Here is a 57,671-nt window from a genome sequence, read left to right on the forward strand (position 1 = left end):
CCGACGTCTACGGCGGCTGGAAGGCCGAAACCGTCGCGAAGAACCTGCGCCCGCACGGCATCGCCGTCCTCGACGTATGGGGCACCACCGATGCCGGCAAGGGCACCACCCGCCGCGGTATCGCCCGCACCGACATCCTCAAGGCAATCACCCAGCGTGACGGGAAGCGATCCGAGAACTGACGCGCACCGCTGCTAGACCTAGCACCCACCGGTGCTAGGTCTAGCACCACCGCTAGCACCCCATCCACTGTCTGATCAGTGATCTCGCACCTAGCACCCCACCTGCGGAAACCCCCGGAAACCCGCCTGGAAGGCACCCCATGGCCCTGTTCCTCGTTGCTAGCGCCTGCCTGACCATCGTCACCCTGTGTTACGCGGCTCTGTGTGCGACCTCCCCCTTCGGGGACTGCCGCCGCTGCCGCGGCATGGGCCACGCCATCAAGACCGACCGCCGCGGCAAGGCCAAGCGCGGCAAGGACTGCCGCCACTGCCAGGCCACCGGCAAGCGCATACGCGCTGGCCGCCACCTGCTCAACCTCTGGATGGCCACCTACCGCGACGGCACCAACTGACCCAGCACCAGCCACCGCACCACGACATCGGAAGGGAGACCACCGCCGTGGTCATCTCCGTCTCGCTCGTCTTCCTGTTCGGCCTGGTCCTGTTCTTCCTCCTGCGCTCCAACCACAACTACGGCACCGCGTTCGCCGCGGTCATGTTCGGGTTCTTCCTCGCCTCCACCGGCGCGGCCGGCCCCATCAACCAACTCGCCACGGCCGTCGTCCAGGCCGTCCACAGCATGTGAGGACCCCATGAACCCCAACCCCCACCCCATGACCGAGCAGGAAGCCGAACAGGAAGCACGGCGGCTCCTCGCCGACGCCTACCGGCCCGCCCCCGCGACGCCGACCGCCTACCGCGACGACACCCCCGTGCCCACCCACGGCGAAGCGACCCCCGTCGCCCAGCCCGGACGCCCGCCAATGACGCAGGGAGCGACCGACGCGAGCGTGCTCATGCTCACCGGCGGCGCCGCCACGTCAATGGTCGGCGGCACGGCGGCCGTGGTCATGTATGTGTCCCAGTTCGCCAATCCCGTGGTCTGCGCGGTCGTCTTCGGCGCCCCGGCCGCGCTCGTGCTCGCCCTCGGGCGGCTCGCCAAGCGCGCGCGGCCCGCGCCGGACGTCCACCACCACTACGACGGGCCCGTCTACCAGGACCAGCGCAACGTGCACAGCACCACCCGGGGCGTGTGGGCCAAGACCACCAACCGCCCGTAGACCCGCCCGGACCGGCCGCCCGATCTCGCCAAAGACACGCGGCCGGTCCGGCACCCAGCACTCACGAGAGAACTGGAGACACCAGCATGACCCAACCTGTCCTGTTCCAGCGAGCCCGCCCCTTGCGGGTCCTGGACGCGTTCTCCTGCATCGGCGGCGCCGCCCGCGGCTACCAGTACGCCGGCTGCCATGTCACCGGTGTCGACCTGCGTCCCATGCCGGACTACGCCGGGGACGACTTCCACCAGGGCGACGCCATCGCCTACATCCACGACCATGGCCACGAATTCGACTTCATCCACGCCTCACCCCCGTGCCAGGGCGAGGGCAGTCCGGCGAAGGGCACGAACGCCCGCCGTGGCAACCCCCACCCCCGCCTCATCGAACCGACCCGCACCGCGTTGGAGGCGACCGGGCGGCCGTGGGTGATGGAGAACGTGCCGGGTAGCAGCGTTCGCAAGGACATCCGCCTGTGTGGGGAGTCCTTCGGCCTCGCGGTCCTCATGCACCGCTACTTCGAACTCGGCAGGTGGACCACCCGGCAGCCCGCGCACCCCAAGCACCGTGGGTACGTTCGCGGGTGGCGTCACGGCGAGTACCGCGAGGGCCCGTACGTCGCCGCCTACGGCGCCGGCGGCGGGAAGGCCACCGTGGAGGAGATCCGGGCCGCGAAGGGCATCGGCTGGTCCACCGATCACTTCAACCTGCGCGAGGCCCTGCCGCCCGCCTACACGGAGTGGATCGCCCACGCGTACCTCGCACAGTCGAGCGCAGGGAGGGCCGCCGCATGAACGCTCTCCAGACCACCGCGCTCGATCTGGCCGCGCGCGGCATGCCCGTGCTGCCGCTGCGGGCCGGGAAGGTCCCCTTCGGCAACTGCGACACCTGCCGCGACAACGCGTGCGGCGGCCGGCCGAACATGAAGACCGCCGGGCCCTGCCGCTGCCCCCGCCCGTGCCACGGATGGGCCGCCGCGACGACCGACCCGAGCACCCTCGCCGGGCAGCCGTGGTCGGCCGTGTGGGCGAGGGCGCACGCGATCGCTTACCACCCCGGCGGGGCGGGGGTGACCGTGGTGGACCTCGACAACGCCGACGCGATCACGTGGGCCATGGCGTCCCTGCCTGCCACGCGGCGGGTGGCGACGACGCGGGGCGAGCACTGGATCTACCGGGGCACGATGCAGTCCGCGAACGCCGTACGGCCGGGCGTCGACATCAAGTCGACCATGTCCTACGCCCGGTGGCTCGGACCCGGCACGGGCACCGTGACGGCTCTCCCGGACGTCGTCCGCGCGCTGGCCGTCAAGGCGCCCCCCGTCGCCCGCCCGGCCGCCCTCGCCGTGTCCGCGCCCTTCGGGAACGGGGCGTGCCCGCACCGCACACCCGTCTACCTCGAACGCGGCGTGGCCATGGCGGAGCAGCGCATCCGCGAGGCCCGTAGCGCCATCCACGCGACCGTGTACCGGGCCTTCCTCGCCGTGCTGGCCACGCACGGCCGGTGCGGGTGCCTGACCGACTCGCACATCGAGCGGCTGTTCACCGCCGCGCAGGGCAAGGGCGAATCGCCCCGGCACTGCACCGACGCGTGGGCCAACGCCCGCACCGCACTGGGGGTGTGACCGTGCCGGACGAGGAGAAGAACCCGGCGCGCGAGGTCATCACCGACTACGCGCAAGCGCACTTCCGCTACTTCCGCACCGCCGACGGCACCGTCTACGCGCAGAAGAACGGCCACCCCGTCGCCCGCCCCATCCGCTCACAGGGCACCACGGGCAGCCACCGGCAGGAACTCATGGTCGGCCTGTACCGGGACGGCCGCGGCGTCTTCAACGGCACCGCCCTCAAGGAGGCACTGGACTTGATCGAAGCACTCGCCCTGACCGAGGACGTACAGCCCGTCCACATCCGCGTGGCCCCCGGCTTCGACGGGGCCACCTGGTTGGACCTCGGGCGCGCGGACGGACGCTCCGTGCGCATCCACCCCACCGGCTGGGACATCGCCATCCCCGACCCGCGAGAGGTCTGCTGGCGCCGCACCCAGCTCACCGGGGAACTCCCGATGCCGGCTAAGGACACGGACGGCAAGGGAATCGACGCCCTGTTGCGCCTGTGCAACTTCGCCAACGCCGAAACCGAGTGCCTAGCCATCGCGTGGTTGATCGGGTGTCTCGGGCCGTCCGTGCCCGTCCCGGCGCCGTTCCTGACCGGACCGCAGGGTGCGGGCAAGTCGACCGGCGGGCGGATGCTCGTACGGATCATCGAGGGCATGACCGGCGACCTGCGCCGTGCCCCAAAGGATGAGGAGAACCTGATCGCGGCCGTGGCCGCGGGATGGGTGACAGCGCTCGACAACCTCTCCCACATGACCCCGGACCTCTCCGACGCCATGTGCTGCATCGTCACCGGAGCGGAGAACGTCAAGCGGGCCCTGTTCACCGATGGGGACGTCTTCCGCGCCCGCTACCAGCGCCCCATGCTCCTCACCGGGATCGATGTGGGGGTCATCCGGCCGGACCTTGCGGAACGGCTGCTGCCGCTGCGGTTGGAGCGGCCCCGCGTCCGCCGCACCGAGGCGGAACTCTGGTCCGAGTATGCGGAGGTGCTGCCGGTCGTACTCGGGTCCCTGCTCGACCTCACGGTCAAGGTCCGCGCCGCCGAAGCCGAGACGCCGACCGATCTGCGCATGGCGGACTTCGCGCACCTGTGCGCGCAGCTCGACAAGGCGACCGGCTTCGGCGCTCTCGCGGCCTACCGGGCGAGCCTCGATGACCTCAACGACGATGTGATCGAGGGTGACTTGCTCGCGCAGACGGTTCTTCGGCATGCGGAGACGATCGAGCCGGGCACGGCGCAGCAGATGACGTCCACGGAGTGGCTGAACTGCCTCAGCCGCCTCTACAGCGGCGACGAGCTACGCGCCCTGCCTAAAGGGTGGCCGACGACCGGCAAAGTCCTCTCAGACCGCCTCAAGCGCCTCCAACCCACCCTCGCCGCCCGTGGCGTGCTCATCGACTCCGGCCGCACCAAAGAGGGCCGCTACCTCGAAATGACCCGACCAGCCCCCACGCCCCCAAGCGAGCAAGAGCGGGCGTTCTGACCGCTGAACCACTCGCGCGTGTGGACAAGCAAGAGGAGCACCCGGCCCCCGCGAGGCGTGCTCCTCTTGCTGTTCGGCGGAACGCCGCCCCAAAGTCGCGCCGCTCAGCGGCCCCTTCTTCACGCTGTGAGGCGCTCCGCCAGTACTAGAGGCTCCCCCTTTTTTTCCTAAGTGGGGAACGCTGCGTCACCTGCGTCACCAACCTCCGAAAAAGGGTCCTTGAGCTGCGCATACAGGGGTGACGCAGAACGTCGATGTCTGCGTCACCCCGCGTCACCTGCGTCACCGATGACGGAGAGCCTGCGTCACCGATGACGCACCATCGATCCGCTGCGTCACCCAAAACCCGCAGGTCAGAAGCCTGAATGACGCAGGTGACGCAGGTGACGCAGAAATCTGCACCTCGGACAGACACGCCCCCGGAAAGTGTCACTCTCCCCCAAGCCCGAAGCCTCGAAGGAGTCGCACCGTGGCACGCCCCCAGATGCTCAAACTCCCCGAAGTCCTCACCGAGATCGGCATGAGCCGCGCCGCCTTCTACCGCATGCGCGCCCGCGGCAAGGCACCGCGCATCATCAAGCTCCCCAACGGCCAGCTCCGCGTTCGCCGGAGCGACCTTGACACGTGGCTGACCGGCTGCGAAGAACTCGCCGCCTGACCTGACCATCCGCACAACCGAGGGGCCCGCCGCAACGGCGGGCCCCTCGCCCATGGAGAGACATGCTCACCTACGACGTTGACATCTGGTCCATCCGCAATCGCAAGGGTCGGCCAAAGCCGTTCGAGCTGCGATGGCGCGTCGGTTCCCGCGCTCATTCCCGGAGCTTCAAACTCAAGACCCAAGCGGAGGGGCGAAGTTCGCAACTCATGGGGGCGCTGCGGGCCCGGGAACAGTTCGATGAGGCCACCGGCCTGCCCGCGGCTGAACTCGCCGCGCTGAATTCTCCGACCTGGTTCGAGCACGCCAAGGCGTACGCCCTGATGAAGTGGCCCAAGGCTGCGGCCAAGCACAGAGCGAGCATCGCTGAAGCCCTGGCCACCATCACGCCCGCACTCGTCACCAGCTTTCGCGGTGCACCGGAACCCAAGGTGCAGCGTGAAGCGTTGTACGCGTGGGCATTCCGTGCGATCCGGCGCGAGGACGGAACGATGGTCTGTCGAGCGGACGACCAGGAACCCCCGGCCGAAGTGGCGGCGGCGCTGGAATGGCTCGCGCAGAACTCCATGAAAGTGACCGAGGCGGCCCGCCCGGAGAACCTCCGGACCGCACTCAACGCGCTCTCCCTAAAGTTGAACGGCGCCCCGGCCGCGGACAACACCGTCCACCGCAAGCGCATGGTGCTGAGCAATGCCCTTCGCTATGCCGTAGAGCGCGACATCGTCCAGGTCAACCCGTTGGCCCGCGTCGATTGGTCAGCCCCGGACAAGGATGACGAGATTGACTTCCGCTACGTCCCGGGTCCGAAGCAGACGGCATCCCTCATCGCCGCAGTTCGCGAGCAGGGGACGCGCGGCGAGCATCTGGCCCCGTTCTTCGGGTGCCTGTACTACGCGGCCATGCGCCCCTCGGAAATCGCGGATCTGCGCGAGGGGGATTGCCACCTGCCGGCCACCGGGTGGGGCGAACTCACCCTCGGTGGCAGCCGCCCCGAAGTCGGCGCCGGATGGACGGACGATGGCTCCTCGTACGAGCAGCGCGGACTCAAGCGCAGGGCTCGGAAAGCGACTCGCCCCGTGCCGATTCCCCCCGTACTTGTCGGTACGCTGCGGGACCACATCGCTCGATACGGAACTGCGGCTGACGGACGCATCTTCAGCGCCGTACGAGGCGGTCGCGTCTCATCCACCGAGTACTCCGGAGTCTGGGACGCGGCGCGCGAGGCGGCCCTGTCCCCAGCTGAAGCGGCGTCCCCGCTCGCGGACGTCCCCTACTCGCTGCGCCACGCAGGCGTGTCCCTGTGGATCAACGCGGGTGTCGACCCGGTCGAGGTCGCGCGTCGCGCCGGCCACAGCATCGCCGTGCTGTTCCGCTTCTACGCCAAGATCCTGCGTGGGCAGCAGGCCCGAGCCAATCAGCTCATCGACCAGCGGCTGAGCAGCGAAGACGAGGGGTGATCCTGGCCCACACATGGCCCACACGCACTGATCAAACCCGGGATTGACGCGGCCCGGGTGAGACAGAGTGAGCACGAAGGGCACGGCACCCATCGGGTGCCGTGCCCTGTGACCTGCACGTTCTCTGACCTGGCGGTGGGTGTGGGATTTGAACCCACGGTGACATTGCTGCCACGACGGTTTTCAAGAGGATCCAGCGGAACACCTCTCCGATGCTCTGAGCAGGCCGAACGAGCTGTCACCGGCTTTGTCCCCCGTAGCCGGGGGACACCTGGGGGAAGCGGCGGCGATGACGTGCACGGTGGTCGCTGGGCCCACGGCATTGATCAGGTGCGACTGACAGTGACTTCCGATCGATGCCCGGGAACCTCACTGTCGGACGTCAGCTGAGGCCCTACGGATTACCCCAGTCCACGACGCGTAGCCCGGCGCGTCTCAACTGTTCTTCTGTGATTTCGAGTCGTTGGACAGGGGTCTTGTCGTGGCGTGCGAGCCAGCGTGTTCGCCGGGCCCGTTCCCTAGGGCCTAGTGAGTTCCAGTCGTCGTAGTAGAGGCCTGCTCGGGCGGTGGATCCGGCCTCGTGGGTAGCCTGCTGCACGAAAGGGAATTCGTGGGGGCTGCACTGCAGCGTGATCAGGGCCCATGCTGTCGTGTAGTCGAGGGATGGGCCGTGCCGACGCACGAGGCAATGGGCGCGCCACTGACGTAACGGCGCGAGAAGCCAGCGCCTGGTGGACAGGTTCACGGGGTGGCGCCTCCGGTATCGGGCGAGACGGTGGACAGCCATTGGGTGGCTGTGCGCTGCAACTCGGTGCTGCCGAGGGCGCGCAGAGTCTGGGTGAGGGCGCGAAGGAACACCTCGCGCTGTTGCGGTGTACGAATGTCGGTGAGCAACTGATCGATGAATCGGGCCACTTCATCCCGGACTCCGTCGTGGGTGAAGTCGCGCGGCGGGTTGAGGTTCTTGATGGCCTTGGGTATCTCGTCTAGGTCTCCGAGCCGGTCCGGGTATTGGTCGACCCACCAGACAGTCCGTTGGTCGGCGTCGGAGAGGATTGCCTGGAGGAAGGCGATACGTCGGGCTGTGTCCTCCCGCTCAAGGTCGCCTCGTTGCTCGTGACGGAGGTGCTCGTCGGCGAGTGCCTGGTCGGTGTCTGCGACCGTCAGGTGGGCGGTACCGTGCACGACGAGCCAGGGCTCAGGGGAGAGCGGGCGCGCGATGACCGCGTTGACGGCGTCCTGCGCAGCTGCCCTCTCAAGGACGGTTCGGCGCCTAAGGGTTCGAGCGGCTTGTTCGCGCAGATGGTGGCGGGCGAGTGCGGCTGGGGCGTGATGCTGCGGGGACGGGCCATCACTAGTTGGCTTCCAGATGCCCTGGATGGAGATAGTGAAATGGACGCTGGGAACGCGACTGGGCAGGCGCTCGCCTTCGATGCGGAGCTCCCCCTCCATCATTGATTCCGTCGGGTCCGCCGCCGCGTCAAGCGGGGGCGGAGGCGGACCCTGGTCCCTATGGCGCCGGACGAAACGGCTCATGCCGCAGGGTTGTCCAGCCCCAGGTCACTCACAGTGGCTTCTTCATGATCGTCCGGTGGTCCGGCTCCGGGGACAGGTGGCAGAAGCCGGGCGAACACCTTCAATCGCCGATCGCGTCCCTCTTGCGTCGTGGCGCTCTGGCCCACCAGAAGGGCTGCCGTACGGGCATCACCGAGGTTGCCGGTCAGCACGGCAACGGCGATGTCAACGCCGTGGGCTTCGGGAACCGTGGGAGCGTCCAGCCACGCGGCTAGGGATGTTCCGGCCTGGTCAGCAGTGGGCTCATGGCGCCAAGCCGCACGCCATCCCCGGATGAAGAGCTGGTCCTCAAGACCGGACTCGCCCTCAGCCGTCAGCTCGCCCGCCAGCTCTACGGCAAGCGGAGCGTCGCTCGTCAGCTCGATCAGCGCCAGAAAGGCACGGGTACCTGCCTGCCTGATCACTGGATCCGGGGCCTCGGCCCAGTCGATGATCTCGCCCAGTACAAGGGGACGGAGGCCCGGTTCTCCAGCCAAGGTGCGCACGGCCTGGGCGACGGCCTGGGAACCCCGCTGATCGGCGCGGCCAGCAAGGAGACGCAGACGAGTCAGAGCCACGCGCGGGTAGGCGTGTCCGAGCTGGCCGGCGCAGACCTCGGCGACCGTTTGGGCGAGGGCTTCACTGAGGTTCTTCTGATTCGCCGCGTCGTAGAGATACTTGCGCACAGCCACGCCGACACCCGGATGCGTCGCGGTGCTCTCTAGCACCCCCGCAGCGAGGCGGCGATGCGAGTCGCTGTCCGAGGCGATCCACTGGGTGACAATCCGAAGGACTGCCTGGCCCCCCGGGCCCGTGGCCAAGTGGGTGAGCGCGGTCGCGACCCGCGCTCGGTACTTGACTGCGATGCCTTTGGGCGCGGTGATCTGTGAGGCCCAGCGCAAGAGTTCGTCCCGCAGATGCGGACGTTGGACCCAGACGTGAGAGAGCACCGCATTGTCCAGGCCGTGACGTGCGTTGAGTGACAGGCCGTCGTTCTCGGTCCGTGCAGCTTCGATGATGTCGAGACGCGTCTCCAGATCCGGGCCAGCCAGTGCACCACCAGCCGGCAGCTCTCCCTTTACTCGTATAAAGAGCTGGTCGGCGGCAGCCATGACGATATCGGCAGGGACTCCGTCGAGCAGGGCGGTCGCGATGAGCAGTGCGCGATCACGCAGGTGCTGGACTTCGTCGTGGTCCCTGAACCACTCCAGGAGGTGATCACGCCATCCTTCGAACTCCTCCTTTACCTCGCTCCCACCGTCATCGTCCGCGTCGGTGATGATCTCGGCGAGCCAGACTGCGTCGTCAGGTGACGCGTTGGGGCTCAGTAGCTCCGCCAGATCGGTGCCCTCGTTTAGCCAGTTGAGCCGCTCGGAGTTGAGTTCCTTCAGGTGGGAGCGAGCCACATCCAGGGCTTGAGGGGCCAAGTACTCGATCCGCGGGATGGAGACACGTGTCCCGGGACGCCATGTGGCAGGGGTAGCCAGGATCACGAGGTAGGCCTCGGCAGCGAGTGCTTCCTTCTGGTACCCGCTCAGGCCCTGGTAGAAGTCCTCGGGCAAGCTACTGTAACTGGACAAATCGAGCAAGAAGCCGTGCTGGGGCGTAGCTGGGAGTTGCTCCGTACGAGGGCGATCCCAGTCCAGGACGAGGCTGTGGATGTTCTGTGGGTCCACACCGACGTCTCGCAGCACGCGCAGGGCCGTGGTCCGGCGCCCTGTGTCGGGAGGGCCGGTAATCACGATGACGGCGTGCTGGCCGATCGGCCGCTTCAGCAGTCGGGCCGCCCGCTCGACCTGCCGTTCGCCGGTGACAACTCTCGCCTCCGCGTGGACGTAGGCATGCTCTAGCAGGCGAGCCTCGTCCTCGCCGATGCTGACAGACCCGAGGTACTCCCAGCCGCGCACATAGTTGTGGTGGTGCTCCTCGTAATCCCCAGCCACCTGGTTGACCACAGCGTTATCGGAGGCCTCGGCCTCCTGTCGGACCCGTTCCTCAGCGTTCTCGGCCGGGGCGCTCATGACCGATCCCGCTTGACGATAGTCTGGTCACGGCCGACCTGAATGATCCGGGACTTGCCCTTGGCCTCGGCCCGCTGATGAACCACCAACACCTGGTGTTCGATCTGCGAGTGCTCGGCACGCCACTGCCGCACGAACTCCAGCAGCTCGCGCCCTGCATCGGAATCCTCGTCCACCATGTCCTGGAACCGCACTGCCCAGGCGGTCGACAAATCCCTTGCTCGCCCCACGGCCTGGTCGTCGTCCGGTGCAGCCATGAGGGCCGCGCGGTCCCGCTCAAGCCTGGCGAGTTGCCGGCTCTCCGCTTCCTCGCCTCTGCGCTCGAACCAGTGGGCTAGCCAGTCTCTGAAGCCTCGCCATCCATCCCCAGCCATAGCCACGACTAGCGCCGATGCGGCAGCTGACCCTGCTGTTGCTAGTTCCCCGGATACGTCCAAGATCGACCTCTTCTCTGCGTCTTTGCGGTGACGAGACCCATCCGTTCCCCGTGCTTCAGCAGGCTCACGAGTACGGAGCGAAACATGGCGTGTTCATACCGTTACGAGACCTGAAAGCGCTCGCTTCGGCAGATCCGACACAAGATCGTGAAGAGGACACGGCAAGCACGAAGTCCCGTTCTGGCCAGCAGGGAAGCAGGGTCCCTGAGGAACTCCACAGCGGGTTAAAGGACTGATCTGGGAGGTGGCCAAAGACTTGGACGCAGGCGGACGGGAGGGAGCGAACGGCACCGACGAGACTGTGGAGGCCACAGGGTCGTCGTAACCCTCGCGAACGAGGGAGCTCTCCGACGTATGGCTCGGTGAGAGCGATGGTGGAGGATCCGAGATCCGAACTCGTGAGGGTTGCCCCCAACACGCTTTTCAACTCTGCATGGGCCTGTTCATCAGGGTTCGCGGCAGTGCGCGCAGCTCCCCCGTCAAGGTGCCCCTTGCTGAACGGCCGCGAACGGGGACGGACGAGACTGCCGTTGAGACTGTGAGCTCTCGCATGGAGCTGATCCGTAGCACCACAGAGATCAGTCATCGAAGGTCATAGAGGCTTCGCAGGGTGGCGCGACGACCGATGTCGGACGCGGACGGTTCCGGGGATTGCTCCGTAACTCGTTGCTGCACAGCAACATCTCCGCTGGAGGTGAGGGCGTGGAGCGCGAACAACTGGAGCGGCTGCTGTGGTGGCGACGATGCATCGTCGGCTGCCCTGTCTGCCCTCCGAGCCGACGCCTCCCGCTCACACGGCGAGCCACCTCATGAAGGGATGCGATCCGAGGCGTCAATGGCCTTCGGCCATGCCTCTTACGCCAAGTAGGACCGCCCATATCCATCGGCCCGAGCGATCAACGGTATATCCGATCCCACGCCTCATCCAGCACCCACAACGACTCGTCACAAGATCGATTATCAAACACCGGCTATAAAAGGGCACTCGAATTACCGGCCCTCTGCACAGGTTTCAGCCCAGCGTAGGGGACGGGAAACCCCAGTCCATTGCGATGACCGTTAGGGCTTCAATGACGGCAGGACGCCAAGTTCCGTTATCGATCAGCCCTTCGTCCAGAACCTCTGCAGCCCCGAACATCGGTCGACTACCATCCCCTCGATTGCCGAGTACGGAGACGTCGATCAATGTGTCTATTTCCTTGGGCTGCTCCTCGTACCGATCAGTTGACAGATGGATCTCAACATTCGGAGGCGCCATCGAAGTGGGCCCGACAACTGCGTCGAACGCCTCAGGCAGTAGAACATCAGCCACAGTGCGCACCAGGTTCATGAGCGCTGATTGTAGTCTCCCCCAGGGGAGCAAGAAGCCTCTCAAAAAGAGCACTTGGTCAACGAAAACTTCGAGGGAGTCAGCCTCAGTGATGGTCACAACTGCACGACCGAACGCGAAGCTGTGTAGGCCTGCCGCGTTGACTCGGACTTCCACCTCCCGACTGGAGGCTCGGTGGATCATCCACGGTTCCCTCACTGTGTGACCGATGCCCATCAGGTCCCTGGTTGTGTGGTCCACACCATTTCGTTGCAAAGCGTAGACCAATTCATCCGGCATGCCTGTAGGCAAACGATGTCGGCGTCGCCCCGGAGGGAGGGGAACGCTGGTGATTACTCGGAGCTGCAAATCGGGGCATTCAAGTTCAGAGCCCGGGGGAACAGCGGGTCTGTAAGATCCGGGTGAGCGGGTGGCCTGCCTACGCATGAGCCCCCGGCTCTGGTCGATGTTGGCTTGCGCCAGCAGGGCAGCCATCATCTGACGGTTCGCTTTCACGTTGCGGCCGTCGAGACGCACCCAGATACTTCCGTCCGTCACGAGCGGGGCCGGCACCAGGTCTCGATCGATACGGACGATAAGCACCATCTTCTCGCCGTCGCGCAGCGGAACTTCGATCACCTCCGGCGTCCACGGCGGGTCATAGCCAGTAGCCATCTGGTTGACGAGCTTCTCCTTCTCCTTCCGGCTGACGCCGACGACGCTCGTTGGGACGCCACGGGTCCCTGAGTCTTCAGCTACCCCGATGAGGACGATGCCGCCGTAGGTGTTGGCCAGCGCTGCGACAGCGTCGACGGGTTTCTCCCCGCCGCGCTTGTACTCGATTGTCAGGTTCTCAGGGATGCCCAGCGCGACGAAGTCCTCGACCATATCTAGGGTGACGCTGCTGCTGGGAGTCGTTAGCAATGGGTGTGCGTGCACGGTGACAGCCTTCACCGTCATCGGGCCCACCGCCAGCAAGTTCGGATCATCACACTTGCGATGCGGACCGCGTCCATCACCGTTTGGAACATGGTGGAGTCGATGACGTTGCCCGGCATGAGGACCAGGGCAAGCAGCAGATCGCGGCCGTCGACGGCCAGGTGGACCTTGGTCGTCAGCAGGGCCCCCTTCGCAACCGCCACAGCACCCCGTTGACCACCTACCGCCGCAGCGGTTCGGCGACCCCTCATTGCGATGTAGCAGCCCACTCAGGAGCCGAAGGTTCCGCAGCCGTGCAAGCCTCGGCAATAGTTTGGCCGTGGAGTTGAGACACGGCCCTGGTCGCTGGCGGTCATTCGTTGCCTGCTTCGGCGTCTCGCCGGGCTGCTGGCAGCAACAGGTCCCGTTCCGGGTGCTGTTCGCCCGTCACGCGTCCCTGCACCCCTAGGTCCTCGCGAGCATTCTCGTGGAAGGCGTTGATGGCGCGGAAGGCGAGCCGGTTGTGCTCTCTCCACTCCTCCAAGGTCCCGGCCACCTTGCCGTTGGCCTGCCAGTCGACGGCTCGCACCGCGGCGTGCAGGTCGTGCGCGGCCTCGATGACGTCGTCACCACCCAGCAGCATGATCTGCTCGAAGGACCGGCCCTGGTACCGCTCGGCCTCTGCCAGGTCGGCGACCATCTCGGCCTCGGGGATGTCGCTGCGCCGCAGGCCCTCACGGTGCTCGTAGAGCCGCACGGCCAGGAAGATGCCCGTACGCACCCGGTCGACGTACTGCGAGTAGGCGTCGAGCTTCCGGTCGTCCCAACGGGTCAGCAGCTCGTACTTGACCTTGCTGCGCTCCGTCAGGTGGTTGGTCAGGTGCGTGGTGAGCGCGCCGAGCAGTACGGCCGCCACCGTCACGATCTGCTCGCCAGTTCCCAACCCATCCCCCAGAGACGCGAGTCATCTACATCTCTAGAGGATTTTAGGAGTGCAACGCGTCGGCGTGTACCAGGCATTGGGGTATTCGTCAGCTGCGGCCGCAGTTCCGGCTGAGCCGGCGTTCGTGGGAGTCGCGAGAGGTCGGCTCTCAGTCTTCCTTCGGCTGAGCGACCACGAAGACGCCCATCCCGATGACCGTCTCGACCAGGCCCTCGTCCTTCAGCACCTGGACGGCCTTGCGGAGGGTGTCCCGCGCGACGCCGTAGTCCTGTTCCAGCTCGACCAGCGAGGGAATCCGTCGACCGACCGGGATCGAGCCGTCGGAGATGCGGCGCCGAAGGATGTCGGCAATCTGCCGATATGGCGGAGTCGGCCCCTCGCGATCGATCGTCATGACCCGAAGCTAGGCAGGGCTATACGGCTTGCCATAGCTAGCCACATGGGTAGTAGGGGGTAGTACAGTCTATACGGGTGAATGAAGCACCCCCGCGGCCGATAAGCCGGCCCGGGGGTATGGACGACGCTTTGAAGGAGCGACGACATGCCCGACTCTATCGAGGACGTGCCGCCTCGGGGTGGTCCCCCAGTTGCTGCGTTCTCCGACGACCGAAGAGACCGCGTTCACGAGCCGTCCGGAGCCATGGGGGACAGCCACGGTGAACCGCTGAGTACGGCTGCTCCTGTCGGCAATGCCTCCGCGCGGTCACCACGACGCGCCGGCAGGGGAGGTGCCCTCTGATGACCGCCCGCGCCCGTTGGTCAATGAGCCGCACGGAGCCGACGAGGTACCGCTCGCTCGCCTGTCGTATCGGGACGCACGCCGATTGCCGGGAGGCCCAGCCGGCCCGGCCGCCCGTTGGCTTGCGGATCACCTACGAGGCGTGCGTCTGCCCGTGTCACAGCCAGCGAAGTGAGACCCACGAAGGGGCGACGCATGGCTAACCGCTATCAGTCGATCGCTGACGACCTCCGTCGCCTCATCGAAACCGGCAAGTGGTTGCCGGGTCACCGGCTCCCCTCGGAACTCGACCTCGCCACTCGCTACAGCGTCAGCACGCCAACCCTGCGCAACGCCCTCGAAGTCCTCCAGGTCGAGGGCTTGGTGGAGAAACGCCATGGCAGCGGCAACTTCGTCCGTCAGCCTCAGGACCGGGTCAGGTACGCGATCGGTGAATGCGGTGTCGAGCGACAGGCATCGAGCGGGGAGGGCACCGAGGTCAGTTCCGAGCGTTCCGTAGTGGCGGCCGACAGTCGGACGGCATCGGTTCTGGAAGTGCCCACCGGGAGTGCGCTGACCGAGTACGTGTTCACCAGTCGTCGCCTCGGATCGCTGCGAAGCTTGGCTCGCGTCTACGTGCCGCATTCCGTAGCGGTACTCGGAGAAGCCGGCGCTTCCGGCTCCCCCTGGGGCGGCGCCGTTCGGGACATGCTGGCCGCGGCCGGCGTCCAGGTGATGGCGACGGTCGAAAGGGTGGTTTCCCGTTTCGCGACATCGAACGAGGCGCAGCTACTGCACATCGCGACCCGCACACCGGTCCTCGCGGTAGAGCGTCTGTCGACGGATGCCAACGGGCAAGTCGTGGAACTGGCGTTGCTCGTTCTCCCGGGCGACCGCGCCGAGGTCCTTCTCACTACACGCTGCGCCCATGAGGGAGAGGTGGCCGCCAGGTGATCGGCGACAACGGAGACGTCCTCTCGTCTGCACCGCGGCCAGTCACCGCGCTGCGTCTCCTCCCGTGGACCTCTCCCGACGGCAAGCCCTGCTATCTCAGCACCGATGAGGGAGGAAGCCTGATGTCCCGGCTGGCCGACGGCGCGGAGCAGGATCAGCTCAGCGAAGGATCGGAGGTGCTTGCGGAGGCACTGACGCTCCTTGCCGGCAGTGACCCGGACGTCTTGGGGCTACGCCGCGCTCTGCGACGCACTGCCGAGTCCCTGGGCGATGTGCTGCGGGTGGCGGAGAGCCGGGGAGCTCGACTCCCCGTCCCTGGTGATGGCCCTGGTGATGACGACGGCGAAGGCCCCCGTCTCCCCGCGGAAGCCTTCGGGTGACGGTCCCCGCCGAACCACAGGCGCCGCAGGTGACGTATTGCGGTTGCTGCGCGGGACACCGGGAAATCTGGTGCCCGGACTGCTGCGGGTTCGCGGGCTGCGCCGGCTGTCGCCAGACGTACCGGGTTGCTTGTCCGGTCTGTGCGGGAGGCAGAAAGTCACCGATTCGGTGGTGAAGCATGGAAGAACGGCCGTGGTCCGCTCCTCGTGAGGGGCGGACCACGGCCGTTCCCGTCTCCTCAAGCAAGCGTCTCCGCGTCGATGCGCGAAAAGATCAGGTCGGTCTCCCCGACGACCGGCCCGCGCAACCGAACCGGAGCGATCGGGGCATCGCGGAGCGCTGCGACGTAGCTCTCCGGGGTGTAGCTGTTGGCCATCCGATACGCGTGGTATCCGCGATCGAAGAACGTCTTCAGCAACTCATCTGCTGAGTCGCCGAGTTGAGCGACCCGGTCGGGTGTGACCTCCACCGTGATCTCGCAGTCCGTCCGGAGCCTGTCGAGCATGGGTGCCATGCCGCGCACAACGCTCCCTTCGGCACCTTCCACGTCGATTTTGATGACTCGGGCCTTCTCGATCTCGTCGGCCGCGAGCAGTTCAGGAAGAGGGGCAGCGTCGATGTCGAAGGAGGACTCCGCCGCCCCGTCGTACGGAACGATGCTGTTCGCGCCCATGTTGGCCGAGCTGGCGAGGACGAAGGTCAGCTTCTTGTGCTCGTCCGCGACTGCCCCGTTGATGGTTCGCACATTGGCACGGTGATTGAGCCGCACGTGCTGTGACAGTCGATGGTGGAAGGTGCTGGACGCCTCAATCGCGACCACTCGGCCCGCGTTGCCCACGAGACCTGACGCCAGAACGCTGTAGTACCCGATGTTCGCGCCCACATCGATGAAGGTGTCCCCGGGCGTCAACCGCCCCTGGAGCCAACGCGTCATGTTCGGTTCCCACACCCCGAACAGGTACAGGTACCGCTGGATCAGGTCCTGCGTGTCCACAGCGAACCGTGCCCCGAACCGGGACTGAACGACTCGGCGTCGAGAGTGCTCCTTCAGCCGGCCGTTCAGGTACCGGCTTACACGAGAGGTATCGCCCAGCGTTCCGGGCGCATAGCGGACGTAGCCCCGGCCGAGGCTGAGGAAAGCGTCGCGTGCGTGGGCCGTCACCTGGCCGGCCTCCGCACTCATGAGGCCGGGTACGTCCATCGCAGGTATGACAGCTCGCGGGCCCTGGCCTCGACCACAGCCATTCGGGCGTCGCGTTCGGCCGGATCTGTGTGCGCTGCCTGGCTGGTCGCCTGCCCGGGCCACTTGCGGTACAGCAGACCGACGTCCGCGGTGAACCATCCCGAACTCACCGCGTTCAGTGCGAGCAGCAGCCCTGTGTCCTCCGAGGCGGGAAGCGCCATCCACCCGCCCAGGGCGACCACCAGCTCTCGCCGGGCGAAGAGCGTCGCCGGGTGGACCTGGGCCCGGTAGTTGTTCGCCTGCCAGAACTCCAGGACCTCACCGCGCTCGACCACGCCCGGTTCCGGGTCACCCGGGAAGCCGGCCGTGCTGCCGTCGGGCAGCAGGTCCAGGACCCGGGACGTCGCCCAGCCAACGGCCGGATCGGATTCCAGGACCACCAGGTCCCGTGCCAAGGCGCCCGGCGCGAGCTGGTCGTCGGCGTCCAGGACCTTGATGTACGCGCCGTCCGTGTGCGCGAGTGCCAGGGTCCGAGCAGTACCGGGTCCGCCGGGCCGGCCCTGCTTGAACGTCACGCGCGGGTCGTCCGGGACGTACGCGGCAACCTCGTCCCCCATGCCGTCCTGCTGGATCAGCCAGTGCCATTCCCAGTCGTCGGGCAACTCCTGGTCGCACAGGGACTTGTACGCGTCCGGCAGGAAGTGAGCGGACGGACCGTGGACTGCCGTGATGACGGTGATGCGCATACGCACCGCGCTCACCACCTTTCCAGGGGAGTGGTGAAGTGCATCTCGGTGCGGTCGCCGGGCAGCGTCACGTCGGACAGCTCGACCACGCGGTCCGACGTGTCGTACGAGGTCTTCCGCAGCACGAGGACCGAGGTCCCCGGGGGAAGCTCCAGTTCTTCCGCTTCCTCGGGGGTCGGCGGGCGAGCCGACACCCGCTCGTCGACGCGGCTCACTTCGATACCCACGGTGAAGAGCTGATTCTGCGTGCCTCCGGGCCACGGTTCGTTCGCCGCGTCCAGAAGATCGGGATTGGACTCCACCACGCCCCGGACGAGGTACGAGGTCACGAGGGTGAACGGCGCGCTCTCCGCCGCGTACCTCGTCCTGAAGGTGCGCACCAGCATCGGCGTGCCCTCGGGCACGCCGAACGCCTCGGCGATGTCCACGTCGGCCGTGCCCTCGTCGTACGACGCGTGGAAGACGAGATCGCTGACCTGCAGGCCGGTGTCGTGTTCCGTGGACCCCGTCTTCAGACGCTCGTCCGCGGACTCACGCGCCCGGTCCTTCTCCCACTGGTGACGCTCGTTCGTCCGCAGCACCTTCGTACGTGGGCTGCGGACGAAGTTCCCGCGCCCGTGCTGCTTCTCGATCAAGCCCTCTTCCTGGAGGAGCCGGAGCGCATCACGGATGGTCGGCAGGCTGCGGCGGTGATCCTCGACGAGTTGCGTCTCGGGCGGCAGCTTGTCCCCAGGTTTGAGCTCACCTGCGCGGATGGCTCGGCGGATCTCGTCCGCGATTCGCTCGTACGCCTTGGCCATGGGTGCTCACCGTTCCGTCGATCGTCCGAGCCAGCATACGACTCCTAAAGAGGTCTTGACGAGTGGAGAGACGTGCGCCATAGTTACGTCACTCCTAAAGAGGACTTGAGCACTTGAGGTCCTGAGGAGCAACGCCCGAGGGGTGCCGTGTGTGTGCGGTCAGCTCGGAAGCGTCTGTGCCTTGAGAACTGAACAGCGTGTCTGAACGAGTGCTTTTGATCTCCGGCACTCCCTGACCCCCGACGTCTGCTGTGTAAGGACGGCGCTCGGGACCAGGGAGGCCGGAGGTGATGACCACTCGTCCTCGGACGATCGGTCTTGTCGGAGCGGCCCTTCTCTCCCGAACGGAGACTCGATGCTTCTCGCGATCGGCGATGTGGTGCGCGACGCCAGCGATATGGCGCTGGGCACGGTCCTCGGCGTCGTTCCTGATCCGGACGGCCTCCGGGTCGCCGTCCACATACCGGGCCGTCCCGTGCGGCTCATCGACCCGTACGACGTTCAGCTCGTTGCCCGACGTGCCAGGTCGGCGACTCCGGCGCGCCGCGTCGTGGACCTGGCCGTCGTTCTCGTGGTCGGCCTCGCGGTTTTCGCCGCCGTCTCGTATGCGCAGGCGGCAGGTGCCGGCTGGCTCGTGACGCTGCTCTCCGGCCTCGGCGCCGTCACCGCGGTGACGGTGGTGGCCCGGTGGTGCGTACGGATGTCCGCGCCTCAGCGCTTCCGCGTCTGAAGGACGCGCGTTCCTCAGCCACTCAGATTCTGCAGCCGGCGACGGCGGTCGACGGGTCAAGGACACCTGCCGCCCCGGCTCTCCCATCCCAACCACCAGCGCTCAGGAGAGTTCTTATGCGCATGTACTCGGATGACTTCCGGGAGCTGTTCCTCGGTACCGCTGATGAGTCGGCCGACGACCGTGAGGTCCGGCTCGCGGTGGCCAACGAGGTGTTGGCTGAGCTGCTCGAAGAGGGCCGAGACGACGAGATCTCGTTCCTGAACGCCGTCTACGCGGCCCAGCTCAGTAGCCGTTCCGTTCAGCGGCTGACGCACATCGTGGCGGTGACCGCCGCGTGAGTCTCGGGCACTGGCAAGCTGCGGTGTCACCACTCAGCGTGGGCGAGAGGGCCCTGCTCGGTCTTGTTGTCCCCGCGGGCGTCGCGGTGGGAGGGCTCGGCCTCGTCGCCTCCTTCGACTCCGTGTCCTCCGCCGCAGTGCGGTGGGGATTCACCGACCCGTGGATGCTCCCGGTCGGCATCGACGCTGCGATCCCCGTCTTCACGGCGGCGAGTCTGCTGCTGGTCCGGGTCGGGATGCGGCTCGCTTGGGTCCGGTTCGTGCCGTGGGGACTGACCCTGATCACGTGCTGGCTCAACATCGCGGCGGGTGAGTCGGCCTCGGCGAAAGTCGCCCACGGGTCGATGCCCCTGCTGTGGGTCGGCCTCAGCGAGATCGCCGCTCATGTCTACGCGGTCCGTATCGGCGTCGCGACCGGCGCACGGATGGAACGCATCCGGCGCTCTCGCTGGCTGTTCGCGCCTCTCACCACACTCGCGCTCTGGCGCCGGATGGTGCTCTGGGAGACGACCGACTACCGCGAGGCCCTGGCCCTTGAGAAGCAACGGCTCATGGTGCGGGCGGAACTGCGCGAGAGCTACGGCCGAGCGTGGCGCCGCAAGGCCCCGCACCGCGATCTGGTGCTGCTCCGGCTCGGCGAGCTCGCCCCTGAGGGACACGTGCCGGCCGAAGAGGAAGCCAAAGAGCCCGGTGCACCGGCTGCGGCTGAGGAGCGCGCGCCGCGCGGCTATCGGCCGCGTATGACCTGGGAGGCGGCGCTGCTCAAGGCCCGCCAGGAGACTGCGGAATGGCCCGCTGAGCGCCTGGACGCCGACCCCATCCGCAAGGCGATCGGGTGCAGCCAACAGCGTTCGCGGCAGCTGCGTGACGCCCTCAGGGCCGAGCGCGACCAGCAGCACACTCCCCTCTGATCCTTCGCTCCCCACCGGGGCCCGGCCGCTGCTTTGGCGGGTAGGGCCGGGCCTCGGCACCCCTCCGGTACGACAACCCAGTACGGAAGGAACGGCCAGTGAAGCACGAGGACAACGGCGATCACGAACACGACTTGTTCGCGAGGCTGGAGAAGGAATTCGGCCCTGTCGAAGCAGGGGCGGATCACTCCCGACCGACCGAGTCGGCCGACCCGAACGAGACCATCATGGTCGACCCGGCAGCCGGAAAATCGGGCCCTGATCTGATGGATCGGGTACGCGGAGCGAAGCGTCGGGCGGTCATTCCCGCGTGGGCGACGTCTCGGGGCGAGTTCCTGAAGGCGGGCAAGGGGGTCGCCGCGTACGCCTGGCACGTCGCCGCGTACCACTCGATCCGAGCGCCGTGGTACGCCCTGCGGCTCACGCTCCAGATGCCCCGTGGTGCCTGCCAGTTCACCGGCGGTGCCCTGAGGTGGGCATTGGACGCCGAGGGTGAGCCGTTGCGTCAGTCGGCCGCCACGAACAACGACATCGAGGAGTACCTGAAGCTCTCGCGGCAGCGTGACCGCCGGGTGCGGTGGCGGGCAGTGGTCGCCGTTGGCGCATCGATCGCCGGAACCGGTACGAGCCTCGCCCTGTACGTCCTCGCACCGGATTGGCTGCTCGCACTGTGCGCGGCCGCGTCGACGCTCGCGCTGGGGCGGCTCGGTCAGCCGGCGGACGCTCCGGTCATCCACCGGGCCGTAGAGATCCCGAAGGCCACCAAGCTGACGAGTGACATCGTCCTTCGCGCCCTGGGATCGCTCGGCATCCCCGCCATCAACCAGGCGCAGGCGAAAGGCAATCCGGGCTTCGCCTTCACCGCGCCCATCACGCGGGACGGTCCGGGCTGGATGGCGGAGGGCGACCTGCCGTACGGAGTCACCGTCACGGACGTCATCGACCGGCGCGACCGGCTTGCTTCCGGGGTCCGGCGCCCGCTCGGGTGCGTCTGGCCCGAGGCCGTGCCCACCGAGCACACCGGGCGACTGCGCATGTGGGTCGGTGATCAGGACATGTCGCAGACCCGGCAGGAACCGTGGCCGCTCGCGAAGTCCGGCGGCGCTGACCTCTTCAAACCGGTGCTCTGGGGCACCGACCAGCGCGGCCGGTGGGTCGGCGTCACGCTCATGTTCATCGCGGGCATCATCGGCGCCATCCCGCGCATGGGCAAGACGTTCTTGCTGCGTCTGCTCCTGCTCATCGCGGCCCTGGACGTACGGGCGGAGCTCCACACGTACGACCTGAAGGGCACCGGCGACCTCGACTCGGTCGGCGACCGAGTCGCGTACCGGCACCGGGCCGGCGAGGAGGACCCGGACATCGAGTACGCCATCGCCGATCTTCGCGAACTGCAGGGCGAGTTGCGGCGCCGGGCGAAGGTGATCCGGTCGCTGCCACGGGACATCTGCCCGGAGTCGAAGGTGACCACCGAGCTCGCGTCGAAGCGCTCGCTCGGGCTCCACCCGATCGTGATCGGTGTCGACGAGTGCCAGGTGTGGTTCGAGCACCCGAAGTACGGCGGCGAGTTCAAGGAGATCTGCACGGACCTCGTGAAGCGCGGGCCGGCCACCGGGATCGTGCTACTGCTGGCCACCCAGCGTCCCGACAAGGACAGCATCCCGACATCGATCAGCGCGAACGCCTCAGCCCGCTGGTGCCTCAAGGTCATGGGCCAGGTCGAGAACGACATGGTCCTCGGGACGGGCGCCTACAAACGGGGCGTCCGGGCGAGCATGTTCGCCTGGGGCGACAAGGGCATCTCCTACTTCCTCGGAGAAGGATCGGACGCCCGGATCGTCCGCTCCGCGTTCATCAACGCGGTGGAGGCGGACCGCATCGCCCTCCGCGCACGTGCGCTCCGCGAGCATGCCGGGCTGCTCGCGGGTCACGCGCTCGGCGAGCAGCCGGAGACCACCGCGTCCGTCGGGTACGACCTGCTCGCCGATCTCCGAGCCGCCGTACCGGCCGAGAAACCGAAGCTCTGGAACGAAGCGATCGTGCCGCTGCTCGCCGAACTCCGACCCGAGGTCTACGGCGAGTGGACGCCAGAGCAGCTGACCGCGGCTCTCAAGCCGTACGGCATCCGCACCGTGCAGGTGTGGGGCACCACCGAGGACGGCAAAGGCGCCAACCGGCGCGGCATCCGGCGCTCCGACATCCTCAAGGCTGCTGCGGAACGTAACGGCGGAGCCGACGCGGCATAGCCGAGCACGCGCCGGAACCTAGCGGGAAGGCCCGCTAGGTCTAGCACCCGCGCTAGCAGCCCATACCCCATCTGACCAGGCCACTAGTCCCTAGCGGTCGCCACCTCGCATGCCCTGAATCCGGCCCTGGAAGGGGTTTCGTTGCCTCTCGTGCTCACCGCTGTAGCCGGACTGTTCCTCATCGCGCTCTGCTACGTCGCCCAGTGCTCCACCAGGCCCTACGGCACCTGTCGCAGGTGCCAGGGCTGGGGCTGCAAGATCCGCCAGACCCGCACCGGACGGCTCACTCGCGGCCGTCAGTGCCGACGCTGCTCGGGCTACGGCCGTCGGCTCCGCGTCGGGCGCCGCCTCTACAACTCCTTGTCCCACCTGCAGCACGAAGGCACCCGCTGACCGCTCCCGAAGGAGACCCGTCGTGTTCCTGACTATCTCCGCACTGGCGCTGCTGGGGCTGCTCCTGGCCCTGTTGCTGCGCTTCAAGTCCGTCGGCGCCGGCGCCGCGATCATCGCGGTGCTCTTCGGCTTCTACCTCGCCCGCACCGGGGCCGCCGCTTCGATCGACCAACTGATGTCCGCAGTCGGCAGCGCCGTGCACAGCATCGGCGGCTGACACACCCGAAGGAGTCCCACACATGTGTGAGCCGCAGACCGGCGCACCGCCGCGCATCTCGCTGATGGCATCCGGTGAACTCCGCGACGCCCTCGAAGCCATCGAGGACGGCCGAGGCCCGGCCGCCGTCGCCTCGCTGATGGCCATCGACCCCGAATCGTGGCGGGCGCTCGAACAACGGCTCGTCGCCGTGATCGGCACCGATCTCCGCGAACTCCTGCTGGCCGCAGCCAGCAGAGGAACCGGTGAGCAGCAACTCGCCTGACGCGCCTGGGTTACCTGCGGCCCCACCAATGCCCTGCCTCAGCGCGAGCCACTTCAGCGTCGTACTGGCCGGCGTCGAAGTGGAACTCCGGCGGGGGCGCGGCGGGATGCGCACCTTCCCACGGCACCTCCCAGTCCGACCACTGCACGACCTCCATGAATCGCTGCACGACAACGGACAGGAAACCGCAGCAATCGCCAGTGCACTCCGGTTCGCCCAGCTCCAGGCGGCGCCCCTCGCTGGTCGCCCGCAGGGGGCTGGGCCGGCCGGCAGGCAGTACGTCAGCCGCGAGCGGCCCGCGGCCTCCCTCGTGCACGGCCCCCGCGACCACATCCTCGCCGTTCACCCAGAACCGCACCTGGGCAGCGAACCGTGCGCCCCGCGGCAACAGCGTGATCTCCAAACGATCGAACACCGGACCACCCTACGAGCCGGGCGAACGCGGGCCGGGGCCCGGACAGTCGGCCGAATCGACCACTTCACTTCAGAGGGGACGAGACCAATGCCCACAACCACAGTCGCTTGGTTCGACAGCCTGACGGCAGGAGTGCAGGCGCTCGGCGCCGCCGCCCGCGAATACCGGACCGCCGCGCAGAGCGCCCGCAACGCCGCTTGGCACACGGACCCGGCTCGGTTGCGACCGGTCAGCGGCTCGGCGACCGTGCCCGGCAGCAACCACGCCATCCGACCGCACGACGACGCCCTTTGGCGGCTCACGGAGCTCTACGCCACGCTCCGGAGCAGCGCGGACGAGCTGTACGAGAACGCCGCCCAGGCGTACGCGTACGGTGCGGCCGAAGCGATCCGTGCCGTCCTGGACGGGGACCATCCACCCTTCGTCGAGTTCGGTCGCAGGGACGGGCGGTACGTCCTTCCGAACCACCCGCTCCCCGACCTCGGCGCCGCGCTGGACAGGTGGCCGGGCAGCGCCGATCTCGACGGGTTCCGTCGGCGCGTGGCCGAGCAGCAAGCGGCCCGCAGCACGGAGCGGGAGTACACGTTCTTCGAGGACCTGGCCGACCGCGAGAGCGCCGAGATCGCCGAGGCTCGTCGAGTGGCCGCAGGGCTGGCGGACAGCGCGTACACGTACGGCGAGGCAGCGAAAAGCGCCCTGCACTTCACGCTGCTCGCGGAGCCGCACGTGAACGGCGGCACCCAGCCTCAGTGAATGCACCCGGGGCAGCGGCCGACGGGTCAAGGACGCCCGCAGCCCCGGTCTCTCCCATCCCAACCACGGAATCAGGAGGTGCCCTCAGCATGCACCACACCCGACGTCGTACCCGCGCCCTTGCCGCCCTGGCGACTGAGTGCGGGACCAGCCGCCGGACGAACGGCATCTCGGGCGCCTGCAGCGCCATGGCCTGCTCACGGACGGACGTACGGTGACCAGCGACTTCCCCGAAGACGGCGACCACGCGCCACCGAACGACCCGAGCGCCGAACAGGCAGCGCTCGGCGCCATGCTGCTCTCACGGCCGGCGGTCGCCGAAGTCAGTGCGGCGCTCTCCACCGAGGACTACTACCGCCCCGCGCACGCCACCATCCACGGGGCGATCATCGCGATGCACGCGGCCGGCCTGCCGGTCGACCCGATCACGGTCGCCGCGCGCCTCCGGGCGACCAATGACCTGAGCCGCATCGGCGGCGCGACGTACCTGCACGCGCTTGTACAGGCCACGCCCACCGCGGCGAACGGCACGTACTACGCCGAGATCGTCGCGGACCTGGCCAGGCAGCGCCGCCTCATCGAGACCGGCACCCGTCTCATCGCCCACACCCGCCAGGGCACCTCCCAAGCCGAGCGCATCGCCTCACAGGCCGCTGCCGAGCTCGCGGCGATCAGCACGTCCGACCGCTGGCCGGACCCGATCCCCCTCGGTACCCACGGAGCCCTTCCCCTCTTCCCCGTGGACACCCTGACGCCATGGGTAGCCGAACAGGTCGCCGCTGTCGCCGAGTTCACCCAGACACCACCGGACCTGGCGGCCACCATGGCGCTTGCGGCACTCTCCACGGCAGCCGGCGGAAGGGTGCACGTCGAGATCCGGCCCGGCTGGCGCGAGCAGTCGAACCTCTACCTCGTGTGCGCGATGCCCCCGGCATCACGCAAGTCCGACGTCTTCGCCTTCATGACGGAGCCCGTCTACGACCTCGAACGGGAGCTCCAAGAGGGCTCAAGGGCACAGATCATCGAGGCCGAGACAATCAAGGAGGCGGCTCTCGCCGAGGCCGAAGCCCTGATGGCCAAAGCGCGTAAGCCAGGCGACGGGATCGACCGCACCGTCATCGTCGCCGAGGCATCCGCCGCGCGGCTGCTCGCCGAGGACATCCACGTTCCGCCGAAGCCGCGCCTCACGGTCTCCGGCGACATCACCCCGGAACCCCTCGCCCAGCAGCTCGCCATCCACCGATGCCTTGCCGCGCTCTCTCCTGAGGGCGACCTGTTCGACATCATCGCGGGCCGCTACAGCGCGAAGCCCAACCTCGGCGTCTTCCTCCAGGCCCACAAAGGCGAACGCCTCCAGACCGACCGCATCACCCGTGAACAGCCCAGCGTCGACAAGCCCGCGCTCACCATCGGCGTCACACCCCAGCCGGCCGTGCTCCAAGACCTCGCGAGTACGCCGGGCGCCCGCGACCGCGGCCTGTTGGCCCGCTTCCTCTACGCGCTCCCGGCATCCAACCTCGGCTACCGCAAGACCCGTACGGCGCCCGTGCCCGAAGCTGTGGCCCAGCGCTACCACGGCCGCCTCTCCACTCTCCTGAGCACGCTCTACGCGCTGCCCGAGCCGGTCACCATCCCCCTGACAGCCACAGCGGACCGGGCCGTCGAAGCCCTTCAGGATCAACTCGAAACAGCGCTGCGGCCGGAACAACCGCTCGCCCACCTCCCCGACTGGGCAGGAAAGTTGGTCGGACACACAGCCAGGGTCGCGCTGCTCCTCCACCTCTCCGACCGGATCGCCGGCCCGCGCTGGGGCGAGCCGGTGGAAGAGGACACGATCAATCGGGCCGCAGACATCACGGCGTACTACACCCAACACGCCCTGGCCGTCTTCGACTTGATCGCCAGCGACCCGGCCACGGACGCCGCGCAGACCATCCTCGAATGGCTCGCGCGCCCAAAGACGGACGGCACGTACCGCACGGCCATCAAGCGCCGCGACGCGGTCGCGGCCTCCCGACGCTTCCGCACCGTCGCCCAGCTCGAACCGGCGCTCTCGTTGCTCGAAGCGCACGGCTACCTGCGAGCCGACACCCCAGCACGAACCGGCCGAGCAGGGCAGCCGGCGACCGCCACGTACCGGGTTCACCCCTCGCTGCACTGCGGTGCGGATGCCCGCTGACCGTCAGCGACGTCAGCAGAACTCCCCGAACAGCAAGAACACCGGCGAACGCACTGCCAGCAGATGTCAGCAACGTCAGCACAACCGCGCCGATGCGCTGACGTTGCTGACGCTTGCTGACGATCGTCAGCAAGCCATAACAGCAGGTCAAGCGATTCCGCTGACACTGCTGACGCTTCACAACCGCCCCACAGACGAGAGCAGCCATTGCACCCAAGGGGGACGACCACCGTGCGCCGTGAACCTCACCTCAAGCTCAATGACCTGCTGGCCGAGCTCGACATGTCCCGCGCTGCTTTCTACCGCATGCGCGCTCGGGGACAGGCCCCGAAGTGCATCAAGCTCCCCAACGGACAACTCCGCTTTCGCCGTTCCGACTTCGAGGCCTGGCTCAACGACCACGAGGAGGCATTCACGTGCTGACCTTCGACGTACGCATCTACGCCATCGAGGCACGCCCAGACCGTCGCAAGCCGTACCGCGTGCGGTGGAGCGTGGCCGGCCAGAAGTTCTCCAAGAGCTACGCGCTCAAGCCTCAGGCCGACGGACGCCGCTCAGAGCTGATGGCGGCCCTTCGCCGCGGAGAACAGTTCGACTCGGAGGAAGGGCTTCCCACCTCCGAACTCCGGGAGCTCAATGCGGTCACCTGGTACGAGCACGCACGGCAGTACGCGGCCATGAAGTGGCCACGGGCTGCCGCCAAGCACCGGGCGAGCATTGCCGACGCCCTGGCCACGGTGACGCCCGCTTTCGTTTCAGTGGACGTGCGCGGCTACTCGAAGCCGCGTGTTCTCCGCAGGGCCCTCTACGCCTGGGCCTTCCGCATGGTCCTACGCGAGGACGGCGCCATCGTCTCGCGCCTGGACGCCGAGGAAGCGCCCCCCGAGGTTGCTCACGCGTTGGCCTGGATCGCGAAGCACTCCCTGTCGATCAACGAGGCAGCCAAGCCCGCCCATGTACGCAAGGCCCTCGGCGCCCTCTCGGTCACACTTCACGGAAAGAGCGCCGCCGAGAACACGGCCCGTCGCAAGCGGATGATCCTCAACAACGCTTTCGTGTACGCGATCGAACGCGAGCACCTGGACGCCAACCCGTTGAAGCGCGTGGACTGGCAGGCTCCGGCGACGGACGACGAGGTTGATTTCAGGTACGTGCCCGGTCCCCAGCTCGCAGCGTCGCTGATCGCGGCCGTCCGAGCCCAGGGCGCCCGCGGCGAGCACCTGGAGGCGTTCTTCGGTTGCGTCTACTACGCGGCCATGCGCCCCGGGGAGATCGCCGCGCTCAACGCCTCTGACTGCGTACTCCCGGCGGGAGAGGATTTGTGGGGCGAACTGATCCTGGCCGAGAGCCACCCAGAGGTGGCAGCCGGCTGGACCGACACCGGCACCCCGTACGAAAAGCGCGGCCTCAAGCGCCGAGCCCGCAAGACGACCCGTTCAGTACCCATCCCGCCGCCCCTGGTCGGACTGCTGAAGGAGCACAGGAAGCGCTACGGCGTAGCCACCGACGGCCGTCTTTTCCGCGCGGCGCGCGGTGGCCGCGTCCGCAGCACCGAGTACTGCGAGATCTGGAAGGAGGCTCGCACCAACGCCCTATCAGAAGAGGACGCCCGCACGCCCCTCGCGGCAGTCCCCTACTCCCTCAGGCACGCCGGAATCTCGCTATGGATCAAGGCAGGCGTCGAGCCGCCGGAGGTGGCCCGCCGAGCCGGCCACAGCCTGGCCGTGATGTACCGCGTCTACGCCAAGATCCTCCGAGGTCACCAGTCCCACGCCAACCAGCTGATCTCCGCGGCGCTGTTGGTAAGCGACAGCGATCCGACATAGGAAGTGCTCACCTCGATCTGTTGCAGACGATGTCTGCGGTTCGACGCCAGACCCTGGTCAGGCCACGTTCTCGCGGGAAACCGGTGTGAGAGGGTGCGATCTCTGCCTTGTAAGCCTGGCGCCGGGCGCTGATACGTCCTCGCCGGTCACCCGCCATCTGAGGCGCTGGGCCTGTCAAGACAGCACTTGCACCACTGTGCGCCCCAGTTGACCGTGGCTGACCGCTCGATCTGGCACGGATCTGGCACGCCGACACCTGCCTTGTAAGCCTGGCGTGGACCGCAAGACCGGTCGGGACTGATCCGCATGTATACGAGGGCACCCAGGCCGCCTGGCACACCTCTGCCGCCACGTAACCCACTCGACCGCGGCTGACCGCTCGATCTGGCACGCTTGCCCCTCATTACCCGCCGCCTGGCTCACTGCCCCGCAAGTTACCCCAAACAGCTACCAACTTGGATTGCTCTCCTGCACTATGAGTGTCAGGTCATCGGCTGCCGCCCCCACCAGTCAGCCTGCTGCTGCGCCTAGCAGATGATCCGCGTCGGATCGCGCACCACTCAGCAAAGCTAGAAAACCGAACGACAGGGGGCACAGTGCCGCTCATATTTCATTTCCTCAACGTCGGGCACGGCGACTGCACTTTCATTGAATTTCCGAGCGGGCGTCTGATGATGGTCGACATCAACAACAGCAAGTCTCTGCCAGAAGACGACCTCGAAGCGCTAGCAGAGAACAAGGGGATCTCGCAGTACGCATTCAAGCACATGGCGACCCAAGATTCTCGATCATGGGAACAGTATTATGAGTCTCTACTGGTCGACCCATACGAATACTATTCAGCAAATTTTCCTGGCCAATCCGTATTTCGATATATTCAGACGCATCCAGACATGGATCACATGAGCGGCCTTCATAGATTCTTCTGGCAAGAGCGCGTCGAGCTTCAAAATTTTTGGGACACCGCACACAAGAAAGAGCTCGAAGAGGATAGCTTCGCGAAGAGCAGGTTCGCTTACGTGGACTGGGCCGTCTACAACTGCCTGCGCCTGGGATTTGGGCCAGAAGACGCAAATGGCCAGTCGAGTAGTCACAAAGTAATCAAGCCAGAGAGGGGGGATACGGCCTCGTTCTGGAAGGAGGATGGCATACAGGTACTTTCTCCAACAGCAGAGCTTGTATCTGCATGCAATGAGACGGAGGACTATAACGATTGCTCCTACGTAGTCAAGATCAGCCACGCGGGTCGCCACGTCATCCTTCCCGGGGATGCGGAAAAGGCATCCTGGAACTCGATTCTTTCCCACTACCCCAAGGAAGACTTGCAGTGCGACATCCTTAAGGCATCTCACCACGGGAGGATGAGTGGATATCACGAAGAAGCTGTCGAAGCCATGGGGCCGGACACTGTCATCTGTTCCGTTGGCAAGAAGCCATCGACGGACGCATCAAGCGAGTACGCAAGGGTCGCCAATCGTGTACTTTCAACGCGCTATAACGGTTCCATGAAAGTCAAGATTTGGGATGATGGAGACATTTGGATCTACAATCATTCCGGCGATCGCATCGCTACGATCGAATCGTGAGGCCTCTGTTTCGTGACCGGATCTAACCTCAGCAACATATTCGACGGATACACTCGCCGGGCGCGCCTTGCACCAGCCTTTATCGCTACCCTGCCAGTGTCATTGACTTGCATTGCTGTGATTCCGAATTTTGCTAACTGGCATAAGTTGTGGCTTTTGGTGCTCGCAACCGGGGCGATCGGACTAATCGACCAGATCGTCAGGGAACGGGGTCGCAAAATACAGTCAACACTGTGGGAGTCCTGGGGCGGCCCTCCTGCAACGCAGGCATTGCGTCATAGGGACTCCACGAATTCCAAACTTCTTGCACGCAGGCATCAACAAATAGCATTGCTGTTGGGCGAAGAAATGCCGTCCCGGAGACAAGAAGTCAGAAGTCCCAGCAAGGCTGATCAGGCATACGAAATGGCCGTGCGGTACTTGATCTCGCGAACGAGGGACACCGCAACCTTTCGTCTGATCTTCCTTGAGAATTGCCAATATGGATTCAGGCGCAACATGCTCGGCATGCGTACAGTGGGCCTGTCCATATCTGTTTCTGCCTGTATTGCAACCCTAGGATTCGCTATCGGGTCCTTTTATGGGCTACCTATTTGGCGGGTAGGTTTCTCCCTGGTCGCCGCGGCCAGCCTAATACTGACACTGATCTGGTGGCGGGTTGTCAACCCAGATTGGGTCCGATCCGCAGCCCGCGACTACGCAGAACGACTACTCGATAGCCTCGACGTCCTTCTCCCTATCGAGACTCAGCAAGCGCAGGCTGGAGACTCACAGACTTAGTGGCCAGTAAACGGTGCCGTTCCATGCTGCCGATTATCTGTGCTCGGGTTCTATCGAATGGTCGGCGGAGTTGAAGTTCGTGCCATCTTTCCGCATCAGCTGTCGCCCGAGAAGAGCTTGGTCCAACACGGCAGTGGACGGCACCGAAGGCCCAGAGCGAATGCACGAAACCAGGAGGTCTCGCAACAGATGCCAGGAGGCTTTCAGCGTTTCCGCGAGTTTCGCATCTTCCATTTTCGCCCCATGGACAGCCTTTGAGCGGAGCCCATAGAGACGTTTGAATCTCGCCTGAGTTTCAATCCTTTTTTCGATTTCGTCTTCGATCAGGATTGCCGCATACATGGACAGCCGGAAGCTGAGTTCATTGTGCACATCGAACAGTGACTCAATGCCAGACCAAATACGCGCTACCGCAGTTCGCGAATCCTTTAGGAATGGAGCGTCTGCTGCCGCGTCGTAAGCCAGTCTATAGCTCGGCTGCTCGTACAAATCAAAATCCCTGGCGAGTCGCTCAGAAACCCAGTCCAGATCAGATTTCGTGATCACCTCCGCCGCTCCCCATAGCGGCATTCTGGCATCTTCGAGCGGCTGCATAAAGACGTCACCCGAGTGTGCCGCTAGTTGACCCCATGGCGTATCTGAGAAAGAAACAGCGTTGATCAGACAGCCAGACTTCAGTCGAAGAAGGGAAATCACACGGTATGCCAAGTTGAGCGCACTCTGAGGGGTGTCCGCGATGCTCTTGGCAATGTATAACTCATGCCTAATTGTGCGAGATAAGTGATCCAGCTGGGTGAAGGTGCGTCGACAATGTGGTGTGAGCGCACGCGCCAGGGAGCCTATATCAGGGATGTTGGTAACTGGGGTGATGCTAAATAGCGGCTTCCCATCCAAAGGGAATGAGGATATAGACTCCTCTGCGTTTTCATCCGCTAGAGTGCAGCCCGAAATTCCAATGAAGTATCCCTGCCGAAGATTCTGTTCCAGCTGCCTCTTAGCCTCGTCCTCGATCACCTGCAAGTGTGCTACTTGCTTCCGAAGGCGGCCAGCGGCCTCACGCAGTTCGTCGGATGGGTGCGGCGGTGTCCAAAGCTCGCTGTTGTCGCTCAAGTCCCCCCTTGGCCATGTTCCTGAACAAAAGGTACCGTGCGCGGCGTGGCCACATTCGTCAGCCGACCGCCCATCCCGGCTCCCATCCCGTCCGCCTTCGACCCACACACCGTGGAGCGGGCGTGGTTCAGGGCGTCAAGGTGGAGCGCGCCACTGTACGAACGACCTTGACGCCCTGGGCCGCGACTGCTCGGCTCTGCCTGGGTCGAAGGTGGTCGGGATGGGAGTCCACAACGCTCACCACGAACCGGCCGGCACTCGCGAACGGTGCCCCGCCCATCCCGGAGTCTGAGCGCCCCCGCCGGAGGCATCGTCTTGAAGCCGCGGGCTTGGTTCTCGTCTCATGCCCTCCGGGCCTATCCAGTCGTGGGCGCGCGTCGGCGGCGGCAGCGCCGAGCGGGCCGAAGGCAGGAGCGCGGGCGCCGCCAGAGCCGGGAAGCGCGCCCGGCGGAGCGGAGCGCAGCCGGGTGCCTTGATGAAGTAGAGAAACCTGTAACAGCTCCCAAATCCAGGCTCAACGCTCAGCCAGCAGGCAAGGCACCCTGGTCATCGTGGGGTCACACGTAGGTCGCAACCACCGGCCGCGCGTGGCGTCGGCTTTGGGCGCGGCCGTCAGCCGGTACGACGGCCGGTCGTAGGCGTGGGTGTACGTCCGCGTCCGGCCTCGTTGCTGTCAAGCATGGACGCCAAGTGGTCCCACGCACACGGCTTGGGAGGGATGGACACCGATGGCAGATCCTGGGCGGCATACTGCAACTGCCGCGCGATAAGTTTTTCAAGTGGGCAGAAAACCGCAGCGCAGAGGCAGCTTTCTATGACATGCTCATCCGTTCGCCTGACGGCGGGCTCTGCTTCTGCTTCACAGACTGTTTCTGCGCCGAGAGGTCTTTTATGTCCGTTGCACACGCCCCCTTGCATCATGCCGCCGCCAGCCTTGTCGCCGCAGTACTGGAGGTGCTGGCTGGGACCGGAGAAGAGCCACACTTTGTAATTCAGCGGGACTTTCGCTCCTGGAAGCGGTCGCAACAAGAGGTCTTTCTAAGTAACGAGCATGAACTGTGGCAGCAGCCCGTCGAGTTCGCTTCCAGTGACTGGTGGTGTAACTTCCCGGAGTATCAGGCCCTTCGCATGGTTATTCAGGACCACGAAGCGCTCCGCACTCGCCTGGATACTTTGGTCGGATACCCCTCCAGCCTCGTCCGCCGCCAACTCGACACCGTCCTCGTTCAGTATCTGCTCACTCCCATGGTGATAGCGACCCGAGCTTACCGTTTTGACCTCGATGCCTTCGAAGCTGCTTATGCTGTCGTGGAGGATGGGCTGCTTATCGAGACGGTGCGCCTAGTCGAGTACGTTCCTTTGCTCGGGTTCGAAATATCCTCGTCTCTAGCGGGCACGCCCCTTCCAGACGGGTTGACCATAAGACCGATGAGCGATGCGGAATTGTCCGAGGCCGTGCGGGTAATGGGTATCCCCATCAGCCAGTTCACGAGCACTAACTCCTTCACGCTTTCGCGATTCCATCAAAACGCTCTGGTCCTCGAACGTCTCCTTCCCGTGCACAGCGGTAATGATCAGCACCCAGACGCCGCAGTGCCCTCACCGTTCACCAACGCCTCTCGGCACATGCTTACCGCCCTGCGTCTTGTGTGTGGCGGTTCGGTCGCATACGGCCGCCCGATGCACTTACAGAACCAGGACGACTTCGACGCACAGCTGTATGCCTCTGCAGTCCTCACTGAGGTCCAGCACCCTGCAGAGGATCGTCCTACCCTTCTCGTTGACCCCGCCAAGGTAAATGACCTTCACGAGGTGTACGCGCTTCTGAGTGACCCGCGTATTCTGGACATGCGATTCCTTCAAAACGCCCTGCGGCGCCTAGTCATGGCTGGGAGTCGAGTATTGTCCGAGGATCGTCTAATCGATTTGTGCATCACCGCCGAGTCCCTGTTCATTCACCACTCCGGGCTCCCCAACACAAAGAACAAGCAGGATCGCCTCGTTGCCGGAGCGAAGGCGCTTCTGAGTTGCGACACCGAACTGCATGCCGCGGACCTCCACATCGAGCGACTGATCCGGGATGCATACCGGTCTCGCAATACCGAGATGCACGGCGATGTAGTAGGCACCAGAAGCTTTCACCTCCTCGACGGCTCCACGACCCACGATCTACGCGATCTGGTCGGAGACTTCGAGCGCCTGCTGCGCCGCACCGCTCACCTCTTCCTGATCCGGGCTACCGCTCCCGGACATGGACTGAGCGCACCGTTAGGTGTAGGTGCGTGACCACGCCTTGATGAGGATCCGGAGGAAACGCATCTACCGACGCCCGGTCGTGTGAGCACCGCTTTAGGAGCGAGCTTGGGTGCGACACTGCCTGACTTTCGAATCATGGACTTGGGCGTCCGCTGGCTGTGGGCGCCGCTCTTGGCCGCAGTTTCCCGTGGACCCCCGACAGATCTGGCGCGATTGTGACACGACCACATAGCTGCGTGCTGCCCCGTTGTCAGCGACGGCCGTTAACGTGGTCACGTAACTACTATGTGGGGAGGCTGCGTTGGCGAAGGACTTCACGAAACCGTCGACTGCGATCGGTAGGGCACTCAGCTACGAGGAGAGGCTGGCTGACCTGACCCCCGGCGACGAGAGGGACGCGCTTGTCGCTGAGACGTTGATGGCGTAGATGTCTAACCTTCTCGTCCGGCGCGGGGACGTCGCCACAGCGCAGCTTCTTCTGCAGGTTGACCGCTGGCAGCTGGACTGGGATGAGCGAGGCGACGAGAAGGACCTGGTGATCGAAGTCGACCCGGCCAACATGTCGCACTTCACCGATGACCTGCTGCAGAAGCTTCGGCAACTTTGCCAGGAGATTTCCGGTCGTCTCCGTCTTGGAGTGAGCTGGGTCGAGGCGCGGGAGACACTGCCGGTCGTAGGGCCCGGATGGCGCGACATGATCCATCGTGAGATTTCCGGGGAACGTCCTTCGAATCAGGCTCGACGGTTGCAGCCCTCGCCGCGACGTTGGCTGGAGGACAATCTTGCCTTCACTAACGAAGGTGAGCAGCGCGTCTACAGGCTCTTGAAGCATCGCCAGGAGATGGTGCTGCCGCCCGAGGAGACTATCGCAATATTCCCTCTCCCCAACGGCAGGATCGCGGGGCGGACCTGGGAGCCGGACTTCCTCGTCACTTACAAAGGACGGGCTGGAGTGCTGGAGATCGACGGGCCTCATCACAACGCGCGCCGAGCTCTCGACGTGACGAGAGAGCACTTGATGCATGATTCAGGCGTCGCCTACGTCGATCGTGTGCCTGTCGAAGCGTTGGAGATTCGCGAAGAGATGGAACGCGTGATCGATCGTTTCCTTCGCAGGTTGGCGGAGCCGCGATAGAGGCGTGCTTGCCGATCACATCAACCCACCACTTTTCCGAGCTTCTATCCCGTCTGCCTTGGGCCCACACACCGTGGAGCTGGCATGGTTCAGGACGCCCAGAGGGAGCGCCACTGTACGAACGGCCTGGACGCCCTGAACCGCGTCTACTCGGCTCCGCCTGGGTCGAAGGTGGTCGGGACGGGCCCGCACGCCCGCCCTTACGGTGCCGGCACCCGCAGGACGGGCCATCCCGCCCAGGACGCGTGCTTGCCCCCGACGGACGCAGTCCTTGACCGTGAGCTGCCGTCGCACCTTCGGGTGGCGACTCGTGACCTCGTCCCCATCCCCTGTGGGTGCGCGTCGGCGGACGGCGCGCGGCGCGGGCCGAAGACAGGAGCGAAGCGCGACCGGGAGCTGGGAGCGCGCCCGGCGAAGCGGAGCGCAGCCAGGTGCCTTCATGAGGTGGGGGAAGTTGCACCGTGGCGCGCGGCTTTTGGGGGACGCCTGGGGGACAGTGGCTGATCCACACCCGTCCACGGGCGAGAAGTAGTGAGACAACGTGAACGCCCGAGGGGTGCTCCCAAGCTGGGAGCACCCCTCGTGACCTGCTGCTTCGTTGACCTGCTGCGGTGGGTGTGGGATTTGAACCCACGGTGACATTGCTGCCACGACGGTTTTCAAGACCGTTCCCTTAGGCCGCTCGGGCAACCCACCTCGCCCCGTCCACCAGGGAGGGAGCAGGTACAGCGTACCGGCCTCCGGGCTCGCGCAGAGGCCGTGGGCCACGTGGGGTCCGCGGCCCCGTTCTCCGCTCGCGGCCCTGCGATACCTTCCGATCCGTCTGGTCGGGCACCGCCCTGCGAAAGGGCCGGGCCGCCTCTCGTATCGCTCGAAGTCGCGATCGTGGGCCCACATGCCGTCGTTGCGGAGTGCTCCGCGCGAGCTCTGCCTCAGCGGTGGCAGAAGGTCTGCAGAACACCAGGTTTTTCCCCCCGCATGCCCCTCGTCCAAGAGGTGTCGGGCCAGTTGGCACCAAGCCGGTTGTCGACATCACTGGCTCCACGGGAACCTTCGGGCGGGTGCCGGACACGTATAGGGCATGGAACTGAACGATGCCGGCCCCGCCATGCCGGTCGGGGGGATATCCGACCGAGAGCTGTGGGCGAGGGCCGTCGACGGCGACCGGGAGGCGTTCGGTCGGATCTTCGACCGTCATGGGAAGACCGTCTACAACTACCTGTTCCGGCGCACCGCCGACTGGTCCGAGGCCGAAGACCTCACGTCGACCGTGTTCTTGCACGCCTGGCGTCGGCGATCGGAGACGGTGCTGGACCGCGACTCGGCCTTGCCGTGGCTGCTGGGTATCGCCGACCACCTGCTGTCGAACACCAGGCGGCGGCTGAGGCGGGCCGAGGCGTTGCTGCGCCGGCTTGTCTCGCATGACGAGCCGGTGGGCGACCACGCGGACCGCATCGCCGGCCGGGTCGACGACGAGCGTCACATGTCGGAAATCCACCGGGCCTTGGATCGGCTACCGCGCCACGAACGCGACGTCGTCGAGCTCTGCCTGTGGTCGGGCCTGGATCATCAAGCGGCTGCGGCAACGCTGGGGGTGGCGGTCGGAACCGTGAAGTCCCGCCTGCACCGGGCGCGGCGAAGGCTGGGAGACGACCTCGTTGGCGGAGCCGCGGTTCCAGCGTCATTCAGTTCGAAGAGTCCCGTCAACGCGGAAGAGGTCGCGCGATGAACCACAGGCAGGGCGTTCCTGCGGCTCCTTCCGACCGTGATCTGCCGGACCACCGGCGGACCCGAGAGGAGCTTCTGATGAAGATCGGCCCGGAGAACAACCGTGCTTCGCTGCGACGCCGGTGGGGGGTGCCGCTGGGCGTCGCCACCGGCGTCGTGGCGATGAGCGTCGCGGCCGTGGAGGTCCTCGGTGGGATAGGGGATGCCAAGCCGCTCCTCGCCGACCCCGCCGGAGACCCGACGAGCGCCGTCGCGTCGCCGAGTCCGAGCGCAACGCACGGCTCCGCGTCGGCCGGAACCGGCTCGGCGGCGTCCTCGGCTCAGGCGAGTTCCACCCCGGGCGCGTTCTCCCTCACCAGCGCGACGTCGACCCCGATCGGCGCCGGGGCCGTCGCCAAGATCCTGGCCTCCTGCCTGGGCTCGGATGCCTCGCGATTCCACGCAGTGGCCGCGGTCCGCGCACCCATCGCCACGCAGGACTGGGACGGCGTGGTCGTCGCCGCCGACTCAGCCGGTCAGTATGTGCAATGCGAGTCGCAGGGCGACAAGGGCAGCAGCCAGGACTTCCCGCCCACGTTCATCAACAACCGCCTGTGGGGCACCGGTCACATGATCGAGTACTTCGACTCCATCGGCGCGTTTGCCGACAAGGGGCACTACCTCGTGCTGGGCGCCGGACACTGCACATCCGGCATTGCCAAGATCACCATCAGCTACGGCGACGACCCGAAGCAGTACCCGGCGGTCATGGCAGGCGGCGCGTTCGTCTACGCGGCGGCCGGCTCCGTCACAGCCCCTGGCACGCACTATGCGGGCCCCGCAACCTACGTCCACGCCTACAACGCGTCCGGCGCGGAGGTTTACAGCCAGAAGAAGGACCCGCAGTTCACCGACCAGCAGTAAGTGGGCCTTTCGACCGACCTCGGTGCTGCCCCGGCGACGTTCCGGAGCAGCACTGTGCGCCGTCGGTTCGAACCTCGAAGGAGGTGTTCGAGATGAAGTCCTCTGGTGGGGCGAAGCGGGACAGGGTCAGCCGGAAAAGGACTACGCCGGCGAGTCCGGCAGGACAGGCCGCGGGTGGCCGGGCTGCCCTGCGCAAGCGCAGGAAGAAGCAGGGCGGCAAGCGTGCCCTGAAGGTCGCGGGGCTGTTGATGGGCTTCGTCCTGTTGCTCGGCGCCGGGTCGGCGGCGTTTGCGTACTGGAAGCTGAACAGCAACATCACCTCCGACGCCCTGTCTGCCAACGGCAAGGACGGCGCGGGGCACGAACGTGTGGACGCGTTCGGACGCAGCCCGATCAACATCCTGGTGATCGGTTCGGACGGGAGAACTGACGCGTCCGACTGCAAGCTCGGTGGTGCCTGCAAGACGGCAACCGGCGCCCGCGCCGACGTGGAGATGGTCGTGCACATATCCGCCGACCGGTCCAACGCCATGGTGATGAGCATCCCCCGCGACCTGCGGAGCGATTGGAGTGGCTGCCACGACAAGAATCACCTCGGCATGGGCCCTCAGAAGAACCAGATGATCAACTCGGCGCTGAGCGGCGGTCCTGGTTGCAGCGTCGTGGCCGTCCACGAACTCACCGGGATACCGATCGATCACTTCGCGATGATCGACTTCTCGGGGGTGGTCGACATATCCGAGGCAGTGGGCGGGGTGTCCGCGTGCGTCGACAAGAATGTCTATGACCCCTACAGCCACCTGAAACTGAAGGCGGGCACGCACATCCTGAAGGGTCAGGCGGCGCTCGAATTCCTGCGTACGCGTCACGGCTTCGGTGACGCCAGCGACAGCCGCGGCCGGACGGTCGCTCAGCATCAGTTCCTCAACTCCTTGCTCGGACAGTTGAAGAACAAGGGAACGCTGGGCAGCCCGACAAAGATGTGGGGCATCGCCAATGCCGCCACCAACGCGCTGACTGTCGACAACGGCCCGGCCGGCCTGGACTCCGCGCCCAAACTCATTGACCTGGCCGGCGACCTCGACAAGGTCCCTACGAGCCATATCAGATGGGCCACGATGCAGACCCAGGACGTCACCGTCCAGGGAGTATCGCAGACCCGGATAGGTGCGGGTGCGAAAGCGATGTTCCAGAGCATCGCGAACGATCAGTCACTCACAGAAGGCACCAGTAAGGCCGGCCCCGCCATGCCTTCCCTCGGTTCCTCCCCGCTGTCGATCGCCGCCATCGCCGTGGATGTGGAGAACGGCACGACCGTCGAACACCGCGCGTCAGCCATCGCCCAGGAACTGATCGGCGAAGGTTTCAGCACTCGCACGAGGTCGGGAAACGGATCTCCGGCCACCACTACCTCATTGACGTACCCTGCCGATCAGAAAGCACAGGCCCAGTCGGTTGCCAAGGCACTCGGGCTGCCGGCCAGGACGCTCAAGCAGGGAACAGGAGCCGGGATCTCTCTGCTGATCGGCGCCGACTGGTCAACCGGCACGAGCTACCCCGGTGGCAAGGCCGCCCTGGCTCCCGTCGACACGCGAGCAGCCCTCAGCGGAACGAACTCGCAACTCGGCACCGACAAAGAATGCACCAAAGTCAGCACATTCAACGATGTCATCGGACTGGACGCCAACGGCCGGCCCACCACCTCCGACCACCCCGTTTCCAGTACCTCCCCGTCACGCGCCTATGCCCTCAGTCCGGACGTGAAGGACTCGGCGCCCTGAATTGTTCAGATCGGTGCGGTTTTAAGGACGCCGGGGACGCCGAGGTGACAGCGGGGGCCGGGGCCGGGGCCGACGGGAGGGTGCGGGGCGCGGGGACGGGAGCGCTCCGGGGTGCCGCGGGCTCGGGCGGCGGGGGCGCAGCGTCCGTTTTATGGTGAATGGGTGAATGACGACTCCGAGACACGGGACGTGTACGACCCCTCCGACGAGTCCCAGCCCGTCGATTCCGAGATTGTCGACGACGAGGCCGCCGAGCCGGCGGTCGTCGACTCCGAACCCGATGTACTGCTGGACATTCCGACCCTCAACGTCGATGAGATCAACCTGGAGGTGGAGGACCTCCAGGCGCGGGTCTCGCTCCACGCCGAGGTGCTCGACCTGCTCCGGCTCGATGTCGGGGCGGATGTGTCGCTGGGGCGCGTCGAGATCGGGATCAAGGGTGTGGAGGCGCAGGCCCTGCTGAAGGTCCGCCTCGACACCGTGGGCGCTGTGGTGGAGCGCCTGCTGCAGTCGGTGGACCGCAATCCGCAGATCCTGGAGCAGATCACCTCGTCCGTCGGCCGCGCCGTGGAGGATGTGGGGTCCGCGAGCGGCGACGCCCTGGGCGAGGTCGGGCGCGGGGTGGGGGACGCGGGCCGTGAGGTCGGGCGAGGCGTCGGTGACGCGGGCCGTGAGGTCGGCAGCGGTGTCGGGAAGGCCGGGGAGCAGGTGGGTGGGGCCGCCGCGGATGCCACGAATGACGTCAGCGAGACGGCGTCCGGGGCGGCCCGGGGGGTTACGGACGCCGCCGGGGATGTGACGGGCAAGGCCACCGACGCGGCCGGAGATGCCGTCGGCTCCGCCACTGACGCGGCCGGGAATGCGGCTGATTCCGCCACGGACGCCGCCGGCGATGCGGCCGGCAGCGCGACCGACGCCGGTGAGGGTGCCGCCGACAGCGCCGAGGACTCGGCCGAGGACACCGTCGACGAGCTGTCCGAGACCGCCGACTCGGCGAACGACGCCGCCCGGCCCGCCGTGGAGGGCGCGTCCGAGAGCGTCCACCGCGGTGCCGGTGACACCAGCGGCGCGCGGCGCAAGGTGCGGCGCAAGGCCGTGGGGTCCGGTTCGACCTCCGTCGAACGGCAGGCGGAGCGTCCGCACCGGCGTCCCACGGAACGCAGCAGGTCCCGTCGCTCGTCAGAACGCTCGTCGGAGCGATCGCCCGACCGGCATGGCGAGCGGGGGTCCGAGGGGCGTGCCGAGCGGCCCCGGCGGCCCGCCACCCGTCGTCCGCCGCGCGAGGACGACGAGTAGAGCACGAGGAGAACGCGAGCAGAGCGCCACTCGTGGAGCTTGAGGCGGGCACGTACCCAAGGACGTGGGCAGCCGGTGACGGGGGTGCGGGGGTGTCCCGCAGCACGGTCCTCCACTTCTTGCGGTTTACGGTCCTCCACTTCTTACGGTTTGGTGAAGCGGGCGCTCCACGGGGGCAAGGCCCCTGTCCGGCACAGCTCGCCGAACTAGCGTGAGTCCGTGCTCACCTTGGTATTGATCGGATTTGTCGGCGGGTTCATCACCGGGATCTCCCCGTGTGTCCTGCCCGTACTGCCCGTCGTCTTCATGACGGGCAGCGTGCGCCGGCGCCCTTACCTCATCGTCGCCGGACTCGCGTTGAGCTTCAGCGTCTTCACTCTTCTCGGCACGCTCGTGGTGAGCGCGCTGCCAGTGCCCCAGGACATCATCCGGTGGGCCGGGCTCGTGGTGCTGCTCGTGCTGGGCGTCGCCATGATGTTCCCGGCTGTGCAGGACCTGCTGGAGCGGCCGTTCGCGCGCATGGGCAGCAGCCGTGTGGAGCGCGAGCGCGGCGACTTCGTGCTGGGACTGGCGCTCGGTGCGGTGTACGTGCCGTGCGCTGGGCCCGTCCTCGCCGCGATCACCGTCGCGGGCGCCACACACCGGATCGGGGTCGGGACGGTGGCGCTGACCCTCGCGTTCGCCGTGGGGACCGCCGCCCCGCTGCTGTTCTTCGCGCTCGCGGGCCGCGGTGTCGCGGAGCGCGTGCGGGCCTTCCGTGAGCGACAGCGCGGCGTGCGTTTCGTGGCGGGCCTGGTCGTGATCGGGCTGGCCGTCGCGCTCACCTTCAACGTCACCGACGTGCTGCAGCGGGCTGTGCCCGACTACACGTCGAAGCTCAATCAGGCACTCGACAAGACGGGCGCCGTGGGCGCGCTCGGAGCGGCGCAGGCCGCCGGGCTGCAGCACTGCGCGCAGCTGCCCAGCCCCGAGCTCGTCAACTGCGGCAAGGATCCCGGGATCACCGGCATCCAGCAGTGGTTCAACACCCCCGCCGACCGCCCGCTGCCGGCGAGCGCGCTCAAGGGGAAGGTCGTGGTTGTCGACTTCTGGGCGTACTCCTGCATCAACTGCCAGCGCTCCATCCCGCACTTGAACGCCTGGTACCAGAACTACAAGAAGGACGGCCTGGTCGTCGTCGGCGTCCACTCCCCCGAGTACGCCTTCGAGCACGTGCCCGCCGATGTCGAAGCGGGCGCGCGACGGCTCCACATGACGTATCCGATCGCGCTCGACAACAAGTTCGCGACCTGGAACAACTTCGGCAACAACTCCTGGCCCGCGGAGTACCTCATCGACGCCAAGGGCGAGGTGCGCCATGTCGCCGTCGGTGAGGGCGAGTACGACACCAGCGAGTCTCTGATCCGGCAGCTGCTGACCGCCGCGCACCCGGGGGTGAAGCTGCCTCCCGCGACGCACGTCTCCGACACCACCCCCACCGACGAGGACATGACGCCGGAGACCTATCTCGGTTCCGAACGCGCGGGTTCGTATGTGGGCGGGCAGCTCCAGGACGGCGTGCACCGGTTCGACGCTCCGTCGGGGGCCCTTCCGCAGAACGCCTTCGCGCTCGACGGCACCTGGTCCGTCGGCAAGGAGTCGCTGACGGCGAAGCAGGGCGCGGCCATCGATCTGGCGTTCTCCGCTGACGACGTCTACCTCGACGTCGGCGGTACGGGAACGGTCACCGCCACGCTCGACGGGAAGACCACCACCTACAAGGTGTCGGGGGCGCCGAACATCTACGCCCTCGTCCACGGGGACAACCCCAGCAGCGGGACCCTCGACGTGAAGCTGTCGCCCGGACTCAGTGCGTACTCCTTCACTTTCGGGTGATGGGCGCCGGGGCGGGGCCGGGTCACGGTTTCGGGTGAACGCTCCCTTACGGCGACGCGCCGGCCGGTCCCGCCCCCGGGCGCGGGCCGCGCTCTCCCGGCCCGCACACGTATCGGGGGCCGGGAGAGATCGGCGGTGGCCGGCCCCGACCCGGCCCGCCGAGCCCTTCGGGGCACTCGGGGCACGAGGAAGGGCGGGCACCGGATACGTTCCGGTGCCCGCCCTTCCTCACTGCCCTCGCTGACCTCACCGCGGTCGTCCGCCACCGGGCGAACAGCCCGGCCCGTTACGGCGCCTGCGGTCCCGCGTCGCGCGACGGCCTCAGCTGCTGCTGTCGCCCTTGCGCGCGCCCAGCGTGACCTCGACCGTGTGGCTCTGGCCGTCGCGCTGGTACGTCAGGCTGACCTTGTCGTTCGGCTTGTGGGTCCAGATCTCGCTGATCAGCGTCGGACCGCTGTCGATCGGGGTGTCGCCGAACTTCGTGATGACGTCGCCCGACTTCAGGCCCGCCTTCGCGGCGGGGCCGTTGGCGGTGACCGCCTGGCTGCCGCTGACACCCTGCGCGGCGATGACCGCGCCGTCGCCGCCCTGGTCGCCCTGCTGGCTGGCGTCCATGGTGACCGTGGCGCCGATGATCGGGTAGACCGGCTGGCCGGTCTTGATCAGCTGCTGGGCGACGGTGGACGCCTGGTTGATCGGGATGGCGAAGCCGAGGCCGACCGAACCCGGCTGGCTGCTGCTGCCGCCGAGGCCGCCGCTGCCGCCGCCACCGCCCGGCTGGATCGCCGAGTTGATGCCGACCACGGCGCCGCGCGCGTCGAGCAGGGGGCCGCCCGAGTTGCCGGGGTTGATCGACGCGTCCGTCTGGAGCGCGCTCATGTACGAGGTGCTGTTGCCGCTCTCGTCACCCGACACCACGGGCCGGTGCTCGGCGCTGATGATGCCGGTCGTGACCGTGTTGGACAGGCCGAACGGGGCACCGATGGCGATCGTCGAGTCGCCGACCTGGGCCTTGTCGGAGTCTCCGAGCGGCAGGGGCTTGAGACCCGACGGCGCGTTGGTCAGCTTGATGACGGCGACGTCGTAGCCCTCGGCCCTGCCGACGACCTGCGCCTTGTACTTCTTGCCGTTGGAGAAGGTGGCGGACAGCTTGCCGCCGCTCGCCGCCTCAGCGACCACGTGGTTGTTCGTCAGGATGTGGCCCTGCTTGTCGAAGACGAAGCCGGTACCGGTGTCACCGCTGCCGTTGCCGCTCGTGGCGTCGATGGTGACGACGCTCGGCAGCGAGTTGGCGGCCACAGCGGCGACCGAACCGCCCGCGACCTTGCCCTTCGGCAGGTCGGCGGCGGAGACCGTGGTCGAGCCGATCCCGCCGTTGTCGTCGCTGGACGCGGCCCAGTAGCCGATGCCACCGCCGATGCCGCCCGCGACGAGCGCGCCCACGATGACGGCGGCGATCAGGCCGCCCTTGATGCGGCCGCCGCGTCCGGGCGGCTGGTGCTCGGGCGCGCCCCAGACCGGGCCGCCGGGGCCCTCGGGGCCGCCGTAGCCCTGGCCGCCGGCGGAGCCGGGGGTGCCGTAGGCGGGGTACTGGGGCGGGGCGGGCGGCGGCCAGCCGCCGGCCGGGGGACCGCTCGGCGGGGGCGGAGTGCCGCCCGAAGCGGCGTGGGCCGGGTGTGCGGCGTGCGCGCCGTGCGCACCCGACGGTGCCGCGTGGTGGTGCGGTGCCTGGTCCGGGGCCGGCGGTGCGCCGTACGGGGACGGGTCGTGGGCCTCGGGGTACTGCGCCTGCGGGGCCGGTGCGGCGGGGGGCGCCGCGGCCGGGGGGCCGACCGGGAACGTGGACTGCTCGCCGGTCGGAGCGGGGGATCCGGGGGCGGCGGCCGGGGAAGTCGCTCCCGTGCCTTCCGCCGTCGGGGTACTCCCGGGAGCGGAGGTGCCCTCAGGAGTGGCGTCCGGCCCGGGAGGTACGGACTGGGTGGCGGGGCGCTCCGCGCCCTCGCCCGCAGTGCCCTCGTTCTCGGTGCTCACAGCTCTCTACTCCTCGGTTCCACGTCTGTCGTCGGCAAGCGTCCCGCGCTGTGCAAGTGTCGTGGGTAACCCTTACCCACGACACGTCGGGCCACGGTAAGCGGGACCTGTGCGTCTTTTGGCCATCCTTTACTCCGGACAAAGAGGACGCACGCTGAGCCGACCAGCCGAGGAGCCCGGCCGTTCGCCCGGCTGCCCGACGACGGTGGGACCATGACGCGGTGACCCCAGCCCGCCAGCACAGCATTCAGGTCGTCGCCCACCGTGGAGCCTCGGAGGACGCGCCGGAGCACACCCTCGCCGCGTACGTGAAAGCCCTGGAGGACGGCGCGGACGCCCTGGAGTGCGATGTACGGCTCACGGCGGACGGTCATCTTGTATGCGTGCACGACCGACGGGTGAACCGTACCTCCAACGGCCGTGGCGCGGTGTCCGCCCTCGAACTCGCGGACCTCGCCGCCCTCGACTTCGGCGGCTGGAAGAACAGCGCCGCGTACGCGGACAGCGAGGAGGGCCCGGAGTGGGGCGATCCCGAGTACACGTCCGTACTGACGCTGGACCGGCTGCTCGCACTGATCCGGGACACGGGACGGCCGGTACAGCTCGCCGTGGAGACGAAACACCCGACCCGGTGGGCCGGTCAGGTGGAGGAACGGCTGCTGGAGACGCTGCGCCGGTTCGGCCTCGCGGAACCGGCCGCTCCGGGGGAGTCGTCCGTCCGTGTCATGAGCTTCTCCGCGCGCTCCCTGCACCGCGTCGCGCGGGCGGCCCCACAACTGCCGACCGTCTATCTGATGCAGTACATCTCGCCCCGGCTGCGCGACGGACGGCTGCCGGCGGGCGCGCGGATCGCCGGACCGGGGATGCGGATCGTGCGCAACCACCCGGGCTACATCACGCGGCTACACCGGGCCGGGCACCGGGTCCACGTATGGACGGTGGACGATCCCGAGGACGTCGACCTGTGTGTACGGCTGGGGGTCGAGGCGATCATCACCAACAGGCCGAAACAAGTCCTTGCACAACTCGGCCGTACCGTCTGATAGATGCCAATTCAGGACAGGTCGCACCTGAACCGTTCGGCGGGGAGTGCACCGGCGTGCTCGCTGCGTGGCCGAATGTCACGAGTGCGTCAAAGGCTGCCCTGTGCCCGGTTTCCGGTCCAGGCCATTGGGGCATCCACACCGTGATGTGGGCGAAGGAGGTCTCGGGGGTGGCGGTTTTGGTGGCACAGCAAGTGCCGACGTCGTCGAGCGTGGCCGTGACCCACGGTCCGGCCGGCGTGGGAGAGGTCCGGCACCGGATGCGCGCGCAGCTCAGCGGAAGCGGTGTTTCGGACACGGTCGTCGAGGACGCCGAACTGGTGCTCTCCGAGCTGCTGAGCAACGCGTGCCGGTATGCGAGACCCTTGCGGCGCGCCGAGCACGGCGACGGCGGGCCGGGCGACAGCGGCAAGGGCCACGACCACGGCGGCGAAAGGGACAGCGACAACGGCGACATAAGAGCGGCGTGGAGCGTCGACCAGTCCGGCGGCTTGACCGTCGAGGTGACCGACGGCGGCGGCCCGACCCGGCCCACTCCCGCCCGCCCCTCGCTGACCGCGCGCGGCGGCCGGGGGCTCACCATCATCTCGGCGCTCGCGAAGGACTGGGGCATCCGCGACAGCGACTCCGGCGAGGTCACGGTCTGGGCCCACCTGCAGGACGCGGAACCAGCCGGCACCGCACGCTGACGGTCGGACGGACAGCACGGCACCACACGGCAGGGCACGGCACGGCACGGCACAGCGACGATCTGCCCGGCACGCCCGCCGCAGCACCGGATACGACCCGCCCGCCCGGCCCGGCAGGTCGACCAGCCGCCTCGCCGGGCCGCCCCGCCCGGCCCGGCGAACGCACCACCCGCCCACGCACGCCCGCCCCGGCCGGCCGGCTGAACCCGGCACCACCGGCGGCCCGCTGGGCGGCTGAGCACCGGCCCGGCCCGCCTCGGCCCGCTGAACGCCGCTCACACCGCTCACCGTCCCTCCCCGCCCCGCACGCGCGGCCCCGTGAGCACTGCACCCGTCCGGCGCCGCCCCATCCCGTACGTACGCGCACACGGCACACCCTCACCCCCACCGGCCCTCCCCACCGGACTCCGGCGCGGGCCGGTCCTCCCGGTGTCAACGCCCGACCGCCCGCGCCCGCCCCCGCGCGGCAGCCTCGGCCGCCCGTGCGGCAGCCCCGGTCGCCCGCCTCGTGCCTCGCGTCAGGGCCTTGTTGCCGTGCCGTCGCGGTCCGCCCCCGTCCTCGTTCGCAGGAGCTAGGCTCGCCGTCTGCATTCGCACCGCCGCAGCGACCGGGAGACACCCCACCATGGCCAAGAAGCAGAAGAAGGCGCAGCTCACGGACGGACCCGTTCCGGTGGTCGGGGCCCGGGAGCCCTGCCCGTGCGGTTCCGGGCGCCGTTACAAGGCGTGTCACGGACGGGAGGCGTCGCACGCGGTGACCGAGCTGGTGCATCGCCCGTTCGAGGGGCTCCCGGGGGAGCCGCACTGGGTCGCGATGCGCGAGCTGGTGCCTGCGGCGACGGCCGGGCTGACGCTCAAGGACGGGCTGCCCGAGGGCGTGCCGTCCGTGACACTGGCGACGGTCCTGCCGATGGCGTGGCCGGCGCTGCGCCGCGACGACGGTTCGGTGCTGCTCGCCCTGCAGAACGACACGGCCTCCGGCGACCTGAGCCGCGATCTCGGCGACACCCTGCTGCGCGCGCTGGACGCCGCACCGGGCAACCCGGTCGCGGCGCGGCGGGTGGAGGCCGAGGGACCCCGCCTCCAGGACCTGCTCGACCTCTCCGCCGACTTCTCACCCCTCGTGCACTCGGGCTTCGAGTTCTGGGTGCCCGACGCACAGAACGCGACGCCGGAGGTCACTGCCTCCCTGGAGCGGGCCAACGCCGCCGCCATCCCGACCGTACTGCTGTCCGGGTCCGAGGCCGCGTACTGGTGCGAGACGCCGGAGAAGAACCATCTGCGGTGGGTCATGCCGCACGCGGAGGAGCGGCTGCTGGACGCGCTCGCCCGGCTGCACGCGGCCGGTGCCTCCTCGCTCGGGGACGACACCCGGCTCGTCGGGTCCTTCCGGGCGCACGGGCTGACCGTGCCGGTGTGGGACCTGCCGAGCGCGATGGGCGCCGAGGAGTGCGAGAAGCCGGCGGTGGCGTTCGCGGAGCGGCTGGCGGAGGCGCTCGCCGACGACACCGCGCTGACGGCGGAACAGCGCCGGGCGCGGGGCGGCCTGACGAACCGCCAGGTGACGCTGAGCTGACGCTGAGCGACGAAGGGCGGGGCGGGGAGCGCGTCGTGGAGGCGGTGCGGCGTGATACCCGTCACACCGTTCGGCGTGAGCCCGGTACTTCCACGGAATAGGGCGGCCCGAAATCTCTGATCGAATTTGCTAACGGCCGATCTCTTGTTACCGTTCTAGAAGCCCGGTCGCTGGTGCATCCCCCGTCGCCAGCGACCGGGCCTTTGCGTTCCCGGACGCCGACTCGGGCATTGTCGCGGTTTACCCGCGTTTACCTGCGCTTACCCGCGTTCACATGCGGGTTTCGCGGCCGGCCCGTCCTCGGCCGCCGAGCTTCGCCAGGCCCCTGCGACATCCCCAACTCGCCCTGTACCGCGCCGACCTGCGCCGGGGCGAGTGCACAGCGGGGGACGCGAGGCCGCCGCCCGGCCGCCGCCCGGCCCCAGGGGGCTCGGACGCGGTGGGCGTGGCTTTCTTGGGGAATTTCCGCGCATGTCCCGTCCGCCGGGCCATACACACGGAATTGAATTTTGTTCAGTACATCTCAGAACATCTCAGTACGCGAGTCTGCTGCCACCGTCGGGCGCACTCGTACTCGCCTGAACCAGCGCGTCCACAACGGCTTCCACATCCGGCAGCCAGGGCGCCGCGGAACCCGGCAGCGGGCCCCGTTCCCACCGCACCTGGCCGCCCGCCGCCTCCGACGGCGGTAGCACCAGGTAACCGCCCTCGCCGTGGAAGCGGAGCGAGCTCGGCACCCAGGCCTTCGTGTAGAGGAGGTCGCCGAGGCGTTCGAGGCCGTACGGGGCGACGAGGACCGCCCAGCGCGTCGGTGTCGCCACGACCGGTCCGAGCCGCATGTCCGCGCGGTCCAGCGCGGCGAGTGCCCGCGCGCCCGCGACGGCCGGCAGGCTCACCGCGCACGGCGCGCTGCCGCCGGTGGCCAGCACCAAGGGCGCGGTCGGCCGCTTCGTCCACCACCAGCGCAGCATCCGCTCGTCGGTCGTCGCCGCGAGCAGCCCGGGGTCGAAGGGGTGTGCGCCCGGCACGGCGCATTCGGGGTCGGGGCAGGAGCAGCCCGTGCCGCGGGTGCCACGGCCGCCGGTCGTCTTCAGGCCGGCACCGGGCAGCACGGGCCATCTCCACGCGGAGTACGTGAGCGCGGCACCGAGTGGGGCAGGCATCCCCTTGCGCCGGAACCGGAGCCTGCGTCGCCTTCCGAGGATCTCGCGCATGAGCGCTCGTTCCTTTCCGTTGAACGCCGAGTCCACATGACACTGACTGACACCATGTGTGTGCTTGTGTGTGCGTCACTTCGTCGTGCATACAGTCGCGCGTACAGCCGTGCGTCCATTCAGCCGTTCGGCGCGTCGCCTGCCCTGTACTGCCGGGAGGACACGTTCCGCACGCGGTGCGGTGAACGGATCCGGGCGTCCGGCGGGTGGTGGCGGCGCGCAGGGCTCTTGCTGCTGTTCCGCTGTGCTGTGCGTGTTCTCGCCACTCCGGGGGGACGGGCGGCGGCCTGCTCCCCGACTGTCAGACGCCGGGCTGCCACCGCGAGGTTCCGTGGGGCCCCAACTGCCCCTGTCCGTCACCTTTTACGTACCCATCGCGTACGGAATGACGCTCGGGAGAACGCTTCCACCGGACTGCGTACTTCCCGCCGGCCCTGGAAGAACTCCTCTTGAGCGACCTCAGTCGATCGTAAAAACCAGAGAGGGGGGACGTTTTTCGGTCAACTTGGGGACAGCAGCAGAGATCCGTTCGGGCACTGCCTCCACGCTGGACATTGCCCGAGTTGTGCGTGTACATGTGGGTACATTGCTTGCTGCGCAGAATGACATGGGGGTTTGCGATGCTATTGAGCGAAACGCACCGCCCGGAAGGTCGGCTGCCATGAGCTCTTCACGCCTGCCGAAAGTGGCCGGAATCAATTCCATGGTTCCGGCGCCGGCCCATACGCCCCCGCCACTCGACGACCTCCGGGCGCCGCCGGTCGTCCTCATTCAGGACCGGCTCGCGGGCTGGGTCTCCGACCTCACCACGCTCCACGAGCTCACCGAGCGCCTGGCGCGCACCGACCGCCTCGACACCGCGCTCCACGAGCTGCTGCGCGCGGGCGCCGCCCTGGTCGGCGCGCGGCGCGGACTGGTCGTCCTCGATCCCGCCGACGGCCTCGGCCCGCGCACCACCCTCGGCCTCGGCCTGTCCGGCTCGGACCTCGGCCATCTGGAGACCGTGCCGCGCCGCGCCACCGGGCACGGCACGCTCCTGGACCTGATGGACGGCATGTACGGGACGGGCGCCGCGAGCGGTGCCGACCGCGCGGGCCCCGAGGACGCCAAGGGCGCCGCCGCCCACGCCGACGGCATCGACGGCACGGACTCGGCCGCCCCCGCGCGTCCCGAGGCCATCGCCTGCCCGGACCTGCTCGCCGACCCCGCACTCGACCCGCGCCACCGTGATGTCGCCGTGCGCCTCGGTTACGGCGCCACGTACGCGGTGCCGCTCGTCACCGACCCGGAGAGCAACGCCGCCGGCGAACCCGCCGGGCGCCGCCCGCGCCGGCTCGGCGCCGTCAGCTGGCTGTACGACGAGCCCGCGGAGCCCGACGAACGCAGCCGCCATCTCGTCGGCCTCTACTCCCGTTACGCGGGCGAGCACCTGGCCCGGCTCGTGGAGCTGGAGCGCGCCCGCTCGCAGGTCGCCACGCTCGCGCGGGAACTGCTGCCCGCGCGCCTGCCCCGCGTCACCGGCGTACGGCTCGGGGTGTGCCACAGCACCGGGCCGCGCGGTGGCGGCGACTGGTTCGACGCGCTGCCGCTGCCGGAGAACTGCCTCGGCCTCTCGGTGGGGTCCGTGAGCGGTTCGGGCCCGGCGGCCGTCGCCGCGATGGGCCGGCTGCGGGCGTCGCTGCGCGCGTACGCCGTGATGGAGGGCGAGGATCCGGTCGCGGTCCTGTCCGACCTGGAACTGCTGCTGACGCTCACCGAACCGGCGCGTACGGCGACGGCGCTGTTCGCGTACGCGGAACCGACCGCGGGCCGGATCGTGCTCGCGGGCGCCGGGCACGCGCCACCGCTGATCGTCGGCGAGCGGCGGTGCGAGTACGTCGAGACGTCCCTGTCGGCTCCGCTGGGCATGCTCGCCTGCTGGGAGGCGCCGAGCGTGGAACTCAGCCCCGAACCTGGAGAAACGGTGCTGCTGTACACCGACGGGCTGCTGCGGCGCACCGGCGATCCGATGGACCGGGCGTACGCGCGGCTGCACGCGGCGGCGGCGAGCGTGCCGTTCGCCGTCCGGGACGACCCGCAGGCGGTCGCGGACCATGTCGTACGCACCGTGCTGGCCGACGCGGGGGCCGGCGGTGTCCTCGCGTCGGGGACCGGCGACGGGAGGGGCACCCAGGAGGCGGTCGGCGACGAGGACGAGGGCGGCGACGAGGACGTGGTCCTGCTGGCCGTCCGCTTCGACGGCTGAGACCACCCGGCGGGCGGACGGCTGAGACCGTACGGCGGAGACGTCCCACGGCCTCGGCGTTCGGTGGACCGGTCCGGCGACCGGGGGGCCGATGTCCGATCGTCCGATTCCGGATCCGGTGAGCCGCGCCGTCGCCCGCGCGCCCGCCGCTCGCGAGGCCGCAGAGCCACTGGCCGGGGCCCGGCCGGGGCGGTGCCCGTTCCGACTGATTTCTCACAGTCGGGGTCCGCCCGTACCCCGGCGCACCTGCGCGTCCCTACGATGGGGCGGCCCGGTGTCGTACCGGAGAGCCGGTGGTCGTAGCGAGGAGAAGACGTGGCCGACGAGCCCAGCAGGGTGAACCCCGACGCCGAGGCGGAAGCCGACCAGAAGCCCATCAAGCAGCGGAAGAACGGACTGTACGCGGCCGTGTCGGACGAACTCGCGGAGAACATGAAGAGCGGCTGGGCCGACACCGAGCTGCGCGGCCTCACCCCCGTCGCGCAGGCGTCGCACACCGCGGCCCGGCGCGCGGAGCTGTCCGCGCGTTTCCCCGGTGAGCGCCTCGTGGTGCCCGCGGGCAACCTGCGGACCCGCTCGAACGACACGGAGTACGCCTTCCGCGCGTCGACCGAGTACGCGTACCTCACCGGCGACCAGACCCAGGACGGCGTGCTGGTGCTGGAGCCCGAGGGTGCCGCCGGCCACACCGCCACGCTCTACCTGCTGCCGCGTTCCGACCGGGAGAACGGCGAGTTCTGGCTCGACGGCCAGGGCGAGCTGTGGGCCGGCCGCCGCCACTCGCTCGCCGAGTCCGAGCAGCTGCTCGGCCTGCCGGCCAAGGACGTACGCAAGCTCGCGGGCGCCCTCACCGAGGCCACCGGCCAGGTCAGGGTCGTCCGCGGACACGACGCGGGCATCGAGGCCGCGCTCACCGACAAGGTGACCGCCGAGCGCGACGAGGAGCTGCGGGGCTTCCTGTCCGAGGCCCGCGCGGTCAAGGACGACTTCGAGATCGGCGAGCTGCAGAAGGCCGTCGACTCGACCGTGCGCGGCTTCGAGGACGTCGTGAAGGTCCTCGACAAGGCGCAGGCCACGAGCGAGCGCTACATCGAGGGCACGTTCTTCCTGCGGGCCCGCGTCGAGGGCAACGACATCGGTTACGGCTCGATCTGCGCGGCGGGACCGCACGCCACCACGCTGCACTGGGGGCGCAACGACGGCCCCGTGCGCGCGGGCGATCTGCTCCTGCTCGACGCAGGCGTGGAGACCCTGAGCCTCTACACGGCCGACGTCACCCGCACGCTGCCGATCGACGGCCGCTACACCGACCTGCAGCGCAAGGTCTACGACGCGGTGTACGAGGCGCAGGAGGCGGGCATCGCGGCGGTACGTCCCGGTGCGAAGTTCCGCGACTTCCACGACGCGGCGCAGCGGGTCCTCGCGGAGCGGCTCGTCGAGTGGGGCCTGCTGGCGGGGCCGGTCGACGAGGCGCTCGAACTCGGCCTCCAGCGCCGCTGGACCCTGCACGGAACGGGCCACATGCTCGGCATGGACGTGCACGACTGCGCTGTCGCGCGCCGGGAGGTGTACGCCGACGGCACGCTGGAGGCGGGCATGTGCCTGACGGTGGAACCCGGCCTCTACTTCCAGGCGGACGACCTGACCGTGCCCGAGGAGTACCGGGGCATCGGCGTCCGGATCGAGGACGACATCCTGGTCACGGCCGACGGCAACCGCAATCTGTCGGCGGGCCTGCCGCGTTCCTCCGCCGAGGTCGAGACGTGGATGGCGGGCCTGCGCGACGCCTGACGATCCCGACGCCTGGCGTTCCGCGGATCAGCCGGTCCGCGGGTCTGCGGGTCTGCCGGTCTGCGGGTCCGTGGGTCCGTGGGTCCGTGGGTTCGCGGAGCGACCGGATTCGCACATCCACCGGGCTCGCGGACGGGCGCGCGGGTCCGCGGTCCGGGCCTGCGGGTCCGCGGTCCGGGCCTGCGGGTCCGCGGTCCGGGCTCGCGCCTGAGGGGCCCGCGCCACCCGCGGCGCCACGGGGCCCGGGCAGACCGGTGCCGACCATGTGAGAGGACGCTCCGCCGCGCGGTCACATCGCGCCGAGCAGGGCGTCCTCCCGCCATTTCAGGGTCTTGTCGAAGCTGACGACGGCGCCGTGGTCGGGCCCGTTGCAGAAGTGGACGTGGTCGGCGAGTTGCTCGATCAGGCCGAGGCCCCTGCCGCTCTCCGCCGTCGGCGACGGTGGCGGCGGATTCCTGACGACCCGTCTGACGGGGAATCCCGGACCCGAGTCGGCGACCTCGATACGGCAGGTCGCCCCGTCCAGATAGGCCGTGACCCGGTAGCCCCCGCTGCCGCCCGGCCCCTCCCCGCCGTGCTCCACCGCGTTGGCGCACGCCTCGGTGAGCGCGACCGACAGGTCGAAGGAGACCTCGGGGTCGACCCCCGCCGTGTCCATCGCGCCGAGCAGCAGACGGCGCGCCAGCGGGACACTGGCGGCTTCCCGTCGCAAATGCAGAGACCACCAGATGCTCATGCTCCAGCCTCCTGGCCGCGGCTCGACATACCGATACGTATTGCCCCTTGCGGCCTTTCGTAAGCCCGCGTTCCGTGGTAAAGCGCTCATTCGGCCGACGCGTGCCCGGCCGGGTGAGGTGTATGGGGCAGAGCATGACGTTGCGGACCTGCCCCACCGGGCGCGAGGGCGCGGTGGGATGATGGGGCCGCCATGCATCCCGCTCCCCGCGCCACGCTCGGCGCACGGCTGCTCAGGGCCGCGGTGTTCGCCGCGGTCTGCGCCGTGCTGTCCGCCGTGGGGCACACGGTGGCGGCCTGCACCGCCGTCCCCTGGTGGGCGGTGGCGGCCGGATTCCTCGTGGTGTTCACCGTCGCGGCGCCGCTGGCGGGCCGGCCGCGCTCGACGGCCCGTGTGGTCGTGGCGCTGACGGCCGGACAACTCGGCCTGCACACCCTGTTCGGGCTCGCACAGCAGCGCGCGGCCCTGCCCGCGGGCACCGCGGGCGGCGACGCGATCGTGCGCACCGCCGCGACCCTGGTGTGCGGCGCTGGTCCCGGCCGGCTGACGCACGCGCGGGCGCTGCAGATCCTCCGCGATGCCGGTGTCCGGCCCGCGGACGTGCTCGCGGCGTCCGGCGGCGGCACGGGAGGCCGCGGCACGGGATCCGTCCCGAGCGCGCTCGCCGACATGGCCGGCATGCCGGGGATGCACGGGATGGCGGGAATGTCCGGGGTGACGACCATGCCGGGCATGGCCGGTTCCTCGGGGCTCGCCGCGCTGCTCCCCTCCCTGCCGATGGTTCTCGGCCACCTCCTCGCGGCGCTCGCCACCGGCTGGCTGCTGCGGCGCGGCGACCTCGCGCTGCTGCGTATCGCCGAGTTGTCCGCGCAGAGCACGCAGGGCCTCGGTGAGGTCCGCGAGACGCTGACCGACGCGGCGCGGCTGCGCGCCCTGCGCGCCGCGCTGACGCTCGTACGGCTGCTGCTGGCGGGGCTGCCGGGGGCGCGCTCGCCGCGGCGGCGTCCGGTGCCCTCCGCGTACGGCATACCGCCGACGCCCACGACGGTGGCACTCCAGCACACGGTGATCAGGCGCGGCCCGCCGGCCGCACTCGCGCTCGCTGCCTGACACGACCCCCTCGGTACCCGCCCGGAGCGGACGGGGCGGCGTCGTGATGCCGACGTGCGATCGCACGCGGCTCCCGTACCACCTCACCTCTCGCGGAGTGTTCTGTGTTCCCAGCCGAGAAGTTCCCGCCCGTCACGCCCATGCCGGCCGTGACGCACGAGTCGCCCGTGACGCCCGGTGTGTCCGCGCGCGCCGGCCGCTCCCGTACCCGGACCGGCCTGGCCCGGCTCGGCGTCGCGGGCTCCGTCGCCGCCGGTGCCGTACTGCTGCTCGCGGGCACCGCGTCCGCGCACGTGACCGTCCAGCCGCACGGCGACGCGGTCAAGGGCGGTTCCGCCGTCGTCGACTTCAAGGTGCCGAACGAGCGCGACAACGCCACCACCACGAAGATCGAAGTGGACTTCCCGACGGACCACCCGCTGGCCTCGGTGATGCCGGAGCCGGTGCCGGGCTGGAAGATCGACATCACCAAGTCCAAGCTCGCCAAGCCGGTCGAGCTGTACGGCAGTCAGGTCACCGAGGCCGTCTCCAAGGTCACCTGGACCGCGGAATCCGGCGCGGGCATCCCCGTAGGGCAGTTCCAGCTGTTCCCCGTCTCGCTCAGCACGCTGCCGAAGGACGCCGACCAGGTGACGTTCAAGGCCCTGCAGACGTACTCCAACAAGGAGATCGTCCGCTGGATCGAGACGCAGGCACCGGGCGCCCCCGAGCCGGAGGACCCGGCACCCGTCCTCAAGCTGACCGCCGCGTCCGCCGCCGAGGGCACCGCCGCGGGCCAGGGCAGCGCCTCCGGGCACCCGGCCGCGGCGGCCTCCGCCAAGGGCTCCACGGCGCAGGCTGCGTCCGCACCGGGCAGTTCCGACACCGTCGCGCGGGTGCTCGGCATCGTCGGCATCGTGATCGGGGCGGCCGGCGTGGCGTACGGGCTGCTCGTCGGACGGCGCCGCAGCGCCTGACCCGGCGGGTCCGTGCCGCCCGGCCGCCGTCGCGGCCGGGCGGCACGGCCAGGCGGCACGGCCCGGTCACCGGCCGGCGCCGCGACCGGTTCCGGCCGGCCGCGGCGCCCCCTGCCACTGCCCCTGCGCCGCTCCACGGAGCCGCGCTCCGGGACCCGGCCGCCATCCACCGGCCCCCACCCACGCACAACCACAGGAAAAACCACATGCGCAAGAAGACGTTCACCGCGGCAGCAGCCCTCATGGCGGTCGCCGCGCTCACCCTCACCGCCTGCGGGGGCGACAACAGCTCCAGCTCCAGCGCCAAGCCGAGTGCGGTCGCCGACGTCTCCGGCGGCCAGGCGCCCGGCGCCCCGACGGTCCTCGACCCGCCGTTCGCGAAGCCCGACCTCACCCTGACGGACACGCACGGCAAGCCGTACAACCTCCGTGCGGAGACGAAGAACAAGCCGACGCTGATCTACTTCGGCTACACGCACTGCCCGGACATCTGCCCCCTGACGATGAGCAACCTCGGCATCGCGCGCAAGGCGCTGCCGAAGGCCGAGCAGGACAAGCTCCAGGTCGTGTTCATCACGACGGACCCGGAGCGCGACACCCCCGCCGAGCTCGCCGAGTGGCTGCCGGCCGCGGGCGACCCCTCGTTCATCGGGCTCACGGGCAAGTTCACGACCATCCAGGCCGCCGCGAAGACGCTCGGCATCGGCATCGACCCGCCGAAGAAGGAGAAGGACGGCACGATCGTCTCCACGCACGGCGCCGAGGTGATCGCCTTCTCCCCGAAGACCAACGGCGGCTACCTGCTGTACGGGGACGAGACGACGTCCGACGACTACGCGAAGGCCTTCCCGAAGATCATCAAGGGGGAGCAGCCGTGACCCGCCACGCCTCCCTGAAGCCGGTCCTCGCACCGGCCGCCCTGCTGGTCGCGGCCGGGCTCGCGCTGACGGCGTGCTCGGACGGCGGCGGGAAGCCGAGCGCCGGCAGCCACAGCGGCGCGCCCGCGCTCGCGGTCTCCGGCGCCTACATGCCGCAGCCCGTCGGCGACCTCGCGGCCGGGTTCCTGGTCGTCAAGAACACCGGCAAGGGCGACG

53 protein-coding genes and 1 tRNA gene (2 of these 54 cut by a window edge) are annotated in these 57,671 nt (G+C 68.2%); 38 read left to right on the forward strand and 16 right to left on the reverse strand.

Features of this window, described 5'->3' with window-relative positions:
* The 9 genes from OG310_RS17205 to OG310_RS17245 form a co-directional block, all read left to right on the forward strand.
* Nucleotides 1-182: the 3' portion of a cell division protein FtsK gene (locus OG310_RS17205; protein WP_443078661.1), read on the forward strand. The gene continues 2,005 nt to the left of window position 1, outside the view; 182 of the gene's 2,187 nt are visible here — the last part of the coding sequence; the start codon falls outside the window, past its left edge; it ends in the stop codon at nucleotides 180-182.
* Between the two features lie 140 nt (nucleotides 183-322).
* Nucleotides 323-574, forward strand: a complete 252-nt coding sequence (locus OG310_RS17210) for a hypothetical protein (RefSeq protein ID WP_329456758.1) — start codon at nucleotides 323-325, stop codon at nucleotides 572-574.
* Between the two features lie 47 nt (nucleotides 575-621).
* Entirely contained in the window at nucleotides 622-807 is a 186-nt protein-coding gene (locus tag OG310_RS17215) for a hypothetical protein (RefSeq protein ID WP_329456759.1), read from the forward strand.
* Between the two features lie 7 nt (nucleotides 808-814).
* Nucleotides 815-1,282, forward strand: coding sequence for a hypothetical protein (locus tag OG310_RS17220; RefSeq protein WP_329456760.1), 468 nt, complete (start codon nucleotides 815-817; stop codon nucleotides 1,280-1,282).
* Nucleotides 1,283-1,368: 86 nt separating this feature from the next.
* Nucleotides 1,369-2,073, forward strand: a complete 705-nt coding sequence (locus tag OG310_RS17225; RefSeq protein ID WP_329456761.1) for a class I SAM-dependent methyltransferase — start codon at nucleotides 1,369-1,371, stop codon at nucleotides 2,071-2,073.
* Nucleotides 2,070-2,903, forward strand: a complete 834-nt coding sequence (locus OG310_RS17230; protein WP_329456762.1) for a bifunctional DNA primase/polymerase — start codon at nucleotides 2,070-2,072, stop codon at nucleotides 2,901-2,903. The genes OG310_RS17225 and OG310_RS17230 overlap by 4 nt, the downstream gene beginning before the upstream one ends.
* Before the next feature lie 2 nt (nucleotides 2,904-2,905).
* Entirely contained in the window at nucleotides 2,906-4,381 is a 1,476-nt protein-coding gene (locus OG310_RS17235; protein ID WP_329460222.1) for an ATP-binding protein, read from the forward strand.
* A gap of 469 nt (nucleotides 4,382-4,850) precedes the next feature.
* Nucleotides 4,851-5,039 carry a helix-turn-helix transcriptional regulator gene (locus OG310_RS17240; protein ID WP_329456763.1) on the forward strand — a complete coding sequence of 63 codons (189 nt, stop codon included), beginning with the start codon at nucleotides 4,851-4,853 and terminating at the stop codon, nucleotides 5,037-5,039.
* Nucleotides 5,040-5,101: 62 nt separating this feature from the next.
* Nucleotides 5,102-6,496, forward strand: coding sequence for a tyrosine-type recombinase/integrase (locus OG310_RS17245; protein ID WP_329456764.1), 1,395 nt, complete (start codon nucleotides 5,102-5,104; stop codon nucleotides 6,494-6,496).
* Nucleotides 6,497-7,237: 741 nt separating this feature from the next.
* Here the strand turns inward: OG310_RS17245 and OG310_RS17250 are convergent.
* The 7 genes from OG310_RS17250 to OG310_RS17280 form a co-directional block, all read right to left on the reverse strand.
* On the reverse strand, nucleotides 7,238-7,951 hold the full coding sequence (locus OG310_RS17250) for a hypothetical protein (RefSeq protein WP_329456765.1): 714 nt from the start codon (nucleotides 7,949-7,951) through the stop codon (nucleotides 7,238-7,240).
* Between the two features lie 77 nt (nucleotides 7,952-8,028).
* Entirely contained in the window at nucleotides 8,029-10,071 is a 2,043-nt protein-coding gene (locus OG310_RS17255; RefSeq protein ID WP_329456766.1) for a hypothetical protein, read from the reverse strand.
* The gene (locus OG310_RS17260) at nucleotides 10,068-10,328 is read right to left on the reverse strand and encodes a hypothetical protein (RefSeq protein WP_329456767.1); all 261 of its coding nucleotides are present in this window, start codon (nucleotides 10,326-10,328) and stop codon (nucleotides 10,068-10,070) included. Before OG310_RS17260 ends, OG310_RS17255 begins: the two co-directional genes overlap by 4 nt.
* A 1,192-nt stretch (nucleotides 10,329-11,520) precedes the next feature.
* On the reverse strand, nucleotides 11,521-12,705 hold the full coding sequence (locus tag OG310_RS17265) for an ATP-binding protein (protein ID WP_329456768.1): 1,185 nt from the start codon (nucleotides 12,703-12,705) through the stop codon (nucleotides 11,521-11,523).
* Between the two features lie 68 nt (nucleotides 12,706-12,773).
* On the reverse strand, nucleotides 12,774-12,959 hold the full coding sequence (locus OG310_RS17270) for a hypothetical protein (protein WP_443078663.1): 186 nt from the start codon (nucleotides 12,957-12,959) through the stop codon (nucleotides 12,774-12,776).
* 149 nt (nucleotides 12,960-13,108) lie between these two features.
* Nucleotides 13,109-13,678, reverse strand: a complete 570-nt coding sequence (locus OG310_RS17275) for a hypothetical protein (RefSeq protein ID WP_329456769.1) — start codon at nucleotides 13,676-13,678, stop codon at nucleotides 13,109-13,111.
* A 148-nt stretch (nucleotides 13,679-13,826) separates the two neighbouring features.
* Nucleotides 13,827-14,072: a GntR family transcriptional regulator gene (locus tag OG310_RS17280; protein WP_329456770.1), complete on the reverse strand. Its 246-nt coding sequence runs from the start codon at nucleotides 14,070-14,072 to the stop codon at nucleotides 13,827-13,829.
* Nucleotides 14,073-14,612: 540 nt separating this feature from the next.
* On the opposite strand from OG310_RS17280, the gene OG310_RS17285 reads away from it, so the two are divergent.
* Nucleotides 14,613-15,350 (forward strand): GntR family transcriptional regulator, encoded by a 738-nt coding sequence (locus OG310_RS17285; protein WP_329456771.1) that lies wholly within the window; start codon nucleotides 14,613-14,615, stop codon nucleotides 15,348-15,350.
* 619 nt (nucleotides 15,351-15,969) lie between these two features.
* Here OG310_RS17285 and OG310_RS17290 read toward each other — a convergent pair.
* Genes OG310_RS17290 through OG310_RS17300 form a run of 3 tightly spaced genes read right to left on the reverse strand, consistent with a single transcriptional unit; the run spans nucleotide 15,970 to nucleotide 18,460 of the window.
* Entirely contained in the window at nucleotides 15,970-16,932 is a 963-nt protein-coding gene (locus tag OG310_RS17290; protein ID WP_329456772.1) for an FkbM family methyltransferase, read from the reverse strand.
* Nucleotides 16,911-17,660 carry a glycosyltransferase family 2 protein gene (locus tag OG310_RS17295; protein WP_329460223.1) on the reverse strand — a complete coding sequence of 250 codons (750 nt, stop codon included), beginning with the start codon at nucleotides 17,658-17,660 and terminating at the stop codon, nucleotides 16,911-16,913. Before OG310_RS17295 ends, OG310_RS17290 begins: the two co-directional genes overlap by 22 nt.
* An 11-nt stretch (nucleotides 17,661-17,671) precedes the next feature.
* Nucleotides 17,672-18,460 (reverse strand): GntR family transcriptional regulator, encoded by a 789-nt coding sequence (locus tag OG310_RS17300; protein ID WP_329456773.1) that lies wholly within the window; start codon nucleotides 18,458-18,460, stop codon nucleotides 17,672-17,674.
* Between the two features lie 355 nt (nucleotides 18,461-18,815).
* On the opposite strand from OG310_RS17300, the gene OG310_RS17305 reads away from it, so the two are divergent.
* From OG310_RS17305 to OG310_RS17335, 7 genes are all read left to right on the forward strand, one after another.
* Complete coding sequence (locus tag OG310_RS17305; RefSeq protein WP_329456774.1) at nucleotides 18,816-19,190, forward strand: hypothetical protein; 375 nt, start codon at nucleotides 18,816-18,818, stop codon at nucleotides 19,188-19,190.
* Between the two features lie 116 nt (nucleotides 19,191-19,306).
* A complete protein-coding gene (locus OG310_RS17310) occupies nucleotides 19,307-19,531 on the forward strand; it encodes a hypothetical protein (RefSeq protein WP_329456775.1) in 225 nt (74 codons plus the stop codon).
* Between the two features lie 23 nt (nucleotides 19,532-19,554).
* Nucleotides 19,555-20,442: a DUF2637 domain-containing protein gene (locus tag OG310_RS17315; RefSeq protein ID WP_329456776.1), complete on the forward strand. Its 888-nt coding sequence runs from the start codon at nucleotides 19,555-19,557 to the stop codon at nucleotides 20,440-20,442.
* 98 nt (nucleotides 20,443-20,540) lie between these two features.
* Nucleotides 20,541-22,688: a cell division protein FtsK gene (locus tag OG310_RS17320; RefSeq protein WP_329456777.1), complete on the forward strand. Its 2,148-nt coding sequence runs from the start codon at nucleotides 20,541-20,543 to the stop codon at nucleotides 22,686-22,688.
* A gap of 150 nt (nucleotides 22,689-22,838) precedes the next feature.
* Entirely contained in the window at nucleotides 22,839-23,081 is a 243-nt protein-coding gene (locus OG310_RS17325) for a hypothetical protein (protein ID WP_329456778.1), read from the forward strand.
* Nucleotides 23,082-23,103: 22 nt separating this feature from the next.
* On the forward strand, nucleotides 23,104-23,298 hold the full coding sequence (locus OG310_RS17330; RefSeq protein ID WP_329456779.1) for a hypothetical protein: 195 nt from the start codon (nucleotides 23,104-23,106) through the stop codon (nucleotides 23,296-23,298).
* A 22-nt stretch (nucleotides 23,299-23,320) separates the two neighbouring features.
* Entirely contained in the window at nucleotides 23,321-23,563 is a 243-nt protein-coding gene (locus OG310_RS17335) for a hypothetical protein (protein WP_329456780.1), read from the forward strand.
* A gap of 10 nt (nucleotides 23,564-23,573) precedes the next feature.
* Here the strand turns inward: OG310_RS17335 and OG310_RS17340 are convergent, their stop codons facing one another.
* Nucleotides 23,574-23,978, reverse strand: a complete 405-nt coding sequence (locus OG310_RS17340) for a hypothetical protein (protein ID WP_329456781.1) — start codon at nucleotides 23,976-23,978, stop codon at nucleotides 23,574-23,576.
* A gap of 87 nt (nucleotides 23,979-24,065) precedes the next feature.
* Here OG310_RS17340 and OG310_RS17345 point away from each other — a divergent pair, with 87 nt between their 5' ends.
* From OG310_RS17345 to OG310_RS17365, 5 genes are all read left to right on the forward strand, one after another.
* Nucleotides 24,066-24,731 (forward strand): hypothetical protein, encoded by a 666-nt coding sequence (locus OG310_RS17345; RefSeq protein ID WP_329456782.1) that lies wholly within the window; start codon nucleotides 24,066-24,068, stop codon nucleotides 24,729-24,731.
* 214 nt (nucleotides 24,732-24,945) lie between these two features.
* On the forward strand, nucleotides 24,946-26,910 hold the full coding sequence (locus OG310_RS17350; protein ID WP_329456783.1) for a DUF3987 domain-containing protein: 1,965 nt from the start codon (nucleotides 24,946-24,948) through the stop codon (nucleotides 26,908-26,910).
* 231 nt (nucleotides 26,911-27,141) lie between these two features.
* The gene (locus OG310_RS17355; RefSeq protein ID WP_329456784.1) at nucleotides 27,142-27,333 is read left to right on the forward strand and encodes a helix-turn-helix transcriptional regulator; all 192 of its coding nucleotides are present in this window, start codon (nucleotides 27,142-27,144) and stop codon (nucleotides 27,331-27,333) included.
* Nucleotides 27,327-28,736: a tyrosine-type recombinase/integrase gene (locus OG310_RS17360; RefSeq protein WP_329456785.1), complete on the forward strand. Its 1,410-nt coding sequence runs from the start codon at nucleotides 27,327-27,329 to the stop codon at nucleotides 28,734-28,736. The genes OG310_RS17355 and OG310_RS17360 overlap by 7 nt, the downstream gene beginning before the upstream one ends.
* Nucleotides 28,737-29,332: 596 nt before the next feature.
* A complete protein-coding gene (locus OG310_RS17365) occupies nucleotides 29,333-30,322 on the forward strand; it encodes a ComEC/Rec2 family competence protein (RefSeq protein ID WP_329456786.1) in 990 nt (329 codons plus the stop codon).
* An 813-nt stretch (nucleotides 30,323-31,135) separates the two neighbouring features.
* On the opposite strand, the gene OG310_RS17370 is transcribed toward OG310_RS17365, so the two are convergent.
* Nucleotides 31,136-32,212, reverse strand: a complete 1,077-nt coding sequence (locus tag OG310_RS17370; RefSeq protein ID WP_329456787.1) for a hypothetical protein — start codon at nucleotides 32,210-32,212, stop codon at nucleotides 31,136-31,138.
* Between the two features lie 690 nt (nucleotides 32,213-32,902).
* Between OG310_RS17370 and OG310_RS17375 the strand changes: the two genes are divergently transcribed.
* Together OG310_RS17375 and OG310_RS17380 are read left to right on the forward strand one after the other, a co-directional pair.
* Complete coding sequence (locus OG310_RS17375) at nucleotides 32,903-34,498, forward strand: hypothetical protein (protein WP_329456788.1); 1,596 nt, start codon at nucleotides 32,903-32,905, stop codon at nucleotides 34,496-34,498.
* Between the two features lie 397 nt (nucleotides 34,499-34,895).
* Nucleotides 34,896-35,603, forward strand: a complete 708-nt coding sequence (locus OG310_RS17380) for a hypothetical protein (protein WP_329456789.1) — start codon at nucleotides 34,896-34,898, stop codon at nucleotides 35,601-35,603.
* A 609-nt stretch (nucleotides 35,604-36,212) separates the two neighbouring features.
* On the opposite strand, the gene OG310_RS17385 is transcribed toward OG310_RS17380, so the two are convergent.
* Nucleotides 36,213-36,299 (reverse strand) — tRNA-Ser (locus tag OG310_RS17385).
* A 385-nt stretch (nucleotides 36,300-36,684) separates the two neighbouring features.
* Between OG310_RS17385 and OG310_RS17390 the strand changes: the two genes are divergently transcribed.
* The 5 genes from OG310_RS17390 (at nucleotide 36,685) to OG310_RS17410 (ending at nucleotide 43,186) form a co-directional block, all read left to right on the forward strand.
* Complete coding sequence (locus OG310_RS17390; protein ID WP_329456790.1) at nucleotides 36,685-37,332, forward strand: RNA polymerase sigma factor; 648 nt, start codon at nucleotides 36,685-36,687, stop codon at nucleotides 37,330-37,332.
* A gap of 77 nt (nucleotides 37,333-37,409) precedes the next feature.
* Nucleotides 37,410-38,234: a hypothetical protein gene (locus tag OG310_RS17395; protein ID WP_329456791.1), complete on the forward strand. Its 825-nt coding sequence runs from the start codon at nucleotides 37,410-37,412 to the stop codon at nucleotides 38,232-38,234.
* Between the two features lie 92 nt (nucleotides 38,235-38,326).
* Nucleotides 38,327-40,015 carry an LCP family protein gene (locus OG310_RS17400; RefSeq protein ID WP_329460224.1) on the forward strand — a complete coding sequence of 563 codons (1,689 nt, stop codon included), beginning with the start codon at nucleotides 38,327-38,329 and terminating at the stop codon, nucleotides 40,013-40,015.
* Between the two features lie 162 nt (nucleotides 40,016-40,177).
* Nucleotides 40,178-41,311 (forward strand): hypothetical protein, encoded by a 1,134-nt coding sequence (locus OG310_RS17405; RefSeq protein WP_329456792.1) that lies wholly within the window; start codon nucleotides 40,178-40,180, stop codon nucleotides 41,309-41,311.
* Nucleotides 41,312-41,530: 219 nt separating this feature from the next.
* Nucleotides 41,531-43,186 (forward strand): cytochrome c biogenesis protein CcdA, encoded by a 1,656-nt coding sequence (locus tag OG310_RS17410; RefSeq protein WP_329456793.1) that lies wholly within the window; start codon nucleotides 41,531-41,533, stop codon nucleotides 43,184-43,186.
* A 321-nt stretch (nucleotides 43,187-43,507) separates the two neighbouring features.
* Here OG310_RS17410 and OG310_RS17415 read toward each other — a convergent pair whose 3' ends face one another.
* Nucleotides 43,508-45,217 carry a S1C family serine protease gene (locus OG310_RS17415; RefSeq protein WP_329456794.1) on the reverse strand — a complete coding sequence of 570 codons (1,710 nt, stop codon included), beginning with the start codon at nucleotides 45,215-45,217 and terminating at the stop codon, nucleotides 43,508-43,510.
* A gap of 221 nt (nucleotides 45,218-45,438) precedes the next feature.
* Between OG310_RS17415 and OG310_RS17420 the strand changes: the two genes are divergently transcribed.
* From OG310_RS17420 to OG310_RS17430, 3 genes are all read left to right on the forward strand, one after another.
* Nucleotides 45,439-46,260, forward strand: coding sequence for a glycerophosphodiester phosphodiesterase (locus OG310_RS17420; protein WP_329456795.1), 822 nt, complete (start codon nucleotides 45,439-45,441; stop codon nucleotides 46,258-46,260).
* A gap of 170 nt (nucleotides 46,261-46,430) precedes the next feature.
* Nucleotides 46,431-46,949, forward strand: a complete 519-nt coding sequence (locus tag OG310_RS17425) for an ATP-binding protein (protein WP_329456796.1) — start codon at nucleotides 46,431-46,433, stop codon at nucleotides 46,947-46,949.
* Nucleotides 46,950-47,574: 625 nt separating this feature from the next.
* On the forward strand, nucleotides 47,575-48,525 hold the full coding sequence (locus OG310_RS17430) for a DUF5926 family protein (protein WP_329456797.1): 951 nt from the start codon (nucleotides 47,575-47,577) through the stop codon (nucleotides 48,523-48,525).
* A 533-nt stretch (nucleotides 48,526-49,058) separates the two neighbouring features.
* On the opposite strand, the gene OG310_RS17435 is transcribed toward OG310_RS17430, so the two are convergent.
* Complete coding sequence (locus OG310_RS17435; protein ID WP_329456798.1) at nucleotides 49,059-49,739, reverse strand: bifunctional DNA primase/polymerase; 681 nt, start codon at nucleotides 49,737-49,739, stop codon at nucleotides 49,059-49,061.
* A gap of 607 nt (nucleotides 49,740-50,346) precedes the next feature.
* On the opposite strand from OG310_RS17435, the gene OG310_RS17440 reads away from it, so the two are divergent.
* Nucleotides 50,347-51,984, forward strand: coding sequence for a PP2C family protein-serine/threonine phosphatase (locus OG310_RS17440; RefSeq protein WP_329456799.1), 1,638 nt, complete (start codon nucleotides 50,347-50,349; stop codon nucleotides 51,982-51,984).
* A 315-nt stretch (nucleotides 51,985-52,299) separates the two neighbouring features.
* Nucleotides 52,300-53,775, forward strand: coding sequence for an aminopeptidase P family protein (locus tag OG310_RS17445; RefSeq protein ID WP_329456800.1), 1,476 nt, complete (start codon nucleotides 52,300-52,302; stop codon nucleotides 53,773-53,775).
* Nucleotides 53,776-54,064: 289 nt separating this feature from the next.
* On the opposite strand, the gene OG310_RS17450 is transcribed toward OG310_RS17445, so the two are convergent.
* Nucleotides 54,065-54,511, reverse strand: a complete 447-nt coding sequence (locus OG310_RS17450) for an ATP-binding protein (RefSeq protein ID WP_329456801.1) — start codon at nucleotides 54,509-54,511, stop codon at nucleotides 54,065-54,067.
* Nucleotides 54,512-54,703: 192 nt separating this feature from the next.
* Here OG310_RS17450 and OG310_RS17455 point away from each other — a divergent pair, with 192 nt between their 5' ends.
* From OG310_RS17455 to OG310_RS17470, 4 genes are all read left to right on the forward strand, one after another.
* On the forward strand, nucleotides 54,704-55,621 hold the full coding sequence (locus OG310_RS17455) for a hypothetical protein (protein WP_329456802.1): 918 nt from the start codon (nucleotides 54,704-54,706) through the stop codon (nucleotides 55,619-55,621).
* Nucleotides 55,622-55,725: 104 nt separating this feature from the next.
* Nucleotides 55,726-56,577 carry a YcnI family copper-binding membrane protein gene (locus OG310_RS17460; RefSeq protein WP_329456803.1) on the forward strand — a complete coding sequence of 284 codons (852 nt, stop codon included), beginning with the start codon at nucleotides 55,726-55,728 and terminating at the stop codon, nucleotides 56,575-56,577.
* Between the two features lie 206 nt (nucleotides 56,578-56,783).
* On the forward strand, nucleotides 56,784-57,455 hold the full coding sequence (locus OG310_RS17465) for an SCO family protein (protein WP_329456804.1): 672 nt from the start codon (nucleotides 56,784-56,786) through the stop codon (nucleotides 57,453-57,455).
* Nucleotides 57,452-57,671: the 5' end (the start) of a copper chaperone PCu(A)C gene (locus OG310_RS17470; protein ID WP_443078665.1), read on the forward strand. Its footprint extends 275 nt past the window's final position; only the first 220 of its 495 coding nucleotides appear in the window; it begins with the start codon at nucleotides 57,452-57,454; its stop codon lies beyond the right edge, outside the window. The genes OG310_RS17465 and OG310_RS17470 overlap by 4 nt, the downstream gene beginning before the upstream one ends.

This window comes from Streptomyces sp. NBC_01497 (assembly GCF_036250695.1).
Lineage (GTDB): Bacteria > Actinomycetota > Actinomycetes > Streptomycetales > Streptomycetaceae > Streptomyces.

What these genes read in the sequence shown, in the direction of transcription:
- OG310_RS17210 (WP_329456758.1), top strand. Translation starts at nt 323, where the DNA reads ATGGCCCTGTTCCTCGTTGCTAGCGCCTGCCTGACCATCGTCACCCTG.
- OG310_RS17295 (WP_329460223.1), bottom strand. Translation starts at nt 17,660, where the DNA reads ATGCGCATCACCGTCATCACGGCAGTCCACGGTCCGTCCGCTCACTTC.
- OG310_RS17230 (WP_329456762.1), top strand. Translation starts at nt 2,070, where the DNA reads ATGAACGCTCTCCAGACCACCGCGCTCGATCTGGCCGCGCGCGGCATG.
- OG310_RS17450 (WP_329456801.1), bottom strand. Translation starts at nt 54,511, where the DNA reads ATGAGCATCTGGTGGTCTCTGCATTTGCGACGGGAAGCCGCCAGTGTC.
- OG310_RS17305 (WP_329456774.1), top strand. Translation starts at nt 18,816, where the DNA reads ATGCTTCTCGCGATCGGCGATGTGGTGCGCGACGCCAGCGATATGGCG.
- OG310_RS17225 (WP_329456761.1), top strand. Translation starts at nt 1,369, where the DNA reads ATGACCCAACCTGTCCTGTTCCAGCGAGCCCGCCCCTTGCGGGTCCTG.
- OG310_RS17345 (WP_329456782.1), top strand. Translation starts at nt 24,066, where the DNA reads ATGCCCACAACCACAGTCGCTTGGTTCGACAGCCTGACGGCAGGAGTG.
- OG310_RS17390 (WP_329456790.1), top strand. Translation starts at nt 36,685, where the DNA reads ATGGAACTGAACGATGCCGGCCCCGCCATGCCGGTCGGGGGGATATCC.
- OG310_RS17285 (WP_329456771.1), top strand. Translation starts at nt 14,613, where the DNA reads ATGGCTAACCGCTATCAGTCGATCGCTGACGACCTCCGTCGCCTCATC.
- OG310_RS17255 (WP_329456766.1), bottom strand. Translation starts at nt 10,071, where the DNA reads ATGAGCGCCCCGGCCGAGAACGCTGAGGAACGGGTCCGACAGGAGGCC.
- OG310_RS17245 (WP_329456764.1), top strand. Translation starts at nt 5,102, where the DNA reads ATGCTCACCTACGACGTTGACATCTGGTCCATCCGCAATCGCAAGGGT.
- OG310_RS17435 (WP_329456798.1), bottom strand. Translation starts at nt 49,739, where the DNA reads ATGCGCGAGATCCTCGGAAGGCGACGCAGGCTCCGGTTCCGGCGCAAG.
- OG310_RS17280 (WP_329456770.1), bottom strand. Translation starts at nt 14,072, where the DNA reads ATGACGATCGATCGCGAGGGGCCGACTCCGCCATATCGGCAGATTGCC.
- OG310_RS17400 (WP_329460224.1), top strand. Translation starts at nt 38,327, where the DNA reads ATGAAGTCCTCTGGTGGGGCGAAGCGGGACAGGGTCAGCCGGAAAAGG.
- OG310_RS17300 (WP_329456773.1), bottom strand. Translation starts at nt 18,460, where the DNA reads ATGGCCAAGGCGTACGAGCGAATCGCGGACGAGATCCGCCGAGCCATC.
- OG310_RS17395 (WP_329456791.1), top strand. Translation starts at nt 37,410, where the DNA reads ATGAAGATCGGCCCGGAGAACAACCGTGCTTCGCTGCGACGCCGGTGG.
- OG310_RS17265 (WP_329456768.1), bottom strand. Translation starts at nt 12,705, where the DNA reads ATGGTCGAGGACTTCGTCGCGCTGGGCATCCCTGAGAACCTGACAATC.
- OG310_RS17380 (WP_329456789.1), top strand. Translation starts at nt 34,896, where the DNA reads ATGTCTAACCTTCTCGTCCGGCGCGGGGACGTCGCCACAGCGCAGCTT.
- OG310_RS17335 (WP_329456780.1), top strand. Translation starts at nt 23,321, where the DNA reads ATGTGTGAGCCGCAGACCGGCGCACCGCCGCGCATCTCGCTGATGGCA.
- OG310_RS17260 (WP_329456767.1), bottom strand. Translation starts at nt 10,328, where the DNA reads ATGGCTGCACCGGACGACGACCAGGCCGTGGGGCGAGCAAGGGATTTG.
- OG310_RS17440 (WP_329456799.1), top strand. Translation starts at nt 50,347, where the DNA reads ATGGGGGTTTGCGATGCTATTGAGCGAAACGCACCGCCCGGAAGGTCG.
- OG310_RS17465 (WP_329456804.1), top strand. Translation starts at nt 56,784, where the DNA reads ATGCGCAAGAAGACGTTCACCGCGGCAGCAGCCCTCATGGCGGTCGCC.
- OG310_RS17220 (WP_329456760.1), top strand. Translation starts at nt 815, where the DNA reads ATGAACCCCAACCCCCACCCCATGACCGAGCAGGAAGCCGAACAGGAA.
- OG310_RS17430 (WP_329456797.1), top strand. Translation starts at nt 47,575, where the DNA reads ATGGCCAAGAAGCAGAAGAAGGCGCAGCTCACGGACGGACCCGTTCCG.
- OG310_RS17290 (WP_329456772.1), bottom strand. Translation starts at nt 16,932, where the DNA reads ATGGACGTACCCGGCCTCATGAGTGCGGAGGCCGGCCAGGTGACGGCC.
- OG310_RS17250 (WP_329456765.1), bottom strand. Translation starts at nt 7,951, where the DNA reads ATGATGGAGGGGGAGCTCCGCATCGAAGGCGAGCGCCTGCCCAGTCGC.
- OG310_RS17455 (WP_329456802.1), top strand. Translation starts at nt 54,704, where the DNA reads ATGCATCCCGCTCCCCGCGCCACGCTCGGCGCACGGCTGCTCAGGGCC.
- OG310_RS17310 (WP_329456775.1), top strand. Translation starts at nt 19,307, where the DNA reads ATGCGCATGTACTCGGATGACTTCCGGGAGCTGTTCCTCGGTACCGCT.